We start from the raw sequence: 44782 nt of genomic DNA on the forward strand, positions 1-44782 counted from the left end.
CCTCAATCATCCCCCCCTGCTCCCGCTGATTCCCCGCCGCATCCAGCGCTGGGTCTTCAGCCAATACCAACCGCACCACCCCGTTAAAACGCTGAACAGGCCGATACGCCGTGCGCAAAGCCGCCGCATACGTCCGCCCCGGCCCATCCATCGCATCCACCGCCGCGCGCCCCGGCAACAACCCAACGCCGACCATCCCTGCGTGTAGCCGCTGGCGCTGCGTCACCTCATCACACCCGGCAAAGTCGACCCGATCAATCCCCAGCGATTTCCCGGCCGACAACTGCATCGCCTCAATCAAGCGCATCAACGCCGCCGTGGTGGTGTAAACCTTCGCGGCGCCCCCAGGCGACTCACTGTCGATCACCGTCAACGATGCCACCTCCCGCCCGGCCGCCTGCAACCGCAACGCCATCTCCAGCGCGACCCAGCCACCAAACGAGTGCCCGACCAAATGCACCGGTCCCTGCGGACACGCCTGTTCCAGCGCCGCCAAGTAACACCGCGCCGCCGCTTCCACCTGGCTATGGGGCACCGCCTCACCCTCCAATCCGCGCGGCTGCAAGCCGAACAGCGGCCAGTCGCGCCCCAGCGCTTCGCCCAGGCCCACAAACCCGGTGACGCTATCTCCGGCCCCCGGCACGCAGAACACCGGCGCATACCCCGCCCGGCCACTCTGAATTCGCAGCAACGGTTGATGCTGCGCCTGAACCACCGGCGCACTCGTCGCCAAGGCCTCGGTCAGCGCCTGCCCCAGCGCCTGGATATGCGGCGCCTGCATCATGCTCTGGTGATCTCCCGGCACCTCCACCTGGCGCAATTGCCCTGGCGCCAAGGCATCGACCCAACCCAGAGAATCACTGCGTCGTGACAACTCGGTCGGACGCTCACTCGCGCTGAACAGATGCACCGCAACCGGCAACGGGAACACGCTGTAGTGCGCCAGCGCATGCCCGTGCCCGACTTCCCGTTCGATAAAGCTCAAGAGGTCCGCGTCCGCAGCCGCCGCCATTTGCGCGTATAGCAGACCTTGATCGCGACAGCGTTGCAGCAGGCCCGCAAAGTCCAGCTGTCCAATCTGCGACTCCAATTGCCCAAGGCTCGCCAGTTCATCCACACCTCCCTGTGCTTTCCAATACGCCGTGCACTGCAACAACAAGTGCCGCTTAAGCGCGTCCGGCCCGCTCCAGCGCGCCTTGCCCTGGTCGGTCATGCGCGGCACGTAGCTGTCGATCAAACCGAGGAATGCCACCGGTTCATCCAGCCCCAATAGTTGCATTGCCACTTCATAGGCCAGCACCCCGCCGAACGACCAGCCGGCGACCCGGTAAGGCCCATGGGGTTGAATGCCGCGAATCAACCCGACCAGCCGCGCCGCCAGGCCTTCCATGGTGTTCAGGTGCGGCTCGCCCAGCGCTAAGCCCGGCAGCCCGTAAATCGGATAGTCACCGGGCAGATGCTGGCCCAGCGCCGGGAAATACACGTCCATGCCACTGAACTCATGGACCAGGAACAACGGCGCTTGCGTCCCGCTGCTGCGCACCGTGATCACCGAGGTGTCGCGCACCGGCGCATCCGTACGCTGGCGCAGCATCGCGGCCACCGAGGCCACGCTGGCGTGCTGGAACAGCTCGGCCAGCGACACCGCCAACCCCGCTTCGTCCATCAGGCTGACCAGCCGGATCGCCAGCAATGAATGCCCGCCCAACTCGAAGAAGCTGTCATGACGACCGACTTGCTCCACCTTCAACACCTCGGTCCACAGCGCCGCCAGGCTCTGCTCCAGTGCATCGGCTGGCGCCTCGAAATCGCGGCGGTTCAAGGCTTCCAGGGCAGGCACCGGCAAGGCTTTGCGGTCGACCTTGCCGTTGGCCGTCAACGGCAGGTGCGCCAGCGGCACAAAGGCCGACGGCAGCATGTATTCCGGCAGTTGGCCCTGCAGGTAGGCGCGCACGCTGTCGATGGCGACGGGTTCATCGGCCCAGGTGAAATACGCCACCAGGCGCTTGTCTCCCGGCGCGTCCTCGCGGGCCAGCACCACCACATCCTGAATACCCGCGAAGGTCGCCAGGCGCGCTTCGATCTCGCCCAATTCAATGCGGAAACCACGGATTTTCACTTGGTCGTCATTGCGCCCGATGCATTCCAGCAGGCCGCCCGCCGTCCAGCGGCCGAGGTCGCCGGTGCGGTACATCAAGGCGTCTGCGTCGAATGGGTCGCGCACAAACTTTTCAGCCGTCAGCGCCGGTCGATTCAAATACCCCTTGGCCACGCCATCCCCGCCGATGCAGATTTCACCCGTCACGCCCAATGGCACCGGCTGCAACTGCGCATCCAGCACATGGATCTGTGTATTGGAAATCGGTCGACCGATGGGCACGCTGTCGGCGTCCTCCGCAAGCGACCGGACTTCGTAGGCAGTGGCGTAAGTGGTGGTTTCGGTCGGTCCGTAGCAATGCACCAGGCGCAACGCCGGTGCACGCGCCAACAGGCTGCGGAATGCCGCCGGGTCGGCACGCTCGCCGCCGCACAGCAGGATGCGCAAGCCCGCCAGGGCCTGGGGAATCAGCTGCACGTACTGGTTGAACAGCGCCGTGGTGACAAACAGCACCGTCACGTCCGCCAAGGCCGCCCCAAAGACCGTCGGATCGAGCAAGGTGGCGTGGTCGATCACCTGCACCTGGCCGCCGTTGAGCAACGGCCCCCATACGTCCATGGTGCTGGCGTCGAACGCCGGGTTGGAGGCAAAGGCCACGCGGTCGCTGGCGTTGAAGTCGGCGTAGCCGTTGTTGAGCACCAGGCGCGTGATGCCGCGATGGGGCACCAATACGCCTTTGGGCGTGCCGGTAGAGCCAGAGGTGTACATGATGTACGCCACGCTGTCGGAGGACTGCGACAGGTCCGGGTTGTGGCTCGGTTGCGGATCGAGGACCAGGGTGTCCAGGTCCAGGCGCTGCGCCGGGTAGTCAACGGACGCGTCGCTGCGGGTCAGCAGCCAGGCCGCACCACTGTCCTGCAGCATGAAGCCCTGGCGCTCGGCGGGGGCGTTGATATCCAGCGGCACATACGCGGCAGCGCATTTGAGCACGGCCAACTGGCTGACCAGCAGGTCCAGCGAGCGCGGCAGCAGGATCGCCACATGATCGGCGGGACGCACCCCAAGGCCCATCAGATGATGAGCCAGGCGATTGGCGCGCGTGTTGAGTTCGCCGTAACTCATTGTCACGACGCCGTGTGACTGCTCGCCCTGCAGCGCCGCCAACGCAGCAGGACGGGCCTGGGCCTGGGCTTCGAACAGGCGTTGCACCGTGTGCTCGCGCGGAAAGGGCCGCGTGGTGGCATTGAAATCCAGCAGCTGCTGGCGTTCGGCGGCGGGCAGGATCGGCACGTGGCTGATGGCAGTCGTACCGCCCTGTTCCAACGCCTGCACCACCTGCTCCACGGCAACCTGCAGGTAATCGCACAAACGGCGGGCGCCCTGCCCCACGGCCTTGAGGGAGAACCCCTGACCCAGATCATCCACGCTCAACGACAGGCCGTAGTTGCTGTGCTCCTCGGCCTTGAGCAACTGGATACCCTGTAACGCCTCGGTTGCCGCTTGCGGCGCACTGTGGCGATAGTTGAACAGCGTATTGAACAGCGGCGTCGTTGCGGGCACGCCACTGCAGCGCTGGGCCAATGCCAACGGCGCCTGCTCATGGCTGAGCAAGTGGGTCAGGCGCGTGTGAGTGGCCCGCAAGGCGTCGCGCACCGAGTGCTGGCCCAGGTCGACCCGCAGCGGCAGGGTGTTGATAAATACGCCCATGGCGCGCTCGGCGCCTTCACCGCCTTGCAGGCGGCCGAGCATCACGGTGCCGAACACCACCTGCTCGCGGCCCGAGACCTTGCCCAGCACCTGGGCCCAGGCCAGGTGCATCAGGCTGGCGGCGCTCACCCCGGACTGGCGCGCCTGAGTACGCAGGCGTTGGCTCAACGCCGGGTCGAGGGCCCGTTGCACTTGCTCCGTGCGGCCTAGGCTGTCGACTTGTGTCGGTTCATCGATCTCGCCGAGCATCTCACGAAAGAACGCCTCGTGATCGTCAACGCCCACGCGGGTCTGGGCCACATAGTTGCGGTACGGCACAGCCGCGCCCAACGTGTGCTGCGTGCCCGACAGGAACGCCTGCAGTTCGTGTTGCAGGATCTCCAGGGCGACGTGGTCCATCACCAAGTGGTGAAACAGCAACGTGGCAGTGTCCTCGGTGCACACCAGGCGCATCAGCGGTGCCTGGGCCACATCGAGCCGTTCCGGCACCGGCCCGTTTTCGACGCACAGCGGGGCTTCGCGCCATACCACCTGCACCGGCTCTTCCAGGCCGTCCCAATGGAACGACGAACGCAGGATGTCGTGACGCTGGATCACCGCCTGCAAGGCCAGGGCAAACGCGTGCATCCGCTGCGGGCTGTCGAACGCAAACTGCGCCCGCAGCACATAGTCGTCGCCGGTCTGCACCGCGCGATGGTGATAGAGCATGCCGGCCTGCAACGGCGCCAGCGGGTAGATGTCCTGCACATTCGCCGCACCGCCAGGGATGCAGGCGACGATACGCTCGATGGCCGGCTGATCCAGCGGTATCAACGGCAACATGTCCGGGGTGATATAAGCGCAATCGGCCGCAATGCCATTGTCCGGCACCGCGACTTCACGACCACCGCCCAGTGCCGCCGCCAAGGCCGACAACGTGGGCTGACCGAACAACACCTTCACATCCGCCGACAACCCGAGGCGGCGCATGCGTCCCATCAGGCTGACCGCGAGCAGCGAGTGCCCGCCCAGCTCGAAGAAGTTGTCGTGACGGCCCACGCGCTCAACGTTGAGCAGTTCGGCCCAGAGGCTGGCCAAGGCAATTTCGGTATCGCCCTGGGGTGCTTCGTACTCACGCGCCACCACTGAATCCAGGCCCGGCGCGGGCAGGGCCTTGCGGTCGAGCTTGCCGTTGGGGCTCAGCGGCAAGGCGTCGAGATGCACGAAAATGGCCGGCACCATGAATTCCGGCAGATGGTTCAGCAGGTGAGCGCGCAACGCGTCGATGTCGCTGAAAGTACCTGTGTAGTAGGCAATCAGCCGATTGTCGCGGGCGATCACGGCGGCTTCGCTGACCGGTGGGTAGTCGGTGAGGCGTGCCTGGATCTCCCCCAATTCAATACGCAGGCCACGGATTTTCACCTGATCGTCATTGCGCCCCAGGTACTCCAGCGTGCCATCCGCCAAGTAGCGGCCGACGTCACCGGTGCGGTACAGGCGGCCATCGGTGAACGGGTCCTTGAGGAAACGCTCGGCGGTCAATTCAGCCCGGTTCAGGTAGCCGCGCGCCACTTGTACGCCGCCGATGAACAACTCGCCGACCACGCCCAATGGCACCGGCTGCAGGTGGGCATCCAACACGTACATACGGGTATTGGCGATCGGTTTGCCAATCGGTGTGTTGTCCGGCGTCACCGCACCGGCGCAGTTCCAGGCCGTCACATCGACGGCGGCTTCGGTCGGGCCATACAGGTTATGCAACTGGCTGCCTGGCAACTGCTGCTTGAAGCGCCGCACGAGGCTGCCGGGCAAGGCTTCGCCGCTGCACATCACGCGGACTAACCCTTCGGCCTGGCTCACATCGCCATGGGCCAGGAACACATCCAGCATCGACGGCACGAAGTGCAGCGTGGTGATCCGCTCAGCCGCAATCACCTCGCACAGATAGGCCGGGTCTCTGTGGCCGCCAGGGCGCGCCATCACCAGGCAGGCGCCGGTGAACAGCGGCCAGAAGAACTCCCACACCGACACATCGAAGCTGAACGGGGTTTTCTGCAGCACCCGGTCATGGGCTTGCAGGCCATAGGCGTCCTGCATCCACAGCAGGCGGTTGACCACGCCGGGGTGGTCGTTGATCACGCCCTTGGGCTGGCCGGTGGAGCCGGAGGTGTAGATCACGTAGGCACTGACGCCAGCCACTCGCAGGTTGTCGACGGGTTGGTGCTGCCAGGTCGGCTGGTCCAGGTCGACCACCGCCACGTCCCCCAGCAGTGCACGTGTCGCGCCTTGGGCCAGCACCGTGACAGGCGCGCTGTCTTCCAGCATGTAGGCGATACGCTCCAGCGGATACGCCGGGTCCAGCGGCACATAGGCGGCACCGGCCTTGAGGATCGCGTACAGGCCGATGACCATGTCCAGGCCACGTTCGACGCAGATCGCCACCCGTGAGTCCGGCTGTACGCCAAGCGCCAACAGGTGGTGAGCGAGCTGGTTGGCCCGCGCATTCAGCTCGGCATAGGTCAATACCCGATCACCGGCCTTGACCGCCACGGCATCCGGCGTACGCATCGCCTGCCCTTCGAACAGGCCATGCAAGGTCTGGTCAAGGTTGTACGCCACATCGGTGGCATTGAAGTCGAACAGCAGATGCTGACGCTCCCGCTCGTCCACCAGCGGCACCTGCTCCAGCACCGCCTGGTCGTTATCGACCATGGCCTGCAGCACCCGGGTGAAGTAACCGATATACCGCTGCACTGTCGACTCATCGAACAGCGCTACCGCGTATTCCAAGGCACCGATGATCGTGCCCTGCACTTCCCCCAGGTCCAGGGACAGGTCGAACTTGGCAAAGTGGCTGTTCTCGACGATACCTTCCAAAGCCAGGTCGCCCAGGGCCAGGGTCGGCGCGCTGCTGTCCTGCCAGGTCAGCAGGGTCTGGAACAGCGGGCTGTGGGCCAGGCTGCGCGGCGGGCGGGTAACTTCCACCACTTGCTCGAACGGCAGGTCCTGGTGGGCCTGCGCCGCCAGGGCCTGGGCCTTGACCCGCGCCAGCAGCGCCTCGGTGCTCGGCTCGCCGGAGGTGTCGATGCGCACCGCCAGGGTGTTGACGAACAGGCCGATCAGCCCTTCCACCTCGCTGCGCGTGCGATTGGCCACGGGTGAGCCGATCACCACATCCTGCTGCCCGGACAACCGCGCGAGCAACGAGGCCCAGGCGCTCATCAGGGTCATGTACAGCGTGGTGCCGTGACGTTGGCTCAACGCCTTGAGCCCGGCGGTGAGGCGTTCGTCCAGGCGCACGTCGACGCTGCTGCCGGCGTAGTCCTGCTCTGCCGGACGCGGGCGGTCGGTGGGCAACGTGAGCAAGGTCGGCGCACCCGCCAGCGTCTGCTGCCAATAGGTACTCTGGCGGTGCAGCACTTCACCGCTGAGCCACAGGCGCTGCCACACGGCGAAGTCGCCGTACTGGATCGGCAACGGCGGCAATGGGTCCGCCTGGCCGTGGCTGAACGCCTGGTACAGCGCCATCAGTTCACGGGTGAGCACGCCCATGGACCAGCCATCGGAGACGATGTGGTGCAGGGTCAGCAGCAACACATGGTGATCGTCAGCCATGACCACCAAACGCCCGCGCAGCAGCGGGCCGCGCTCCAGGTCGAAGGGTGCCGAGGCTTCGCCGTGGATCAACGCGTCCAGTGCCTGCTGGGGTTGCGGGTGGCGGCGCAGGTCCTGCACTTGCAGGGGCAGCACGTCTTCGGCGGGTACGATTAATACCTGGGCGTCATCGCCGTGCTGGGCAAAGCGGCTGCGCAGGGTTTCGTGGCGCGCGACGATGCGGGCCAGCGCGCGTTGCAGCGCCTCCACGTGCAACTGCCCACGCAGACGCAGGCCGATAGGAATGTTGTAGGCGGTGTTGGCGCCTTCCATCAGCGCCAGGAACCACAGGCGCTGCTGGGCGAAAGACAGCGGCGTGTCTTCGTCACGATTGGCCGGGAGGATATCCGGCAAGGCGCTGCGACCGGACTGGGCCAACACCTCGGCGACCGCCGCGAGTTCGGCATTGGCAAACAAGTCGCCGAGCAGCAACTCCACGCCCAGGCGCTGGCGGATCTGCGAGACCATGCGCATGGCCAGCAGGGAATGCCCGCCCAGCTCGAAGAAATGATCGCGACGCCCCACCCGCTCCACTTGCAGCACATCGGCCCAGATCTGCGCCAGCACGTTTTCGATTTCACCTTCGGGGGCCACGTACTCGCGGGTAAACACGGCGGCCATGTCCGGCGCCGGCAGGGCCTTGCGGTCGAGCTTGCCGTTGGCGGTCAGGGGCAACGCGTCCAGCTTCACGTAGGCGACCGGCACCATGTAGTCCGGCAAATGCGCCACCAGGTGGGCGCGGAGTTCGGCCACCACCAGCGGGTCGAGTTGGCGGTTTTCGGTGAAATACGCCACCAGCCGCTCTTCACGCACCAGCACCACGGCTTCCTGGATACCCGCCAACTGGTTGAGTTGGGCTTCGATTTCGCCCAGTTCGATGCGCATGCCACGGATCTTCACCTGGTCATCATTGCGGCCCAGGTACTCAAGATTGCCGTCCGGCAGCCAGCGCGCCAGGTCGCCGGTGCGGTACATGCGCCCGGCGTTGAACGGGTCGTGCAGGAAGCGTTCGGCGGTCAGCTCCGGGCGGTTCAGATAGCCGCGCGCCACGCCTTTACCGCCGACGTACAACTCCCCCGCCACACCCAGCGGCACCGGCCGTTGCTGCTCATCCAGCAGGTACACCGTGGCATTGGCGATGGGTTTGCCGATGTGCAACGGCTGGCCGGCCTCGACCTTGCCGGAGGTGGCGACCACCGTGGCTTCGGTGGGGCCATAGTTGTTGATCAGGTCAAAGCGCTGCGCCCGGCCGAACTGGCGCAGGCGATCACCGCCGATCAACAGGGTGCGCAGCGTCGGGTGCTCGATCTGCTGGCTGAAGGCGTACTCGGCCACCGGCGTGGGCAGGAAGCACACGTCCAAGGGCTGCGCGCACCACCAGGCCAGCAGCGCGTCGACATCCTCGGCGCCGTCATGGGCCGGTGGCAGGTGCAGGGTCGCGCCAACGCAGAGCGCCGGCCAGACTTCCCAGGCCATCGCGTCAAAGCCGAACCCGGCAACACTGGCAGTGTGGCGCCCGGCGCACAGGTCAAAGGCGTTGCAATGCCAGTCCACCAGATTGGCGACGGTGTGGTGCTCCACCATCACGCCCTTGGGCAGGCCGGTGGAGCCGGAGGTGTAAATCACATAAGCGAGGTTGGACGGCGTGACCGCCACCTTGGGGTTGCTCGCCGAATGGTGCTGCCAGGTGTAGCGATCGAGGTTGATCACCGGCACATCCAGGGCCGGCAGGCGTTCCAGCAAGGCCTGCTGGGTCAACACCGCCACCGGGGCGCTGTCGCTGAGCAGGTAGTTGAGGCGCTCGGCCGGGTGCGACGGGTCCACCGGCACATAGCAGGCGCCGGCCTTGAGAATCGCCAACAGGCCGGCCAGGGTGTCCAGGCCACGGCGGGCAACGATGGCAACGCGGTCGTCGGGCATGACCCCCAGCGCCAGCAAGTGATGGGCCAGCAGGTTGGCTTGCTGGTTGAGTTCGGCATACGTCTGCTGGCGGCCTTGATACACGGCGGCAATCGCATCAGGCGTCAGCGCGGCCTGGGCTTCGATGCGCCCGTGCAGCGTGGTGCCTTGGGGGAAATCCGTGTGGGTGGTGTTGAAGTGTTCCAACAACCACTGCTGCTCGGCGAACGGAAGCACTGACACTTGGTTGAGCGCAGTGCCTGGCGCCTGCTCCAGCGCGGTCAGCAGGTTCTCCAAGGCGGTTTGCACGTAGGCACACACGCGCTGCGGATCGACCAGGTTGCTGGCCAGCAGGCTCAGGGCAAAGTCATCGCCAAGGTCGTCGACACTCAGGGTCAAGGGGTAGTTGGTACGTTCCTCTGCGCTCAGCGCAGCGATCCCCTGCCAGGCCGAGATCGCTTCGTCACTGGCGGCCGAGGCACTGTGGCGATAATTGAGCAAGGCGCTGAACAACGGCGTCGGCGCCACCACGCCACTGCACCGCTGGGCCAGCGCCAACGGTGCGTGTTCATGCCGCAGCAACGTCGTCAGCCGCGCATGAGTCGCCTTGACCCCGGCGCGCACGTCCTCGCTGCCCACGTCCACGCGAAACGGCAAGGTGTTGATGAAGATACCCAGCGCCCGGTCTGTGTCATGACTGCCCTGCATGCGGCCCATCAACACCGTGCCGAACACCACCTGTTCCTTGCCGGCCAACACCCCCAGCACCTGCGCCCACCCCAAATGGAACAGGCTGGCTGCGCTGACCCCCAGTTGCCGTGCCTGTGCTCGCAGCCGTTGCGACAGCACCGCCGGCAGCGCCAGGTGTACCTCGGTAATGCCCCGCGCATCGCCCTGCACATCGCTCAAGCCAAACGGCAAGGTGGGTTCGCTGATGTCGCCGAGCATCTGGCGGAAGAAGTGTTCGTGTTCCTGCTCGCTGATCCCCAACCGCGCCTGAGCCACATAATTGCGAAACGGAACGGCCTGGCCCAACGCCGCGCCCTGCCCCAACAAGTAGGCCTGCAGCTCGTGGCACACCACTTCCAGGGCGCTGTGATCAAGGGCCATATGGTGGAACAGCAGGCTGGCAACGATACGTTGATTGGCCACGTCTTCGGCCCGCACCAGACGCAGCAGCGGCGCCTGGGACACGTCAAGGCGATAGTGGCGAGCATCGAACAGGGCGTGCAGTTGCGTGGCGATGTCGCCGTCGGCCGGGTCCAGCGCCAAGGCCTGCACCGGCAGGCGCGCGCGGCGCCACACCACTTGCGACGGTTGCTGCACACCCTCCCAGACCACCCCTGTGCGCAGGATGTCGTGACGGTCCATCACCGCTTGCAGCGCCTGGGCAAACGCCTCGAAACGTTCCAGGCTGTCGAAGGAAAATTGCGATTGCATCACGTACGGGTCGCCCCGCTCGGCACTGACGTGGTGGAACAGAATGCCTTCCTGCAACGGCGCCAGCGGGTAGATGTCCTGGATATTCGCCACGCCACCGTCGACGCTGGCGACGATACGGTCGATTTCGTCCTGGCTCAGTGTCGACAACGTCAACATCGCCGGCAGGATGCGTTCGGCGTCCGCCGGGATGCCATTGGCGGGCACGTCGACCACGCCCGCCTTCGTCGCCGAGTATTCACCGGCCTTGATCAGTTCGATCAACGCCGGTTTGTGCTCGCGCAAGGCGGCGAGGATTGCCGGGTCGCTCAAGGCTTGCTTGTTGCCCTGCACCGATAGCTGTTCGCCCTTGAGCGCCAGCTGGATGTCCTTGGTCTTTAGCGTCGCCAGCAGTTGGTTGATGCTCACAGGACGATCTCCATTCGTTCAGTCAATGCGGCGTAGCCAGCCAGGGTCGGCTGTTCGAACAACGCGCGCACGTCGGCTTCCATGCCTTCCTGGCGCAAGCGCCCGATCAGGCTGACGGCGAGCAGCGAGTGCCCACCCAGTTCAAAGAAATTGTCATGCCGCCCTACCCGCTCCACGTTGAGCAGTTCAGCCCAGAGCCGGGCCAGCAGGATTTCGGTGTCCCCTTCGGGGGCTTCGAACGCGCGTACCCGCCGTGCGTCCATGCCCGGTGCCGGCAGGGCCTTGCGGTCGAGTTTGCCGTTGGGGCTCAAGGGCAGCGCGTCGAGGTGCACGAACAGCGCGGGCACCATAAAGTCCGGCAGGTGCAGTAGCAGCTGGGCACGCAGGCTTTCGACGGGCGTGTGCTCGCCGGTGTAGTAGGCGACCAGGCGCTCGTCGCGGGCCACCACCACGGCGTCCTTGACCGATGCGTGTTCGCTCAAGCGCGCCTGGATTTCCCCCAGTTCGATACGCAGGCCACGGATTTTTACCTGGTCGTCGTTACGCCCCAGGTACTCGATATTGCCATCGGGCAGGTAACGGCCCACGTCCCCTGTGCGGTACAGGCGCCCGCCGGTGAACGGGTCCTTGAGGAAACGCTCGGCCGTCAGTTGCGCACGGTTCAAGTAACCCCGCGCCACCTGCACCCCGCCGATAAACAACTCGCCCACCACGCCCAATGGCACCGGTTGCAACTGTGCATCCAGTACGTACATGCGGGTATTGGCGATGGGTTTGCCAATCGGTGTGTTGTCCGGCACCTCGGGCCGCGCACAGTTCCAGGCGGTCACGTCCACCGCCGCTTCGGTGGGGCCATACAAGTTGTACAGGCCGATGCCCGGCAATTGCTGCTTGAAGCGCCGCACCAGGCTGCCCGGCAGGGCTTCGCCGCTGCACATCACACGGACTAACCCTTCGGCCTGGCTCACATCGCCATGGGCGAGGAATACGTCGAGCATCGACGGCACGAAGTGCAAGGTGGTGATCCGCTGCGCCTCGATCACTTCGCACAGATAGGCCGGGTCCTTGTGCCCGCCCGGACGCGCCATCACCAGGCGCGCACCGGTGAATAGTGGCCAGAAGAATTCCCACACCGACACGTCGAAACTGAACGGGGTTTTCTGCAGCACCGCATCCTCAGCGTTGAGCCCGTAGGCGTCCTGCATCCAGAGCAAGCGGTTGACCACCCCGGCGTGCTCGTTGATCACCCCCTTGGGCTCGCCGGTGGAGCCGGAGGTGTAGATCACGTAGGCGGCGTGGCGAGCGGTCAGGCCCGGGACCTGGGGGTTGGTCGCGGGCTGGTGCTGCCACGTGACGTGATCAAGCTCGATCACCGGCACGTCGCCCAGCAGCGCGTGGGTGGTTGCTTGCGCGAGGACCACCACCGGCGCGCTGTCCTGCAGCATGTAGGCGATGCGCTCCTGGGGGTAGGCCGGGTCCAGCGGCACGTAGGCGCCGCCGGCCTTGAGGATGGCGAACAGGCCGACCACCATGTCCAGGCCACGCTCGAGGCAGATCCCCACCCGTGTATCCGGCAGTACGCCGCGCTCACGCAGATGATGGGCCAGGCGATTGGCGCGTTCGTTGAGTGCCTGGTAGGTCAGCCGTTGCTCTGCGGCAATCACCGCCACCGCCTCCGGCGTGCGCTCGGCCTGGGCTTCGAACAGCCCCTGCAGGGTCTGATCGAGATCGTACGGCACCTCGGTTGAGTTGAATTCGACCAGCAGCTTATTGCGCTCTTCGGCGCCCAGGATCGGCAAACGATCGAGCGCGTGTTGCGGCGCGTGCTCCAACGCCTCGACCAGGCCCGACAGCGCGGTCTGCAGGTAATCGCACACGCGTTGCGCATCGACGCGTGCCAGGGCGGTGATGTCATAGCCATCGCCCAAATCGTCCACGTTCAAGGTCAACGGGTAGTTGGTACGTCCGTCGTTGACCAGGGTCTGCATGCCTTCCCAGGCCTGCTGCGCCTCTTGCGAGCGGGTGGCCGCGCCACGGTGACGGTAATTAAGCATTGAGCTGAACAGCGGGGCCGGGGCAGCGACCCCACTGCAACGCTGGGCGAGCGCCAGGGACGCGTGTTCATGGCCGAGCAAGGCGCTGAGCCGTTCGTGGGTCGCCCGTACGGCGGCACGTGCGCCTTGACCGTCGATGTCCAGGCGCAGCGGCAAGGTGTTGATAAATACCCCAAGGGCGCGGTCTGCGCCCTCGCCGCCTTGCAGGCGTCCGACTAATACGGTACCGAACACCACGCTGTGGCGGCCCGATGTCGCCGCCAGCACCTGGCCCCACGCCAAGTGAAACAGGCTCGCCGTGCTCACCCCCATCAGCCGGGCCTGGGCCCGCAAGCGGCGGTTGAGGTCGCTGTGCAGGCGCAGGCTGTGCTCCTCGATGGCGCTGCCGTCGCCGCGGACGTCCTGCCAGCCGAAGGGTAAGGTCGGCTCGTCGATATCGCCGAGCATTGCGCGGAAAAAGCCTTCGTGCTCCTGTTCGCTCACGCCCAACCGCGCCTGAGCCACGTAGTTGCGGTACGGCATCGGTGCAGCCGCTGGCACTTGCCGGCCGAGCAGGAAGCCCTGCATTTCCCGCAGCACGACGTCAAACGCGGTGTGGTCGAGGACGATGTGGTGGTACAGCAATACCGCGACCACCCGTTGATGGGCGGGATCCTGGGCATACATCAGGCGGATCAGCGGGGCCTGGCTGATGTCCAGGCGATAGCGTCGTGCATCGAAACGTTCGTGCAGGCCGGCCAGTACATCGCCTTGCAGGTGCAGCGCCTGCACCTGCAGTTCGGCGGTGCGCCACACCACTTGCAGCGGTTGCGCCAAGCCCTCCCAGACCACGCCGGTGCGCAGGATATCGTGACGATCGATCACCTGTTGCAACGCTTGGGTGAAGGCGTTGAGACGTTCGAGGCTGTCAAACGCCAGGTGCGTTTGCAGCAGGTACGGGTCGCCCTGCTCAGCGGTGATGTAATGGTAAAGAATGCCCTCTTGCAACGGCGCCAGCGGGTAGATGTCCTGCACATTGGCCGTGCCGCCGGGTACTTGCGCAACCACTTGGTCGATCGTTGCCTGGTCGAGCTCCACCAAGGTCAGCAGGTCCGGCGTAATGCGCCGGCAGTCGGCGGGAATGCGATTAACCGGCACCTGCACTTCGCGGCCACTGCCGACGGCGGCGGCCAGTGCGGCCAGGGTCGGCTGGCTGAACAGCACGCGCACATCGGCACTCAGGCCGACCTGGCGCATGCGTTCGATCAGGCTGACGGCCAGCAACGAATGGCCGCCCAGCTCGAAGAAGTGGTCATGGCGCCCGACCTGTTCGACGTGCAAGACCTCGGCCCAGATGCGCGCCAAGGTGGTTTCAACTTCGCCTTGGGGCGCTTCGTATACACGGGTCAGCAGCGCGGCGTGATCGGGTTCCGGCAGCGCCTTGCGGTCGAGCTTGCCGTTGGCGGTCAGCGGTAATGCGTGCAGCTTCACATAGGCGACCGGGACCAGGGCATCGGGCAATTGGGCTTGCAGCTGCGTGCGCAGGGTGTCGATGTCCAGCGGTTGCTGTGCGGTGAACCAGGCAATCAAGCGACCTTCGCGCACCAGTACCACCGCTTCGCCGACGCCGTCCAGGGCGGCCAGGCGGCTTTCGATTTCCCCCAGTTCCACTCGTACGCCGCGCAGTTTGACCTGGTCATCGTTACGCCCCAGGTACTCGATGTTGCCATCGGGCAGCCAGCGCGCCAGGTCGCCGGTACGGTACATGCGCCCGGCGTTGAACGGGTCTTGCAGGAAGCGCTCGGCAGTCAGGTCCGGCCGGTTCAGGTAACCCCGCGCCACACCGCTGCCGCCCACATACAGCTCGCCCGTCACCCCCACCGGCACCGGGCGCAATTGCGCGTCCAGCAAGTAGACGCTGGCATTGGCGATCGGCCGACCGATATGCAACACCTGCCCGGCGCGCACGCGGCCGGAGGTGGCAACCACGGTGGCCTCGGTGGGACCGTAGTTGTTGATCACCGCAAAGCGCCGCTCGTGAGTGAACTGACGCAGGCGATCGCCACCGATCAGCAGGATGCGCAACGTAGGGTGTTGCAGCTGCTGGCTGAAGGCGTATTCGGCCACCGGCGTCGGCAGGAAGCTGACGTCCAGCGGCTGCGCCAGCCACCAGGCCAGCAGCTCATCGATGTTTTCATTGCCGACGTTGGCCGGCGGCAGGTGCAAGGTGGCCCCCACGCACAGTGCCGGCCACACCTCCCAGGCCATCGCATCAAAACCGAACCCGGCGACGCTGCTGGTGTGGCCCGTGGCACCCAGGCCAAAGGCTTCGCAGTGCCAATTCACGAGGTTTTCCACGGTACGGTGTTCCACCATGACGCCCTTGGGCTGGCCGGTGGAACCGGAGGTGTAGATCACGTAGGCCAGGTGCGCCGGGGTCAGCGTGTCGAGTGGTGGGTTGGTGACGGCGAGGTGCTGCAAGCGTGGGTCATGCAGGTCTACGCTGGCGACCTCGCCCAATAACGCGCGAGTACTGGCTTCGGCCACCGCCACCACGGGTGCGCTGTCGTGCAGCAGGTAGGCGATGCGCTCGGCGGGATACGCCGGGTCGATGGGCACGTAACCGGCACCGGCCTTGAGGATGCCCAGCAAGCCCACCAGCATCTGCGGGCCGCGACGGCAGCAGAGCGCGACACGGTCGTCGGGCTGTACACCGAGTGCCAGCAAGTGATGGGCCAGTTGGTTGGCGCGCTGGTTGAGTTGTTCATAGGTCAACGCCTCACCGCCTTGCAGCACCGCGACGGCCTGGGGTTGGCGTTCGGCCTGGACCTCAAAGGCGCCGTGGACGGTCTGCCCCTGCGGGAAATCATGGACGGTAGCGTTGAAGTCGCGCAGCAGGGTTTCGCGTTCCGTCGCCGCCAGCATCGGCAGTTGGTTGAGCGCGGTCTGCGGTGCACTTTCCAAGGCGGCCACCAACTGCTCCACGGCGTTGTGCATGTAGGCGCACAGGCGCTGGGCGCCGATCTGCGGCAGCGCCAACACGGTCAGGCCGAAGCCCTCACCCAAGTCGTCCACGCTCAAGGTCAACGGGTAGTTGCTGCGCTCTTCACCGCCGAGCAATTGCACACCTTCCCAGATGCCATGGCCATCGCGGGCCATTTCGTCGGGGCTGCTGTGACGGTAGTTAAGCAACGCACTGAACAACGGCGATGCGTTCGCCACGCCGCTGCAACGCTGGGCCAGCGCCAGGGACGCGTGCTCATGGCCGAGCAAGGCGCTCAAGCGCCCATGAGTCGCCTTGACCGCAGCAGCGGCAGTCGCCGCCACGTCGACGCGCAGCGGCAGGGTGTTGATGAACATGCCCAGCGCGCGGTCCGCACCGTCACCGGCCTGCATGCGGCCCATCAACACGGTGCCGAACACCACGTCGTCACGCCCGGACACCAGCCCCAGCACCTGTGCCCAGGCCAGGTGCATCAGGCTCGCCGCGCTGACCCCCAACTGCCGCGCCTGCTCGCGCACCCGCCGAGCCAGCGTGGCGTCCACCGGCTGTTCGGCCTCTTCGATATCACGCCCATCGCCCTGCACGTCCTGCACACCAAACGGCAAGGTCGGTTCCTCCACGTCGGCGAGCATGTCGCGGAAGAACGCCTCGTGCTCCTCCACGCTGACGCCCAGGCGCGCCTGGGCCACGTAGTTGCGGAACGGCGCTGCCACGGGCAAGTCCTGGGCCTGGTTGAACATGAACGCACGCATCTCCTGGCCCACCACGGCCATGGCGGTGTGGTCCAGCGCCAAGTGGTGGAACAGCAGGATCGCGGCGACCCGGTTGTGCTGCGGATCCTGGGCATACACCATGCGCAGCAACGGCGCCTGGGTGATATCCAGACGGTAGTGGCGAGCGTCGAAGCGTGCGTGCAGCTGCTCGATGATGCCGCCGTCCGCCGGGTCCAGGGCAACCTCCTGAACCCTCAACTGCGCACCGCGCCACACCACTTGCACCGGGCTGTCCAGGCCTTCCCAGACCACGCCGGTACGCAGGATGTCGTGGCGAGCCACCACCTGTTGCAGCGCGCCCATGAACCCATGCAGACGCTCCAGGCTGTCGAACGCCATGCGCGATTGCAGCAGGTACGGATCGCCCTGCTCGGCGCTGATGTGGTGGTAAAGAATGCCTTCCTGCAACGGCGCCAGTGGGTAGATGTCCTGCACATTCGCCGCACCACCCGGCACGTTCGCGACAATACGCTCGATGGCCGCTGGGTCGAGCTGCACCAACGTCAGCATCGACGGGGTGATCTGCGTGCAACCCAGCGGAATACCATTGGCCGGCACCACGACTTCCCGGCCGCTGCCCACTGCAGCGGCCAGCGCCGCCAGGCTTGGCTGGTTGAACAAAACGCGTACGTCACAGCTCAGGCCGACCTGGCGCATGCGCTCGATCAGGCTGACCGCCAGCAACGAATGCCCGCCCAGTTCGAAGAAATGATCGTGACGCCCGACCCGCTCCAGCTTGAGCACGTCCTGCCAGATCTGCGCCAGTTGGGTTTCTACTTCGCCTTCCGGGGCTTCAAAACCGCGACTTAACAGCGCGCTCTGGTCCGGCACCGGCAGACCCTTGCGGTCGAGTTTGCCGTTGGCGGTGAGCGGCAACAGCTCCAGCCACACATACGCCGACGGCACCATGTAGTCCGGCAACTGGCCCTGCAAATGCGCACGCAGGGCTTCGATCTCCAGCGCTGCACCGGCCGTGTAGTAGGCGACCAGGCGTTTGTCGCCCGGTTCGTCTTCACGGGCCAGCACCACGGTGTCTTTCACGCCAGGGAAACTGGCCAGGCAGGTTTCGATCTCGCCGGGCTCGATACGGAAACCACGGATCTTCACCTGCAGGTCGTTGCGCCCCTGGTACAGCAAGGTGCCGTCGGCCTGCCAGCAAGCCAGGTCACCGGTGCGGTACAGCACGCCGTCGCCAAACGGGTTGGGGATGAATTTCTCGGCGGTCAGTTGCGGCTGGTTCAAATAGCCCGTGGCGACGCCCGCACCGCCGATGTACAGCTCGCCGACCACGCCCAGCGGCACCGGTTGCTGGCGCGCGTCCAGCACGTAGGCCTGGGCATTCGCGATCGGCTTACCGATGGGAATACCGCCCTCGCCGACCCGAGTGATTTCAAAGGTGGTGGAAAACGTGGTGGCTTCGGTGGGCCCGTAGCCGTTGAGCAGGTGCTGGGGTTTGCCGTGTTCGAGCACCCGGCCGATCACCTGCGGGTCGAGCACGTCACCGCCGACAATCAGGTAGCGCAACTGGTGGAAGACCGGCATCAGCGCATCGGCGTACTGGTGGAACAGCCCCGCGGTCATCCACAGCACGCTGACGGATTGCTCCTGCAACAGCGCAGCGAACGCGGCCTGGGACAACAGCACCGCATGCTCGACCACCACCACGCAACCGCCATTGAGCAACGGCGCCCACACATCCAGGGTGCTGGCGTCGAACGCCGGGTTGGAGGCGAACGCCACGCGGTCCCGCGCGTTGAACTCGGCATAGCCGTTATTGAGCACCAGTCGCGAGATGGCGCGGTGCGGCACTTGCACGCCTTTGGGCCTGACTCTTATACACAAGTAGCGTCCTGGACGGAACCTTTCCCGTTTTCCATCCAGGGGGATCTGATAACTTCGTATAATGTATGCTATACGAAGTTATCGTTAACGGGGGATCCTGTTCTGGAAAACCGGGCTGCTCAGGGCGATATTACTGCACACTAGTCTAACATGAAGAGGGATGGTGCTATGAAAATAACATTACTGGTTACGATCCGGTGATTGATTGAGCAAGCTTTATGCTTGTAAACCGTTTTGTGAAAAAATTTTTAAAATAAAAAAGGGGACCTCTAGGGTCCCCAATTAATTAGTAATATAATCTATTAAAGGTCATTCAAAAGGTCATCCACCGGATCAATTCCCCTGCTCGCGCAGGCTGGGTGCCAAGCTCTCGGGTAACATCAAGGCCCGATCCTTGGAGCCCTTGCCCTCCCGCACGATGATCGTGCCGTGATCGAAATCCAGATCCTTGACCCGCAGTTGCAAACCCTCACTGATCCGTCGACCAAAGCGGCCATCGTGCCTCCCCACTCCTGCAGTTCGGGGGCATGGATGCGCGGATAGCCGCTGCTGGTTTCCTGGGTGCCGACGGATTTGCACTGCCGGTAGAACTCCGCGAGGTCGTCCAGCCTCAGGCAGCAGCTGAACCAACTCGCGAGGGGATCGAGCCCTCGCGCGTTTCGGTGATGACGGTGAAAACCTCTGACACATGCAGCTCCCGGAGACGGTCACAGCTTGTCTGTAAGCGGATGCCGGGAGCAGACAAGCCCGTCAGGGCGCGTCAGCGGGTGTTGGCGGGTGTCGGGGCGCAGCCATGACCCAGTCACGTAGCGATAGCGGAGTGTATACTGGCTTAACTATGCGGCATCAGAGCAGATTGTACTGAGAGTGCACCATATGCGGTGTGAAATACCGCACAGATGCGTAAGTAGAAAATACCGCATCAGGCGCTCTTCCGCTTCCTCGCTCACTGACTCGCTGCGCTCGGTCGTTCGGCTGCGGCGAGCGGTATCAGCTCACTCAAAGGCGGTAATACGGTTATCCACAGAATCAGGGGATAACGCAGGAAAGAACATGTGAGCAAAAGGCCAGCAAAAGGCCAGGAACCGTAAAAAGGCCGCGTTGCTGGCGTTTTTCCATAGGCTCCGCCCCCCTGACGAGCATCACAAAAATCGACGCTCAAGTCAGAGGTGGCGAAACCCGACAGGACTATAAAGATACCAGGCGTTTCCCCCTGGAAGCTCCCTCGTGCGCTCTCCTGTTCCGACCCTGCCGCTTACCGGATACCTGTCCGCCTTTCTCCCTTCGGGAAGCGTGGCGCTTTCTCATAGCTCACGCTGTAGGTATCTCAGTTCGGTGTAGGTCGTTCGCTCCAAGCTGGGCTGTGTGCACGAACCCCCCGTTCAGCCCGACCGCTGCGCCTTATCCGGTAACTATCGTCTTGAGTCCAACCCGGTAAGACACGACTTATCGCCACTGGCAGCAGCCACTGGTAACAGGATTAGCAGAGCGAGGTATGTAGGCGGTGCTACAGAGTTCTTGAAGTGGTGGCCTAACTACGGCTACACTAGAAGGACAGTATTTGGTATCTGCGCTCTGCTGAAGCCAGTTACCTTCGGAAAAAGAGTTGGTAGCTCTTGATCCGGCAAACAAACCACCGCTGGTAGCGGTGGTTTTTTTGTTTGCAAGCAGCAGATTACGCGCAGAAAAAAAGGATCTCAAGAAGATCCTTTGATCTTTTCTACGGGGTCTGACGCTCAGTGGAACGAAAACTCACGTTAAGGGATTTTGGTCATGAGATTATCAAAAAGGATCTTCACCTAGATCCTTTTAAATTAAAAATGAAGTTTTAAATCAATCTAAAGTATATATGAGTAAACTTGGTCTGACAGTTACCAATGCTTAATCAGTGAGGCACCTATCTCAGCGATCTGTCTATTTCGTTCATCCATAGTTGCCTGACTCCCCGTCGTGTAGATAACTACGATACGGGAGGGCTTACCATCTGGCCCCAGTGCTGCAATGATACCGCGAGACCCACGCTCACCGGCTCCAGATTTATCAGCAATAAACCAGCCAGCCGGGGGTGGGCGAAGAACTCCAGCATGAGATCCCCGCGCTGGAGGATCATCCAGCCGGCGTCCCGGAAAACGATTCCGAAGCCCAACCTTTCATAGAAGGCGGCGGTGGAATCGAAATCTCGTGATGGCAGGTTGGGCGTCGCTTGGTCGGTCATTTCGAACCCCAGAGTCCCGCTCAGAAGAACTCGTCAAGAAGGCGATAGAAGGCGATGCGCTGCGAATCGGGAGCGGCGATACCGTAAAGCACGAGGAAGCGGTCAGCCCATTCGCCGCCAAGCTCTTCAGCAATATCACGGGTAGCCAACGCTATGTCCTGATAGCGGTCCGCCACACCCAGCCGGCCACAGTCGATGAATCCAGAAAAGCGGCCATTTTCCACCATGATATTCGGCAAGCAGGCATCGCCATGGGTCACGACGAGATCCTCGCCGTCGGGCATGCGCGCCTTGAGCCTGGCGAACAGTTCGGCTGGCGCGAGCCCCTGATGCTCTTCGTCCAGATCATCCTGATCGACAAGACCGGCTTCCATCCGAGTACGTGCTCGCTCGATGCGATGTTTCGCTTGGTGGTCGAATGGGCAGGTAGCCGGATCAAGCGTATGCAGCCGCCGCATTGCATCAGCCATGATGGATACTTTCTCGGCAGGAGCAAGGTGAGATGACAGGAGATCCTGCCCCGGCACTTCGCCCAATAGCAGCCAGTCCCTTCCCGCTTCAGTGACAACGTCGAGCACAGCTGCGCAAGGAACGCCCGTCGTGGCCAGCCACGATAGCCGCGCTGCCTCGTCCTGCAGTTCATTCAGGGCACCGGACAGGTCGGTCTTGACAAAAAGAACCGGGCGCCCCTGCGCTGACAGCCGGAACACGGCGGCATCAGAGCAGCCGATTGTCTGTTGTGCCCAGTCATAGCCGAATAGCCTCTCCACCCAAGCGGCCGGAGAACCTGCGTGCAATCCATCTTGTTCAATCATGCGAAACGATCCTCATCCTGTCTCTTGATCAGATCTTGATCCCCTGCGCCATCAGATCCTTGGCGGCAAGAAAGCCATCCAGTTTACTTTGCAGGGCTTCCCAACCTTACCAGAGGGCGCCCCAGCTGGCAATTCCGGTTCGCTTGCTGTCCATAAAACCGCCCAGTCTAGCTATCGCCATGTAAGCCCACTGCAAGCTACCTGCTTTCTCTTTGCGCTTGCGTTTTCCCTTGTCCAGATAGCCCAGTAGCTGACATTCATCCGGGGTCAGCACCGTTTCTGCGGACTGGCTTTCTACGTGTTCCGCTTCCTTTAGCAGCCCTTGCGCCCTGAGTGCTTGCGGCAGCGTGAAGCTCGCGCAGATCAGTTGGAAGAATTTGTCCACTACGTGAAAGGCGAGATCACCAAGGTAGTCGGCAAATAATGTCTAACAATTCGTTCAAGCCGACGCCGCTTCGCGGCGCGGCTTAACTCAAGCGTTAGATGCACTAAGCACATAATTGCTCACAGCCAAACTATCAGGTCAAGTCTGCTTTTATTATTTTTAAGCGTGCATAATAAGCCCTACACAAATTGGGAGATATATCATGAAAGGCTGGCTTTTTCTTGTTATCGCAATAGTTGGCGAAGTAATCGCAACATCCGCATTAAAATCTAGCGAGGGCTTTACTAAGCTGATCCGGTGGATGACCTTTTGAATGACCTTTAATAGATTATATTACTAATTAATTGGGGACCCTAGAGGTCCCCTTTTTTATTTTAAAAATTTTTTCACAAAACGGTTTACAAGCATAAAGCTTGCTCAATCAATCACCGGATCAGTTTTGATTTAAACGTGGCCAATATGGACAACTTCTTCGCCCCCGTTTTCACCATGGGCAAATATTATACGCAAGGCGACAAGGTGCTGATGCCGCTGGCGATTCAGGTTCATCATGCCGTTTGTGATGGCTTCCATGTCGGCAGAATGCTTAATGAATTACAACAGTACTGCGATGAGTGGCAGGGCGGGGCGTAATTTTTTTAAGGCAGTTATTGGTGCCCTTAAACGCCTGGTTGCTACGCCTGAATAAGTGATAATAAGCGGATGAATGGCAGAAATTCGAAAGCAAATTCGACCCGGTCGTCGGTTCAGGGCAGGGTCGTTAAATAGCCGCTTATGTCTATTGCTGGTTTACCGGTTTATTGACTACCGGAAGCAGTGTGACCGTGTGCTTCTCAAATGCCTGAGGCCAGTTTGCTCAGGCTACTAGTGAGGCCAGTTTGCTCAGGCTCTCCCCGTGGAGGTAATAATTGACGATATGATCCGTCGACCTGCAGGACAAACTGGCGCATAACGAGCGCTTCGTGGTGCGCTCCAAGCACCCACGCAAGGACGTAGAGTCTGGGTTGTATCTGTACGACCATCTGAAGAACCAACCGGAGTTGGGTGGCTATCAGATCAGCATTCCGCAAAAGGGCGTGGTGGATAAACGCGGTAAACGTAAAAATCGACCAGCCCGCAAGGCGAGCTTGAGCCTGCGCAGTGGGCGCATCACGCTAAAACAGGGGAATATCGCGCTCAACGCGGTGCTGGCCGAGGAGATTAACCCGCCCAAGGGTGAGACCCCGTTGAAATGGTTGTTGCTGACCAGCGAACCGGTCGAGTCGCTAGCCCAAGCCTTGCGCGTCATCGACATTTATACCCATCGCTGGCGGATCGAGGAGTTCCATAAGGCATGGAAAACCGGAGCAGGAGCCGAGAGGCAACGCATGGAGGAGCCGGATAATCTGGAGCGGATGGTCTCGATCCTCTCGTTTGTTGCGGTCAGGCTGTTACAGCTCAGAGAAAGCTTCACGCTGCCGCAAGCACTCAGGACGCAAGGGCTGCTAAAGGAAGCGGAACACGTAGAAAGCCAGTCCGCAGAAACGGTGCTGACCCCGGATGAATGTCAGCTACTGGGCTATCTGGACAAGGGAAAACGCAAGCGCAAAGAGAAAGCAGGTAGCTTGCAGTGGGCTTACATGGCGATAGCTAGACTGGGCGGTTTTATGGACAGCAAGCGAACCGGAATTGCCGGCTGGGGCGCCCTCTGGTAAGGTTGGGAAGCCCTGCAAAGTAAACTGGATGGCTTTCTTGCCGCCAAGGATCTGATGGCGCAGGGGATCCCCCGTTAACCATAACTTCGTATAATGTATGCTATACGAAGTTATTAATTAAGCATCACCATCACCATCACTACCCGTACGACGTGCCGGACTACGCCCGAGATCCAAGATCTGATCAAGAGACAGCCTTTGGGCGCACCGGTGGAACCGGAGGTGTAGAGGATGTAGGCGACGCTCTCCGAGGACTGGGGCAGTTCAGGGTTACGCGGCGACAGGCCGTCCAGGTTCAGGTCTACGAGGCTGCTGAGCACCCGATGCGCGCCACTGTCTTGCACGATAAACGCCTGGCGCTCGACCGGCGCATTGACGTCCAGCGGTACATACACCGCCGCGCATTTGAGGATCGCCAGTTGGCAGATCAACAGGTCGAGCGAACGCGGCAGCGCAATCGCCACGCTTTCGCCCGGCTGCACGCCCTGGTTGAGCAGGTGATGGGCCAGGCGGTTCGCGCGCCGGTTGAGGTCGCGGTAGCTCAACGACAGCGGGCCATGCACCGCTGCCACCGCTTCCGGACGGGCCAGCGCCTGAGCCTCGAACAGTTGATGCACGGTGAGGTGCGCTGGGTAATCACGGGCGGTGGCATTGAAGTCCACCAGCAATTGGTGGCGCTCGGCGGCCGGCAGGATCGAGATGGCCTGCAGCGGCGTGGTGGGCGCCTGCTGCAAGGCGGTCACCAGATGGCGCAACGCGGTGAGCATGTAGTCGCCCACGCGCTGCACGTCCAGGCTCGCCACGCCTTGCACGGTCAGGGCAAAGCCTGTGCCCAGGTCATCGACGTTGAGCACCAGCGGGTAGTTGCTGCGTTCTTCGGAACTGAGAATCTGGATGCCGGAGGCCGCGAACGGGCTGTGCCCCGGCGCCTCGCCCGGCGCGCTGTGACGATAGTTGAGCAAGGTGCTGAACAACGGCAGCGAACCCGGCACGCCACTGCAACGCTGGGCCAGGGACAACGACGCGTGCTCATGCCCGAGCAACTGCGCCAGGCGCGCGTGGGTGGCGCGTACACCGGCTTGTACGCCGACGCTGCCCAGGCTGACGCGCAGCGGCAAGGTGTTAATGAACATCCCCAGCGCCCGGTCGGCGCCCTCGCCGCCCTGCATGCGCCCCAGCAACACGGTGCCGAACACTACCGCCTGCTGGCCGGACACTTGCCCGAGCACCTGCGCCCAGGCCAGGTGCACCAGGCTCGCCGTGCTCACGCCCAATTGCCGCGCCTGTTCGCGCAGGCCCAGGCTCAAGGCCGGTTCCAGTGGCAGGTGGGCTTCAAGGATGCCGCTGCCGTCGCCATTCACGTCCTGCAACCCGAAGGCCAGGGTCGGCTCGTCGATATCGCCGAGCATCTCGCTGAAAAATGCTTCGTGCTGCGCCTGGCTGACCCCAAGCCGTGCCTGGGCCACATAGTTGCGGTACTGCACGGCGTCGGGTAATTGCGCGCTGTTGCCGGACAGGCTCGCGCTCATTTCTGCCACCAACACCTGCAGGGCGGTGTGGTCCAGCAGGATATGGTGCAGCAGCAGGATGCCGACGAAACGGCCCTGTTCCTCGGCGTAGGCAAAACGCATCAGCGAGGCACGGCTCAGGTCGAGGCGGAAGTGGCGAGGATCGAAGCGTTGCTGCAGTTGCTCAAAAGGCTCGTCGATACGCTCGACGGCCAGCGCGGCCTGGCGCAACACCACCTGCACCGGCTCATTGAGGCCTTCCCAGAGGATCGCGGTGCGCAGGATGTCATTGCGCTCGATCACGCTGTGCAGGGCCTGGATAAACGCGTCCACCGCCGCCTGGTCGTTGAAGCTGAACTGCACCTGCAACACGTAGGGATCGCCCTCGGTGGTTGCCAGGTGATGATAGAGAATACCGGCCTGCAACGGCGCCAGGCCGTAGATGTCCTGCACGTTGCTGATGCCGCCGGGCACGCGCTGGATGATGTGGTCGAGGGCCGCCTGGTCCAGTTCCACCAGGGGCAGCATGTCCGGGGTGATGTGCGTGGTGGCGTGGGTTATCAGGTTGGTCGGGACCTGTACCTCTTGCTGTCCGCCCACCGCCGCCGCCAGTGCCGCCAGGGTCGGCTGGCCGAACAGCACACGCACGTCGGCGCTGAGGTCGACCTGGCGCATGCGTTCGATCAGCTTGACCGCCAACAGCGAATGGCCACCCAGTTCGAAGAAGTTGTCGTCACGCCCCACGTGCTCGAGCTTGAGCAGGTCTTGCCAGATCGCCGCAATGGCGTTTTCCACCGCGCCTCGGGGGGCTTCATAGCCCCGTCGAGCCAGGGCATCGGCGTCCGGTGCGGGCAGTGCCTTGCGGTCAAGCTTGCCGTTGGTGGTCAACGGGAATTGATCCAACTGCACAAAGGCGCTGGGCACCATGTGTTCGGCCAGGCTCAGCAGCAGGTGGTCACGCAGGTCGGCGGCGCGCAGTGCGCCTTCGGCAATCACGTAGGCCACCAGGCGCTTGTCACCCGGCGCATCTTCACGGGCGACCACCACGGCGTCACGCACACCCTCGGCGCTGGCCAGGTGCGCTTCGATCTCGCCCAGTTCGATGCGGAAACCGCGGATTTTCACCTGGTCATCGTTGCGGCCCAGGTATTCGACGCTGCCGTCGGCCAGCAGGCGACCGAGGTCACCCGTCTTGTACATACGCAGGCCGGTGGCTGGGTCGGGCAGGAAGCGCTCGGCGGTCAGCGCGTCACGGTTGAGGTAACCGCGCGCCACACCGGCGCCGCCCACGTACAACTCACCGACCACACCCAGCGGCAACGGCTCGCGACGCGCGTCGAGCACATACAGTTGCAAATCGGGAATGCGCACGCCAATCGGGCTGACACCCACCAACTGCGCGTCCGCCGCCTCCAGGGCGCGGTAGGTCACGTGCACGGTGGTTTCGGTGATGCCGTACATGTTCACCAGTTGCGTGCCGGCGTTGATCGCCCGGGCGTACCACGGCTTGAGCATGCCCGGCTCCAGCGCTTCGCCGCCGAAGATCACCTGGCGCAGGGAATGGGACTGCGGGTTCTGGCCTTGTGCGGCGATCAATTGCCGAAAGGCGCTGGGCGTCTGGTTGAGAATGCTCACACCCGCTTCGCACAGCAGCGTGTAGCACTCGTCCGGTGAGCGGCTGACCAGTTGCGGCACGATCAGCAACTGGCCGCCGTGCATCAGTGCGCCCCAGATTTCCCAGACCGAGAAGTCGAAGGCGAAGGAGTGAAACAGCGCCCAGACGTCGTTGCGGTTGAAATCGAACCAGTGCTCGGTGGCCGTGAATAAGCGGGCAACCTGGCGGTGCTCGATCATCACGCCCTTGGGCTGGCCGGTGGAGCCGGAGGTGTAGATCACATAGGCCAGGTGGGCCGGGCTGACGTTGACCCGCGGGTTGACGATGGATTCACCGCGCAGGCCGTTGAGGTCGACCTGTGGCAAGTCGCCAACCAGATGGCGCGTGTTGGCTTGTACCAACACGGCCAAGGGTTCGCTGTCGGTTAGGGTGTAGGCGATGCGCTCCAGCGGGTACGCCGGGTCGATCGGCACGTAGCCGGCGCCGGCCTTGAGGATGCCCAGCAGGCCGATGATCATTTCCGGGCCACGCTCCACGCAGATCGCCACGCGGTCATCCGGGCGGATGCCCTGGGCCAGCAGGCGGTGGGCGACTTGGTTGGCGCGCTCGTTGAGCTGGCGGTAGGTGAGGCGCTGGTTGTCGAAGCGCAAGGCAATGGCTTCAGGCTGGGCGGCGGCGTGGGTTTCGACGTGTTGGTGGATCAGGGCGGTGTCGGCGTAAAGCGCGGGGCTGTGATTGAAGCGATGCAACAGGCTCTGGCGTTCGGTGTCGGGCAGGATAGTCAGGCCGCTGAGCGGCATATCCGGTCGCTGTTCAAGGGCCTCGGCCAGGCTTTCCAGAGCGGTATGCAGGTAGGTGGCGACACGTTCGGCACCGATGGACGCGTCGACCATCACGGTCAGGGCGAAATCTTCACCCAGGTCATCGACGTTGACCGTCAGCGGGTAGTTGGTGCGTTCCTCGGCGCTGAGTACGCGGATGCCCTCGGCGATCTCGATCACCTCGGCCATGTCCGTGGCGGCGCTGTGGCGGTAGTTGAGCATGGCGCTGAACAGCGGCGTCGGTGCGGCAACGCCACTGCAACGCTGGGCCAGCGCCAGGGAGGCATGTTCGTGGTTGAGCAAGGTGGTGAGGCGTTCGTGAGTCGCCTTGACCCCGGCGCGCACGCTCTGCTCGCCCACGTCTACGCGCAAGGGCAAGGTGTTGATGAACATGCCCAGGGCCCGCTCACCGCCCTCGCCCGCGCCCATGCGGCCGAGCATCACGGTGCCGAACACCACCGCGTCGCGCCCAGAGACCACGCCCAATACGCGCGCCAACGCCAGGTGCATCATGCTCGCCACGCTCACGCCAAGCGGCCGCGCCAGGGTGCGCAGACGGCGGCTCAACGCGCTGTCGACGGCAAGGCGTGCCTCATCAATACCCAGGCCGTCGCCCTGTACGTCCTGCAAACCGAAAGGCAGTGTCGGCTCCTCGATATCCGCCAGCATCTCGCGGAAAAAGACCTCATGGGCCTGCTCGCTGACGCCATGGCGCACTTGGGCGATGTAGCTGCGAAACGGCACCGGCTCTCCCGCCTGGGCTTGCTCGCCGGCCAGGTACAACTGGATTTCATGGCGCACCACATCCAGGGCGGTGTGGTCGAGGATGGTGTGGTGAAACAGCAGGGTCGCCGCCACACACCCGGTGAGCGAATCCTGGGTAAACACCAGGCGCAGCAGCGGTGCCTGGCCCAGGTCCATGCGGTCGTTGCGCGCATCGAAATCCACGGCTTCGCACGCCAGGCTTGCCTTGCGCCACACCACTTGCAGCGGTTCGTCGAGACGCTCCCAGACTATCGAGGTGCGCAGGATATCGTGGCGATCGATCACCCATTGCAACGCTTCGGTAAAGGCGTGCAAACGTGCGCGATTGTCGAATTCGAAATGCGCGTGCAGCACGTAGGGGTCACCCTGCTCCGCCGACAGATGGTGGTAAAGCATGCCTTCCTGCAGCGGCGCCAGCGGATAGATGTCCTGCACATTCGCCGCGCCCCCAGGGATGGCCGCGACGATACGGTCGATAGCCGCCTGGTCGAGGCTGACCAGCGGCAGCATGTCCGGCGTAATGCGGTAGGCCGGACTCAGCCAGTCACCGCCATGCTCGGCCACCAGTTCCAGCAGCCGGGGTTTGTGAGCAATCAGTTGATCCCACAGCGCATCATCCAACGCCTCGTCGTCACCGAGGATGATCAGGTCGCCTTCTTCCAGTTGCAGACGGATCGCATGGGTGGAAATCGCTGCCAATAATTCGCTGAACTGCATGGGGTAACCTGCCTGGTAAGTCACGGTTGAGGAGAAAGTCCGTTTTCAGCTGCCGCGTAAATCGGGTGCTGGGCGCCGCGCGCCCAAAAAAAGCGGGCGCAGCCGGGGGCCTGGAGAGGCTTCCGGCAGGCTTGGAAAATTAAGGGATTTGGCAGGCGGGGGGTGACATGGTAAGCGGGGACAAGAGAGATCAGGGTTGGTTCAATCTCAATGAAAACACCTTACGCCTGTGGCTGGCGGGACCTTGTGGTGAGCGGGCTTGCTGTGGTGAGCGGGCTTTTTTGTGGTGAGCGGGCTTGCCCCGCGCTGGGCTGCGAAGCAGCCCCAACACGGCCACCGCGTTCTTTCAGGTAAAACGAGTTGGCCGGATTAGGGCCGCTTCGCAGCCCAGCGCGGGGCAAGCCCGCTCACTACAACGAACCTGCCCATCACAACAGGCCTGCCCACCACAAATTCAGGCGGAGGGTAATTTGAGGTGGCGGGCGTACCACGGTCGTCTTGGCACGCGCTTGAACAGGCCCTGTAATAGGTTTTCGTCTTCACCGAAGGTAATGCGCAATGCCAGCTTCATGGTCTCCGGGTCCATCTCCATCGACCGGCCCATCTGCAGGCCCGGCGTGGTGCTGCAGCCATGGGTGTCCGGGCCGAGCCAAGGGTCGCCGACTTCCACCCAGCGTCCCGGTGCGAACCAGGCTACGCCGTTGACCTCCATGCGCCTGACTTCGCCTGGATTGAAGCGTTCATGGGCGCGGAACCAGTCTTCGATACGGTCATCGATCCAGCCGTGGAAGTGCCAGAACACCGGGTTGACGTGCGAGGAAAACGGGTCGCCGAGGAAGTCGTTTTCCGCCGCGTACCAGCGCGGGGCGAAGTCGGAGGGGTCGCGGGCGAAGGGCACGGGCGCGCCGTTCGACGGGTCGCGCGGCACTGAGGCCCAGCGCATGTGCAGCCAGTCGTGCAGGCCCAGTTCCATCTCGGAGCCCAACTGCCCCAGGGTGAATTTGGCCAGGTAGCGCGGATCGCGGTATTGGGACTCCCAGACCTGGAAGTTGCTGTGGTAGGTCTCGGCGCTCTTGATGTCGCTGACCCACTGGGTGTAGTCGCCGTCGTCCGGCGCCAACCAGGTCGGTGGCAGCGCGAAGCCGTCGTGGTTGTCGAAATAGCGCAGAAAGCCCAGGCGATCACGTTCCAGGGCCGGTTGCGGCTCGGGGAACTGCGGCCATGAGGGCAGGTCCTGCATTGAGCGCGCGGTGCCGAGCATGTGCCGGTGCATGAAGAAGAAGTCGATCCCCGAGCCATTACGGTCCTTGCGCTTGCCCCGTGCGTCGCGCTCCTGGCCACGCGGGCCGGGCTGCCAGCCGATGCCGCGCAGGGCGTCGCGTTTTTCTTCGGAGAGTTTGTGCCACTGGTCACGACTGGCGTGCCACAGCTGGTGGAACAGGCGGTGCTCGGGGGAAATCAGCCAGGCCAGCAGGGTCGGGTTGAGGCCGATACGCTGGCGGGCTTCCGGGAACCACTGTTTATGGGCGATGAAACGGTTGTCGCGCTCAACGAGCGCCAACGGGCGGTCGAGGTCGAGGATCTGCCCGCTGAGGGTGCCACTGCCGGCGTTGCCGAAGTCGGCCCAGACTTCGTCGAGGGTCATCTTGAATTCATAGGCCGGCGTGCCATCGGCCGAGTCCCGGTCGATCAACCGCCAGTACAGCACGGCGCTCTCCCCGGTCAGCAGATCACCGAGCACGCGGTAACGCGGTTCGCCTTCGGCGCGCAGGTTGGCGGCGGTGTCCAGGTAGCCGCGCAGGCCACGCCCACGGGGGGCGATGTCGAGCAACAGCGCCAGGCCTTGCAACGGCAGGCCCTTGAGGCCGGCATCGCGGCCTTCCAGGCGCAGGTCCCAGACCCCGCGCAGCGTGTTCGCCAGGTGCTGGCCGGCGGTGTCGGCCAGGTCCACGGTGGCTTCGCCGGGGGTGATGGGGAATTCTTCTTCGCGCGTCAACTCGCGATGGGCATAGAAGGCTGCCGGCACAGCGGCGCCTGTCAGTGCCAGGCCTGCGATGAACCCACGTCGAGAGATGGTCATTGTCTACCTTAGGAAACGGCTTTATCAGAGCTAGAACGTTTGCACGCCGGGGAAATTTACCGCCGCGCCCTGCCCGCCTAAATTTCCCCGCCCATCACTCGTTCTTCCCTGATAGCGAAGGCCTCAACTGACTGAGATGGCAATGACAAAACCACGTTCGAAAAAGGCGCTGTATATCGGCTTGCCGCTGGCATTGGCCATCGGTGCCGGGGCCGGTTTCCTGGTCTGGGATCACTGGTTCAAGGGCAATGCCGGTTACCCGCTGGAGGTGATCAAGCAGGCCAATGAAATGCAGGATCGGCTGCTGTCGTTCGACAGCCACATCACCGTGCCGGTGGATTTCGGCACCGCCGGCAACGAGGCCGACAAGGACGGTGAGGGCCAGTTCGACCTGGCCAAGGCGGCACGTGGGCGCCTGTCCGGTGCCGCCCTGACGATTTTCGGCTGGCCGGAAATCTGGAACGGCCCCAACGCGCCGCACAAGCCCACCGACGGTTTTGTCGAAGCCGCGCGCCACGAACAGGAAGTGCGCTACAAGATTATCAGCGGCATGGTGCGCGACTACCCCAACCAGGTCGCCATCGCCTACACCCCGGATGATTTCCGGCGCCTGCATGGCGAAGGCAAATTCGCGATTTTCATCAGCATGCTCAACGCCTACCCGCTGGGCAACGACCTGAACCAGTTGGACCTGTGGGCGGCACGCGGCATGCGCATGTTCGGCTTCAGCTATGTGGGCAATAACACCTGGTCGGACTCGTCGCGCCCGCTGCCGTTTTTCAATGACTCCACCGACGCCCTCGACGGTTTGTCGGAGATCGGCAAGCAAGCGGTGCACCGCCTCAATGACCTGGGGGTCATCATCGATGTGTCGCAGATGTCGACCAAAGCCTTGGAGCAAGTGGCGCAATTGAGTCGTACGCCGATGGTGGCGTCGCACTCGGCACCGCGCGCGGCGGTGGATATCCCGCGCAACCTGAGCGACAAAGAGCTGCAACTGATCAAGCACAGCGGTGGCGTGGTGCAGATCGTGGGGTTCTCCGCCTACCTGCGCCCACTGAGCCAGCCGACCCAGGACAAGCTCAACGCCCTGCGCGCCCGCTTTGACCTGCCACCCCTGCCCAACCTGGCCATGGCGCTGATGCCGGGCGACGCAATCATCGCCGCCTGGCCCGAACACAAGTTCGGCGAGTACGCCAGCGCGCTGTACGCCATCCTCGATGAGGAACCCAAGGCCACCCTCAAGGACCTGGGGGATGCCATCGACTACACCGTGCGCAAGATCGGCATCGACCATGTCGGCCTGGCGTCGGACTTCAACGACGGCGGCGGCGTCGAGGGCTGGAACAACGTCGGCGAAATACGCAACGTCACCGCCGAACTGATCCAGCGCGGCTACTCCGAAGCCGACATCGCCAAGCTGTGGGGAGGCAACTTCCTGCGGGTGTGGGACCAGGTACAAAAAGCCACCAAGCCCTTGGCCAACCGCTAATCATCCAGAAGCCCGTCCATGACCGACCGCCGTACGTTCCTCAAACAGGCTGGTGTATTTGCCGCCAGCCTGCCACTGGGCGCCGCCCTGCTCCCGCAGGCCGTCGCCGCCAACGCAACCAATGACCCATGGACGGGGCTCAAGCAACTGTTCAACCAGGACCCGGACTACCTGCACTTTTCCAATTTCCTGGTGGCTACGCACCCCAAGCCGGTGCGCGAGGCCATTGAGCGTTACCGCGCACAGATCGACCGCAACCCAGGGCTGGCCATGGACTGGGACCTGCAGGAAGCCTGGAAACGCGAAGGCCAGGTACGCGAGTGGGCCGGCCGCTACCTGAAGGCCGCACCGGCGCAGATCGCCCTCACCAGCAGCACCTCCGAAGGGCTGGCGATGATTTATGGCGGGATCAAGGTACGGCCGGGCCAGGAGATCCTCACCACCGTCCACGAGCACTATGCCACCGAGTACAGCCTGGACTTTCGCGTGCGCAAGGAGCAGACCCAGGTTCGCAAGATTCGCCTGTTCGACAACGCCAACCGCGTGTCCATCGACGAGGTGCTGGGCAACATCCAGCGCAATATCCGCCCCAACACGCGCGTACTCGGCATGACCTGGGTGCAGTCCGGCAGCGGCGTGAAACTGCCCATCGGCGAAATCGGCAAACTGGTGGAAGAACACAACCGCAACCGTGACGCCAAGGACCGCCTCCTCTACGTGGTCGACGGCGTGCATGGTTTCGGCGTGGAAAACCTCGATTTCCCGGACATGCACTGTGACTTCTTCATCGCCGGCACCCACAAGTGGATGTTCGGCCCACGCGGCACCGGACTGGTGTGCGCCCGCGACCCGCAAAACAACTACGTGACCCCCATGGTGCCGACCTTCTCCGAAGACAAAGACTTCGCCACCAGCATGACCCCAGGCGGCTACCACGCCTTTGAGCATCGCTGGGCAGCGGACGAGGCCTTCAAGCTGCATCTGCAGCTGGGCAAGGCGCCGGTGCAGGCGCGCATCCATGCACTGAACACCGAACTGAAAGAGCAACTGCTGGCCCACCCGCGGATCGAACTGGTGACCCCGCACAGCCCCGAACTGTCGGCCGGCTTTACTTTCTTCAGGGTTAAGGGCCAGGACAGTGACGCCGTAGCCGCCTACATGATGAAAAACCGTGTGGTGATTGACGCGGTAGACCGTGATGTCGGCCCGGTGATCCGCACCGCGCCTGGGCTGCTCAATTCTTCCGCAGAGATCCAGCGCTTCATGACGTTGCTGGGCCAGCGGGTGTAACGCACACCTTTTCCACGTTGAATGAGAGGACTCCATGAACAAACCCCTCACGGCATTGGCACTGACCGCCCTGTGCGGCGCCTTGTTGCCAAGCCTCGCCCAGGCCGCCGCGCCACAACCCGGCAAAGTATTCAAGGACTGCAAGGACTGCCCGGAAATGGTAGTGCTGCCCGCCGGCACCTTCACCATGGGCACGCCAGAGGATGAAGTCGGCCGCGAGCCGGATGAAGGCCCGATGCACGACGTGACCTTCGCCAAGCCGTTCGCCATGAGCCGCTTCCACATCACCGCCGGCGAATGGGACAGCTACATCCGCCAGACCGGGGTGAAGATCGCCGACGGTGACACCCGCCCCGGCCGCGAGTGCATCGCCAGCAAGCCGCGCTACCCCCAGGGCCCGCGCCAACCGGCAGTGTGCATGGACATGGACGACATCAAGCAGTACGTGGCCTGGCTGTCGAAAAAAACCGGCCAGCAGTACCACATGGTCAGCGAAGCCCAACGTGAATACGCTGCGCGCGCCGGTTCTACCGGGCCGTTCCCCTTCCCGTTCGATGAGGGCAAGGGCTACAGCATCGCCAAGCACGCCAACACCTATGGCCCGGCCGATGGGTACAGCTACTCATCGCCTGTCGGCAGCTACCCGCCGAATGCGTTTGGCATGTACGACATGCATGGCAACGTCTACGAACGGGTGGCCGACTGCGAGCACTCCAACTACATCGGCGCGCCTACCGACGGCAGTGCGTGGATGGAGCCGAACTGCGAGGGCTACATGATTCGCGGCAATGACTGGGGAGAAGCGCCAGTGTTCTCGCGCTCGGGCAACCGCAACAACATCTACCCGCAGACGCGGGGGGATTGGATTGGCTTTCGGGTGGTACGCGACCTGTAATAACGCAGGAGATCAAATGCGGGAAGGGGCTTGCCCCCGATGGGGGTGTATCAGTACCTGACCTACCACCATCGGCGGCATAAGTATCTACACAACGCTGCAGCAACCACGGCAACCACGATGCGAAGCGAGTCGCTCTTGATCCTGATCTTGATCTAGCTTTTGATCTCAGGCGCCCCGTCAAACACGTTGGCCGAACGCAGGCTTGAAACAGTGGGTAACCCGGCAGGACGCCGGGTTAGCCGTCCTGGGCCAAGGATGGCCCATGACGGCGGCCCACGGATTCAAGCCGGAGTGAGGGCACACCGAGCCTAGGCGAGGTGCCGAGTGTTGGGGCGAAGCGTTTTGGGTTACTTTTTGCGCTCTTCAAAAAGTGACCCACTGTAAGAGCGGAACCATAAGCCGCCGTTACCTAAATAACGGATATGTACCCTGTCTGATCCAACATCCAGGTCAGCTGTCAGGCCGCCACGGGAGCAAGCTCCCTCGCCACAGGTCCTGCGCCATACCCAGAATTGTGTAGATACCGAGGCCCCGATGGCGCTGAATCAGTCACCTGATGAATCGACTGACCCAGCGCCATCGGTGGCATAAGTATCTACACAACGCTGCAGCAACCACGGTAACCACGATGCGAAGCGAGCCGCTCTTGATCCTGATCTTGATCTAGCTTTTGATCTCAGGCGCCCCGTCAAACACGCTGGCCGGAATTCGACAGGGATTTGGGGGGTAAACCGGCAGGGATGCCGGTTTAGCCGCCCCGCGCCATGGATGGCACGTGGCGGCGGCCCCCCAAATACCTGTCGGATTACGGGCACACCGAGCGTGAGCGAGGTGCCGAGTATTGGGGCAAGAGCGTTTTGCTTACTTTTGCGCTCTTCAAAAGTGAGCCGCTGTAAAAGCGGAACCCATAGCGGCCGTTACCCAAATAACGGATATGTACCCGGTCTGATCCAACATCCTAGTCGTCTGCCAGGCCGCCAACGGGAGCAAGCTCCCTCGCCACAGGTCCTGCGCCATACCCAGAGTGGTGTAGATACCGATACCCCGATGGCGCTGAATCAGTCACCTGATGAATCGACTGACACACCGCCATCGGGGGCAAGCCCCCTCCCACATTTGGATCACGGGGTGACAGTTAGATTGTAGTCAGCTGTCAGGCAGCCGGCGGGAGCAAGCTCCCTCGCCACAGGTCCTGCGCCATAGCCAGAATTGTGTAGATACCGATGCCTCGATGGCACTGAATCATTCACCACACTGCTATCGGGGGCAAGCCCTCCTTCCCACACTTTTAACTGTGCCCGCTTTAGAGTCCCTTCCGCGCCAACAACGCCAACCCTTCATGCAGCGCCGGAAACAGGCTGTTGTTGAAGTTGTTCCAGCGCAGTTCGAGGATGGTGTCCTCCGGCGAGATCTCGGTCTTGAGCACGTCATGGAACACTTCACCCGAGTCGATGCCGTTGTCCACGTAGTGGAACGACGCGCCGGTGAGGTACAGCGGCTCCGATGGCGTCGTGGCCTTGGTCGTCCAATCGGTGACCGTCAGCCCACGCGCACCGTACAGGGCGTTCCAGGTCGCGTAGGCGCCACGGCGCTCGTAGGGCGATTCGATGCGGGTAATGCCCGGGTGAATGTTCATGATGCGGCGGGCAAACGGTGCACCGGGACGCACCAGCTCGTCGAGGATCACCAGCAGGCCGTCCAGCACCACGATATCCGCCTTCAGTTCCACCAGCGTGTCGTGCAGGCGGCGTTCGAAGTCCTGCTTGCCGGCGATGTGTTCCGCGCTGCCCCGTGGCAGGCGGCGATAGGTGGACGGCACGCTCAACAGCAAGTCATTGACCAGGCGCCCCTGCACCCGCAGGTCGGCCGGGTACAGCCACTGGCGGCCCGGCGTGTAGGCAAAACCGTAGTCGTTGACCAATTGCTGGTCACGCGGGTTCTGCTCGTCATCGTCATACACCACCCCCACCAGGTTGTAGGCCTCGCCCAGCGGCGTGTCGTTCAGTGCCCCCGCCAGGGATTCCAGCACCGACATCATGTAGCGCTCGTGGTCCTTGTAGGCCACCGGCTGCCCAGCCTTGTCGGCAGCGGCATTGCGCAGGGACCACACATACACCAGGTTCTTTTTCGTCATTGTTTCGCTCTCACTGGATAGATCAGGCACGCGCCGATACGCGTGCGCCTACACCACAAGAACGAACCAGGCCCCGCCCAATTTATCCATCGCGGCCACCGCCTGGCACGCCGAGCTAAATAGTCGCGCCGACACTTCGTTTGTCATGGGTAAGGGTCTGTGTGCCCAGCCCCCTCTTTTTCACTTTCCGGGAAGTATTTATGACCGACCCCAAGCGCGGCGCCTTCAACGGTTTGCTCGCATTGCTCAGGCCCTTTCGCACCCTCGTGACCGTCTCCGTCGCCCTGGGCATGGCCGGCGGCCTGGCCATCACGTTGCTGCTGGCGACGATCAATAATGCCCTGCACTCGCCACAAGGCATGACCCAGGGCGTGATCCTGACCTTTGCAGCCTTGTGCGTGCTGGCGCTGGTCAGCTCGATCATTTCCGACATCGGCACCAACTACGTCGGTCAACGGATCATTGCCGCCCTGCGCAAAGACCTGGGTGAAAAGGTGCTGTCGGCGCCCATCGGGCAAATCGAGCGCTACCGCTCCCACCGACTGATCCCGGTGCTGACCCACGATGTCGACACCATCAGCGACTTCTCCTTCGCGTTCACGCCCTTGGCCATTGCCGCCACGGTGACGCTGGGCTGCCTGGGCTACCTGGCGTACCTGTCGGTGCCGATGTTCCTGATGATGGTCGTCGCCATCGTGATCGGCAGCGCCGTGCAGTTCATCGCTGGCGGCAAAGGTATCCAAGGCTTTGACCTGGCACGCAGCCATGAAGACGAATTGCAGCGTTATTACAACGCCATCGCGTCCGGCGCCAAGGAACTGCGTATGCATCGGCCACGGCGCTTTCGCATGAACACCCACCGTATCCAGGAAACGGCGGACCGCATCAGCGATATCCAGGTGCGTTCGGTCAACATCTACATCCTCGCCAAGACCTTCGGCTCGATGCTGTTCTTCGTGGTCATCGGCCTGGCCCTGGCGATGCAGGCCTATAACCCGAACCCGGACCCGACCGTGATCACCGGCTTCGTGCTGGTGCTGTTGTACATGAAAGGCCCGCTGGAACACCTGCTGGGTTACCTGCCCGTGGTGGGCAAGGCGAAGATTGCCTTCGGGCGTATCAGCGAGTTGTCGGAGCGCTTCTCCTCGCCTGAACCGCACCTGCTGATGGATGACAGCGAGGCGCCGACACCGATCGTCAACAGCCTGGAACTGCGAAACGTGAGCTACAGCCCACCGGCCGTGGAAGGCAGCGAGCCGTTTCACCTGGGGCCGATCAACCTGAGCATTGCCCAAGGCGACATCGTATTTATCGTCGGCGAAAACGGCAGTGGCAAGACCACGCTGATCAAATTGCTGCTGGGGCTCTACCCGCCGCAGTCCGGCGAAATCCTGCTCAACGGCGAGGCCGTGACCGACCCCGAGCGCGATGACTATCGCCAATTGTTCACCACGGTATTCGCCGACTACTACCTGTTCGACGACCTGGTCCAGGGCAGCGCCACCCAGTCACTGGACAGCGCCACTAAATACCTGGAACGCCTGGAGATCGCGCACAAAGTCAGCGTCAAGGACGGTGTGTTCAGCACCACCGACCTGTCCACCGGCCAGCGCAAGCGCCTGGCACTGGTCAATGCCTGGCTGGAGGAACGCCCGGTGCTGGTATTCGACGAATGGGCCGCCGACCAGGACCCGGCCTTCCGCCGGATTTTCTATACCGAGCTGCTGCCGGACCTCAAGCGCCTGGGCAAAACCATCATCGTGATCAGCCATGACGACCGCTATTTCGACATCGCCGATCAGTTGGTACGGCTGCGCGCCGGCCAGGTGATGCATGAAATGGAGCCTGCATGACATTTTCTTTTCCGGTTTTCCGAAGTAGGAACGTCTCACTAGTGGTAATGAGAACTAACCTCAATAAACATTAAAATTTGCCCACTTAAAACATAGAAGAGAAACCATCCATGTCAGCACGACTCGGTCTCAGCCCACTGAGCAAAGCGCTAACCAGGGCCCTGAACATCAACCTTCTGCCGAGCGCGCTTGCCCTAGCGGTATCGCTGCCGGTTGCCGGCTATGTGCAGGCACAGGAGATCGAGTTGGATATTCCAGCACAGGCACTGGGGAGTGCACTGCAGGAATTCGGCCGCCAGGCCAACCTGCAGGTGCTGTACAGCCCGACCGACGTGGCGGGAAAAAACAGCACGGCGATCAAAGGTAAACTGGATCCGCAGCAGGCGATCAACACCTTGCTGGCAGGCACTTCGACCACTCACAGCCTCAGTGGCAACGCGCTGACCGTTACCGCCGCCGGCGCGTCCGCCGGGCTGGAATTGAGTCCGACCCAAGTGACCGGCAACGTGCTGGGCAACATCACCGAGGGCTCCGGCTCCTACACGCCGGGCACCATTGCCACGGCCACGCGGCTGACCCTGACCCCGCGGGAAACCCCGCAGTCGATCACGGTGATTACCCGCCAACATATCGAGGACTTCGGCCTCAACAACGTCGATGACGTGATGCGCCACACGCCTGGCATCACCGTATCGGCCTATGACACCGACCGTACCAACTATTACTCGCGTGGGTTCTCGGTCAACAGTTTCCAGTACGACGGTATTCCGTCCACCGTGCGCAACGTCGGCTACTCGGCGGGGAACACCCTCAGCGACATGGCGATCTACGACCGCGTCGAAGTGCTCAAGGGGGCCACCGGCCTGCTCAACGGCGCCGGCTCCCTGGGCGCGACCATCAACTTGATCCGCAAGAAGCCGACGTCGGAGTTCAAGGGCCATGTGCAATTGGGCGCTGGCTCCTGGGACAACTATCGCAGCGAAGTGGATGTAAGCGGCCCGTTGACCGACAGCGGCAATGTCCGGGGCCGTGCAGTGGCGGCGTACCAGGACAAAAAGTCCTTCATGGACCATTACTCGCGCAAGACCGAAACCTACTACGGCATTACCGAGTTCGACCTGTCCCCCGACACCATGTTGACCGTCGGCTTCGACTATCAGGACAACATTCCGAAAGGCTCCAGCTGGTCTGGTTCGTTCCCGTTGGTCAACTCCAACGGCAGCATCAACAAGATGCCACGCTCCTACAACAACGGCGCCACCTGGAGCTCCTGGGAACAGAACACCCGCACCGCCTTTGCCATGCTTGAGCATGATATGGGTGACGGCTGGGTCACCAAATTCCAGCTCGACCACAAGATCAACAGCTACCATGCCGACCTCGGTTCGATCCAGTTTGTCCAGCCGGCAGCCGATGGCACCGCCGAGGTCAACGGTCAGAAATACACCGGCGAAACCAAAAGCACCTCCGCCGACCTCTACGCCACCGGGCCTTTCAGCCTGTTTGGCCGCGAACATGAACTGGTGGTGGGCGGCTCGATCGGCACGTCGCGTTGGCAAGGCAAGGGGTACTGGTCGCCGGAATGGCCAGGCGGCAATAAAGTCGATTTCTATAACTGGAATGGCCACATTGCCAAGCCGATCTACGGCCCTGTCCAGCAATACATCGACGATACCATCCGCCAGACCGGCTACTACATGACCACACGCTTGAACGTGATGGATGACCTGCACGTGATCCTCGGTGGGCGCGTCGCCAACTACCACGTCACCGGTATCAACCCTTCCTACAAGGAAACCGGCCGCTTCGTTCCTTACGCCGGTGTGGTCTACGACCTCAATGACAACATTTCGGCGTACGCCAGCTACACCGATATTTTCCAACCCCAGGAAAGCACCTACAAAGACCGGAATCAGAAGCTGCTGGAACCGGATGAAGGGCAAAACTATGAGTTGGGCCTCAAGGGCGACTTCCTCGATGGCCGCCTGAACGCCAGCCTTGCTTACTTCGAAGTGCATGAGACCAACCGCGCTATCTCGGACGATGCCTACAACAACCAGACCCCGGCCCCGAACAACTACGCGTTCAAGGGTTCCAAGGCCGTTACCAAAGGCTATGAAGCTGAAGTTTCCGGTGAACTGGCGCCGGGCTGGCAAGTACAGGGTGGCTACACCCACAAGATCGTGCGTGACGATGACGACAAGAAAATCTCCACCTTCGAGCCTGAGCACCAGGTCAACCTGAACACCACCTACAAACTCAAGGGCGACCTGGACCAATTCACCATCGGTGGCGGCCTGCGCTGGCAGAGCAAGGGTTGGTATGAAATCTACAACTCGCCGCTCAACACCAACCAGGACATCACCCAGAAGTCCTATTGGCTGGTGGACTTGATGACCCGCTACCAGGTCACCAAGAACCTCTCGGCGACTGTCAACTTCAACAACATCTTCGACAAGTCCTACTACACCAACGTGGGCTTCTATAACTCGGCGGCCTACGGTGAGCCGCGCAACGTGATGTTCAGCACCCGCTGGGACTTCTGATGTGATGCCTTGATCGCCCTGGCGGCGATCAACCAAAAGCCCGATGGAAGCGCTGCTTTCATCGGGCTTTTTTGTGCCCCGCCCTCCCCTGTGGCGAGTCCCCTGTGGCGAGTGAGCTTGCCCACTCGCCACAGGTTCAGTCTTCATCACCTGATGTGTTATTCCATGGCGGCCACCAGGCTACGGATGAACTCGGCACTGTCGATGATCCCGTCGTGATCAGTCTCGATCATCACTGAACGCTCGATCCGCCCCTGAACAAGGGTGCTTGCCATGTGCTGCTCGATGAGGTCCTTGAACTGCCCGGCGCGGCTCATGGACGCCCACCAGCAACTGACCGGGGCCTTGATCGGCTTGAAGTCCGCCGCCGACAGACGCTCACTGAGCGCGCGGTCGACCTCCCAGGAAATCTGCGCCTCATTGCCACGCAGCAACTCGTCCTTGATACCGGTAAAGGCGTCGCCCAGGGTCTGCTCGGCCCAGGCGATAAACCCTTGCCATTGCCCCGCTTCGTCTTGGGCATCGCGCTGACATTGCTGCCAGGCCGCCTGAATCCGCTCGGCAAACGCCGGGAACATCACGCCCAACAAGGCCGCACGCCGCTCGTTCGCCGAGACTTCACGGTCATCCTCGGTGACGACCGCCTGCCAATAGGGCGTGAGCCACTGCGGCGGCGCGGCGTCGATCCAGCCGACAAACTCGACGTCGCGTCCCGCTTGCTCCAGCACGTAGGCGACTTCCATCGCCAGGTTGCCACCCAACGACCAGCCTGCCAGGCGGAAGGCGCCCTGAGGCTGGGCCAACAGGAGTTGCTCGGCGTAATCCTCGACCATGGCTTGCCATTCGGGCACTGCTGCACCGTCTTCGGCCAATGCACGGCAAATCACCCCGAACACCGGACGCTGCTCCCGGAGCGCGAGGGCAATCGCGGTGTAGCAATGCACCGAACCGAAGCTTGGGTGGAACATGAACAACGGTGTGCCTTCGGTCTGGCTGTTGAGCTTGACGATCAACGAGCTGCGCGCGTCGCCCTGCAGGCAGTTGACCTGGCCGCGTACCGTCGGGTTAAGCATCAACTGGCTGACGGACAAGCCGACACCGCTGACTTTACGGATACGCTCCTTGAGCATCAGCACCAGCAAGGAGTGACCGCCCAACTCGAAGAAGTTGTCGTTTAGCCCTACGCGCTCAACACCGAGGACATCACGCCAGATCGCCGCGACTTGCTGCTCGATGGCGCTTTGCGGGGCCTGATAAGCGTCCGCGCCTTGCGCCTCCGGTTTAGGCAACGCCTTGCGATCCAGCTTGCCATTGGGGCTCAGCGGCATCTGTGTCAACACTACCCACTGCGCCGGCACCATGTAGTCCGGCAACTGCGCCGCCAGGTGCATCGCCACCTGTGCTTTCCAATCCTCGCTCGGCGCCTGCAGCACCAGGTAGCCCACCAGGTGCGTGCCGTCCACGGCGAGCACCGCCGCTTCACGCACGTACGCATGCTCCAGCAGGCGGGCCTCGATTTCACCCAATTCGATGCGCAAGCCACGCAGCTTGACCTGGTGATCGATGCGCCCGGCGTACTCGATCACCCCATCGTCGCGATAACGCGCCAGGTCTCCGGTGCGATACAAACGGGTGCCACTGCCGAACGGATCGGTCACAAAGCGTTCGGCGGTCAGCGCCGGCCGACGGTGATAACCGCGCGCCAGGCCGACGCCGCCGAGATAGAGTTCACCCAACACGCCAACGGGTGCCGGTTCCAAGTTGCCGTCCAACACGTAGCAGCCCAGGTTGGCGATCGGCCGACCAATCGGCACGGCGTCACCCCCTTCGTCGACGCAGGTCCAGTGGGTCACGTCGATTGCCGCTTCGGTCGGCCCATACAAGTTGTACAACCCGGCACGTGGCAGTTTGGCGAACACCTGTTGCTGGGCATCCACCGGCAGTGCTTCACCGCTGCACACAATGCGCTGCAGGCTGTGACAGGCGCCGACGCCGGCATCCTGCAAGAAGGCCTGGAGCATGGACGGCACAAAGTGCAACGTAGTGACTTGTTCGGCGTTAATCAGGCTCACCAGCCTGGCCGGATCACGATGGTCGCCCGGCGCTGCCACCACCAGGCGCGCACCGGTCATCAACGGCCAGAAGAACTCCCACACCGACACGTCGAAACTGAACGGCGTCTTCTGCAAGACCGTGTCACTGCCGTCCAGGCCATACGCCTGCTGCATCCAGCACAGTCGGTTGGTCAGCGCCGAATGGCGGTTACCCGCACCTTTGGGTTGGCCGGTGGAGCCCGAGGTGTAGATCACATAGGCGAGGTTTTCGCCATCGACGACGACCTGCGGATTCCGCTCGGCGTAGGCCTGCAACCCCTCATCGCCCTGCTCCAGCACCAGGCTGTGCAAGCCCGCTGGAATCGGCAGTTGCTCCAGCAAATGCGCCTGGGTCAACAACAGCTTCACGTCGCTGTCTTGCAGCATGTAGGCCAATCGATCGCGGGGGTATTCCGGGTCCAGCGGCACATAAGCGCCACCTGCCTTGAGTACCGCCAGCAGGCCAACGACCATTTCAATCGAACGCTCAACCGCCAGCCCCACGAGGACATCCGGCCCGACGCCGGCCGCCATCAGGCGATGCGCCAGGCGGTTTGCCCGACGGTTAAGCGCGGCGTAACTCAACACCTGCCCGGCAAATACCAGCGCCGGTGCGTCCGGCGTGCGCACCACCTGGGCTTCGATCAACTGATGCACCGGCAGGTGCAGCGGGTAGTCCGTGGCCGTGGCGTTCCAGGCATGCAGGACCGTTTCGCGCTCGGAACGGGCCAGCGAAGGCAACGTTGCCAGACGCTGGGCGCCATCCACTGCCAATGCCTGCAACACCTGCTGGAAGTGCTCGGCCAACCGTTCGATATGCGCCGCGCTGAATGCCTGACGGTCGTAATTGAACTCCAGGCCCAAGGTGTCACCGATGCCCAGCAAGACGGTCAACGGATAGTGGGTTTGCTCCAGGCTGTGCACGGCGCCAAACGTGAGCCCTGAAGGTGCGCCCTGCTCCAGCGCTTCGGACACCGGGTAGTTCTCAAACACCAGAATGCTGTCGAACAGCGCCTCCCCACCC

The 44782-nt window shown here is 62.9% G+C and carries 10 protein-coding genes and 8 pseudogenes; 8 read left to right on the plus strand and 10 right to left on the minus strand.

Annotated elements, in window-relative coordinates; genetic code table 11:
- The 6 genes and pseudogenes from K7431_RS27590 to K7431_RS27615 all read right to left on the minus strand — a co-directional run.
- Positions 1 to 11185, minus strand: an 11185-nt coding sequence (locus tag K7431_RS27590; protein ID WP_224316756.1) for a non-ribosomal peptide synthetase, incomplete at its 3' end; no start/stop codon positions are given.
- Positions 11182 to 18819, minus strand: a pseudogene (locus tag K7431_RS27595) (amino acid adenylation domain-containing protein); the annotation flags it as partial. The gene K7431_RS27590 and the pseudogene K7431_RS27595, both read right to left, overlap by 4 nt.
- A gap of 360 nt (positions 18820 to 19179) precedes the next feature.
- Positions 19180 to 19323 (minus strand): annotated as a pseudogene (locus K7431_RS27600) (tyrosine-type recombinase/integrase); the annotation flags it as partial.
- Between the two features lie 1385 nt (positions 19324 to 20708).
- Positions 20709 to 20900: pseudogene (locus K7431_RS27605) on the minus strand (class A beta-lactamase LEN-27); the annotation flags it as partial.
- A 172-nt stretch (positions 20901 to 21072) separates the two neighbouring features.
- Entirely contained in the window at positions 21073 to 21867 is a 795-nt protein-coding gene (locus K7431_RS27610) for an aminoglycoside O-phosphotransferase APH(3')-IIa (protein WP_000572405.1), read from the minus strand.
- Between the two features lie 28 nt (positions 21868 to 21895).
- A pseudogene (locus K7431_RS27615) lies at positions 21896 to 22222 on the minus strand (IS4 family transposase); the annotation flags it as partial.
- Between the two features lie 232 nt (positions 22223 to 22454).
- Here K7431_RS27615 and K7431_RS27620 point away from each other — a divergent pair.
- From K7431_RS27620 to K7431_RS27630, 3 pseudogenes are all read left to right on the plus strand, one after another.
- Positions 22455 to 22547, plus strand: a pseudogene (locus K7431_RS27620) (SMR family transporter); the annotation flags it as partial.
- A gap of 140 nt (positions 22548 to 22687) precedes the next feature.
- A pseudogene (locus K7431_RS27625) lies at positions 22688 to 22885 on the plus strand (CatA-like O-acetyltransferase); the annotation flags it as partial.
- Positions 22886 to 23181: 296 nt separating this feature from the next.
- Positions 23182 to 24024 (plus strand): annotated as a pseudogene (locus tag K7431_RS27630) (IS4-like element IS50R family transposase); the annotation flags it as partial.
- 80 nt (positions 24025 to 24104) lie between these two features.
- Here the strand turns inward: K7431_RS27630 and K7431_RS27635 are convergent.
- Together K7431_RS27635 and pvdP are read right to left on the minus strand one after the other, a co-directional pair.
- Positions 24105 to 29372 (minus strand): annotated as a pseudogene (locus K7431_RS27635) (amino acid adenylation domain-containing protein); the annotation flags it as partial.
- A gap of 454 nt (positions 29373 to 29826) precedes the next feature.
- The gene (pvdP, locus tag K7431_RS27640; protein ID WP_012723755.1) at positions 29827 to 31452 is read right to left on the minus strand and encodes a pyoverdine maturation tyrosinase PvdP; all 1626 of its coding nucleotides are present in this window, start codon (positions 31450 to 31452) and stop codon (positions 29827 to 29829) included.
- 142 nt (positions 31453 to 31594) lie between these two features.
- On the opposite strand from pvdP, the gene pvdM reads away from it, so the two are divergent.
- The 3 genes from pvdM to pvdO are packed head-to-tail and all read left to right on the plus strand — an operon-like array spanning position 31595 to position 35129.
- Positions 31595 to 32944 carry a pyoverdine-tailoring dipeptidase-like protein PvdM gene (gene pvdM / locus K7431_RS27645; RefSeq protein ID WP_012723754.1) on the plus strand — a complete coding sequence of 450 codons (1350 nt, stop codon included), beginning with the start codon at positions 31595 to 31597 and terminating at the stop codon, positions 32942 to 32944.
- Between the two features lie 18 nt (positions 32945 to 32962).
- The gene (gene pvdN, locus K7431_RS27650) at positions 32963 to 34234 is read left to right on the plus strand and encodes a pyoverdine-tailoring periplasmic protein PvdN (RefSeq protein WP_012723753.1); all 1272 of its coding nucleotides are present in this window, start codon (positions 32963 to 32965) and stop codon (positions 34232 to 34234) included.
- Positions 34235 to 34268: 34 nt separating this feature from the next.
- On the plus strand, positions 34269 to 35129 hold the full coding sequence (gene pvdO / locus K7431_RS27655; protein ID WP_012723752.1) for a dihydropyoverdine dehydrogenase: 861 nt from the start codon (positions 34269 to 34271) through the stop codon (positions 35127 to 35129).
- Positions 35130 to 36435: 1306 nt separating this feature from the next.
- On the opposite strand, the gene K7431_RS27660 is transcribed toward pvdO, so the two are convergent.
- Positions 36436 to 37266 carry a N(5)-hydroxyornithine transformylase PvdF gene (locus K7431_RS27660; protein WP_043205223.1) on the minus strand — a complete coding sequence of 277 codons (831 nt, stop codon included), beginning with the start codon at positions 37264 to 37266 and terminating at the stop codon, positions 36436 to 36438.
- A gap of 200 nt (positions 37267 to 37466) precedes the next feature.
- On the opposite strand from K7431_RS27660, the gene K7431_RS27665 reads away from it, so the two are divergent.
- Positions 37467 to 39119: a cyclic peptide export ABC transporter gene (locus K7431_RS27665; RefSeq protein ID WP_012723750.1), complete on the plus strand. Its 1653-nt coding sequence runs from the start codon at positions 37467 to 37469 to the stop codon at positions 39117 to 39119.
- 110 nt (positions 39120 to 39229) lie between these two features.
- On the plus strand, positions 39230 to 41665 hold the full coding sequence (locus tag K7431_RS27670) for a TonB-dependent siderophore receptor (RefSeq protein ID WP_012723749.1): 2436 nt from the start codon (positions 39230 to 39232) through the stop codon (positions 41663 to 41665).
- A 158-nt stretch (positions 41666 to 41823) separates the two neighbouring features.
- On the opposite strand, the gene K7431_RS27675 is transcribed toward K7431_RS27670, so the two are convergent.
- Positions 41824 to 44782, minus strand: a 2959-nt coding sequence (locus K7431_RS27675; protein ID WP_224316757.1) for a non-ribosomal peptide synthetase, incomplete at its 5' end; no start/stop codon positions are given.

This window comes from Pseudomonas fluorescens group sp., from assembly GCF_020093335.1.
In the GTDB taxonomy this organism is placed as follows: domain Bacteria; phylum Pseudomonadota; class Gammaproteobacteria; order Pseudomonadales; family Pseudomonadaceae; genus Aquipseudomonas; species Aquipseudomonas petroselini.

Excerpts from the sequence above, each read along its gene's own strand:
- K7431_RS27610 (WP_000572405.1), bottom strand. The coding sequence starts at position 21,867 with ATGATTGAACAAGATGGATTGCACGCAGGTTCTCCGGCCGCTTGGGTG.
- pvdP (WP_012723755.1), bottom strand. The coding sequence starts at position 31,452 with ATGACCATCTCTCGACGTGGGTTCATCGCAGGCCTGGCACTGACAGGC.
- pvdM (WP_012723754.1), top strand. The coding sequence starts at position 31,595 with ATGACAAAACCACGTTCGAAAAAGGCGCTGTATATCGGCTTGCCGCTG.
- pvdN (WP_012723753.1), top strand. The coding sequence starts at position 32,963 with ATGACCGACCGCCGTACGTTCCTCAAACAGGCTGGTGTATTTGCCGCC.
- pvdO (WP_012723752.1), top strand. The coding sequence starts at position 34,269 with ATGAACAAACCCCTCACGGCATTGGCACTGACCGCCCTGTGCGGCGCC.
- K7431_RS27660 (WP_043205223.1), bottom strand. The coding sequence starts at position 37,266 with ATGACGAAAAAGAACCTGGTGTATGTGTGGTCCCTGCGCAATGCCGCT.
- K7431_RS27665 (WP_012723750.1), top strand. The coding sequence starts at position 37,467 with ATGACCGACCCCAAGCGCGGCGCCTTCAACGGTTTGCTCGCATTGCTC.
- K7431_RS27670 (WP_012723749.1), top strand. The coding sequence starts at position 39,230 with ATGTCAGCACGACTCGGTCTCAGCCCACTGAGCAAAGCGCTAACCAGG.